This is a genomic window from Vibrio sp. YT-19(2023) (assembly GCF_033337395.1).
Genome location: NZ_JAWOQN010000034.1, coordinates 1 through 48,899, shown reverse-complemented (window position 1 = coordinate 48,899; position 48,899 = coordinate 1). Strand labels below are relative to the sequence as shown.

The following is a 48,899-nucleotide window of genomic DNA, read 5'->3' as shown; positions in this document are numbered from 1 at the left end:
TGTTTTACCGTGGTCAACGTGGCCGATAGTACCAACGTTAACGTGCGGTTTCGTACGTTCAAATTTTTCTTTAGACACGATCGTGTTCCTTCCTAGTTATGATTCGTCGTGATCATTATTGATCGACGACGCGCCAGAAATTGTTATTTTATGCGCCAACGCCCGTTAGCGCAATATTTGGACGCCCTGATCTCGCAAAAAGTCGTAAACTTTTTGCAGTTCAATCGTCAATTAGTAACCACGCTCTGCAATAATTTTATCTGCGAAGTTTTTCGGCACTTCAGCGTACTCGTGAAACTCCATAGAGTAAGACGCACGGCCTTGAGTTGCAGAACGTAGATCAGTTGCGTAACCGAACATTTCGGATAGTGGTACTTGAGCACGGATGATCTTAAGACCAGCCACACCTTCGTCCATGCCTTCAATGATACCGCGACGACGGTTTAGGTCACCAACAACGTCACCCATCCAGTCTTCCGGAGTGGTTACTTCGACATTCATCATAGGTTCTAGAATCACAGGTTGTGCTTCTAGTGCACCTTTCTTGAATGCCATCGAGCCAGCGATCTTAAACGCCATCTCGCTTGAGTCTACATCGTGGTAAGAACCATCAAATAGTGTAGCTTTAATATCTAGTACAGGGTAACCCGCTAGAACACCACTATTCATTTGCTCTTCGATACCTTTCGATACCGAGCTGATGTATTCCTTAGGAATCACACCGCCCACGATTTCGTCTACGAATACGAAACCTTCACCAGGCTCAGAAGGCTCAAGTTTGACCCAAACATGACCGTATTGACCACGACCACCTGATTGACGAACAAACTTACCTTCAACTTCCGCTTTACCACGAATGGTTTCACGGTAAGCAACCTGAGGTTTACCAACGTTACAATCAACGCTGAATTCACGCTTCATACGATCAACGATAATGTCTAGGTGAAGTTCACCCATACCTGAGATCAGAGTCTGACCTGATTCGTCGTCCGTTTCCACGCGGAATGATGGATCTTCCGCTGCTAGTTTACCTAGCGCGATAGCCATTTTCTCTTGGTCTGCCTTAGAACGAGGCTCTACAGCAATCTGAATAACTGGTTCAGGGAACTCCATGCGTTCTAGAATCACTTTGTGGTTCTGATCACACAGTGTGTCACCTGTTGTTACGTCTTTCAGACCGATAGCAGCTGCAATATCACCAGCGCGAACTTCTTTCACTTCTTCACGCTTATTCGCATGCATCTGAACGATACGACCGAAACGCTCTTTCTTCTCTTTTACTGAGTTGTAAACAGCGTCACCCGAGTTTACAACACCGGAGTAAACACGCATGAAAGTTAACGTGCCCACGAATGGGTCAGTCGCAATCTTAAACGCTAGCGCAGAGAAAGGTTCGTTGTCGTCAGCATGACGCTCAACTTCATTTTCTCTTTCGTCGACACCTTTAATTGCAGGTACGTCAACTGGCGATGGCAAGAACTCAACTACTGCATCCAGTACCGCTTGAACACCTTTGTTCTTAAACGCACTACCACAAGTAGCCAGTACGATTTCGTTATTTAGTGTGCGAGTACGTAAAGCTTGTTTGAGCTCAGCTTCAGTCAATTCACCTTCTTCAAGGTACTTGTCCATCAGCTCTTCGCTAGCTTCAGCAGCGGATTCAACCATGTGGTTGCGCCACTCTTCAGCAAGTTCAATCATGTAAGCTGGGATGTCTTCGTAAGTAAACGAAGTGCCTTGATCGGCATCATTCCAGTTGATCATTTTCATCTTGATAAGGTCGATGACACCTCTGAACTCATCTTCCGCACCAACGTTCAGCTGGATTGGAACAGGAGTCGCACCAAGACGATTCTTAATTTGGTTCACAACGCGTAGGAAGTCTGCGCCCGCACGGTCCATCTTGTTTACAAATACCAAACGTGGAACGTGGTATTTGTCTGCTTGACGCCATACAGTTTCAGACTGAGGTTCAACACCAGATGAGCCACAGAACACAACCACAGCACCATCAAGTACACGAAGAGAACGCTCTACTTCGATAGTAAAGTCAACGTGTCCAGGGGTATCAATGATGTTTACGCGATGCTCAGGGAACTGTGCTTCCATACCACGCCAGAATGTAGTAGTCGCAGCGGATGTGATAGTGATACCACGCTCCTGCTCCTGCTCCATCCAGTCCATGGTTGCTGCACCATCGTGAACTTCGCCGATTTTGTGAGAAAGGCCAGTGTAGAACAGAATACGCTCAGTTGTGGTTGTTTTTCCTGCATCTACGTGAGCACAGATACCGATATTACGGTATAGCTCAATAGGAGTTTTACGAGCCACGATTGTATCCTCTTACTAAGGTGTACCTTAGAGTATAGAAAAGTGCTGCGAGAGAACCTCGCAGCACAGAAGGTATTACCAACGGTAATGAGCGAACGCTTTGTTTGCGTCAGCCATGCGGTGAACGTCTTCACGTTTCTTAACCGCAGTACCTTTGTTCTCAGACGCGTCTAGCATTTCAGCAGCTAGGCGTTGAGCCATAGATTTTTCACCACGCTTGCGCGCAGCTTCAACCAACCAACGCATAGCAAGTGCGTTACGGCGAACCGGACGTACTTCTACAGGTACTTGGTAAGTTGAACCACCAACACGGCGAGATTTAACCTCTACCGCTGGGCGAACGTTTTCAAGAGCTTCTTCAAAAATAGCTAAGTGGTCTTTACCAGACTTTTCAGCCATAGCATCTAGTGCAGTGTAAACGATTTTCTCTGCAGTAGATTTTTTACCGTCAACCATTAGGATGTTAACGAATTTTGCCAGCAATTCAGATTTGAATTTTGGATCTGGAAGGATCTTACGCTGACCAATGACGCGACGACGTGGCATGGATTTATCTCCGTTGTCTTCTTCAGGTTTTATCCAAAACTTTTCAGTTTTTTCAAAAAATTAAAAATAATTTAGTGTTTGGCCTTACTTAACGGAATCCATTAAGACTTAGGACGCTTCACACCGTACTTAGAACGACCTTGTTTACGGTCATTTACGCCAGCACAGTCTAGTGCGCCGCGAACAGTGTGGTAACGCACACCTGGAAGGTCTTTAACACGACCACCACGGATTAGAACAACTGAGTGCTCTTGAAGGTTGTGACCTTCACCGCCGATGTACGATGTAACTTCGAAGCCGTTTGTCAGACGTACACGACAAACTTTACGAAGTGCTGAGTTAGGTTTTTTAGGTGTAGTAGTGTAAACACGAGTACATACACCACGTTTTTGTGGGCACGCTTCTAGTGCAGGCACGTTGCTTTTAACAACTTGCTTTGCACGTGGCTTACGTACCAACTGGTTAATAGTTGCCATTAACTAGCTCCTGATTTACTTGAAAGTAAGCTTTGTGAAAAATCTATCCCCAACTGCCAATGCAGTTAGGGACGCAAAATTCTATGCAGCAGTGAGAGGTGTGTCAAGAAATATACGGATCTTTTTTGTTCAATTAGAACAATTCATCCGTAAAGCTTTGTCGACAGCAAATCTTGTTCAATCCCAAGTTAGGGATTTATCCTGTTTTGCTGTTAGTTCAACGAAGCCTGAGTAATTCACAATCGTCAGCGATGGACTGATACGATTTGCAATACCGCGAGCTTGCGCATCGCTCTCTAATACAAATACGCTGCGGTTTTTTAGATGGGAAAATGCTTTATGTTGCGAGTTAGCAGCGTACACTGCATCTTCTATAAGTAAGATGTCATCCTGTTCACTGCATAAAGGCATGGCGTCTTCTAGAGCAGAGACTGTTTTTATGATGTGTAACATAACTTCCTCAAAAAGACAGTAGCTTGCCAGCGTGTTGTACCTTATCTTTGAGCTGTTCTGAGCTTAACGCTTGGGCTTCAATGACTAAATCCGCTTGCGCCAAACCTCGCTGGGTTAACGACTCTGAACACACAAAGACTTGTTCGATGTCGTATAAATCGAAAAGCTTTAACATCGGCGCGTAATCTTTACTCAAAATATTGTTGGGGTCTTGTCCGAGTAGAAGCTGGTATACCCCGTCACCCATGAAAATGACGCTGATATCTTCACAGTAAGCCGACGCGGCTAACAGTGCATCCACACCTTCACGACCAGCTGCACTGCCATGTGGCGCACTACGAAATAGATAAGTTAACTGACTCAAAACTGTACCACTCTGTCTTGGGTTAACATCGCTTCAGCTAGGCTACCTAAGCCTGCTTGTTCAAAACCATCGGCTAGATTGTTCTGAACCAAACCATGTTGATTCGCTTCTTCTTCACTTACAATCCCGCGACGCAAAGCGGCCGCGACACAAGTTTCTAGGCGAACACCATGCTCTTTAGCCAAAGACTGCCACGCCTTATTGAGATCAAATTCATCGTTAGCTGGCACACTCAAAGCAGTACCATTAGTCACACCATCTTGATAAAAGAAGACGCTCACTAGCTGATGGCCTTGCTCTATCACCGCTTTGGCGAACTGATAAGCACTGCGCGCTGACTGGCTGCCATAAACGGGACCATTCACCACTAACGTGTAAGTCAGTTTGCTCACCTTTCATCATCCTCGGTTTTACGTTGACGAATGTACAAGTAAACGGTGTGTTTTGAAATATTAAGGCGATCCGCAACACGGTTGATGGCATCTTTTATATCGAAGATACCTTTGTCGTACAACTCCATCACGATCTGGCGATTTTTGGTGTTGTTAGACACGGATTTATCCGCATTGATCTCTTCGATGGTGCGTTCAACAGTTTGGTCCACCAGCTCTTCTACGTCACTAGCAAAGTTGACCGAGGAAGCCGCTTCTTTCGCTTCTTGCGTCGGCATGAAAGACTGAAGAACTTGCGAGAAAGGCGCATCCAAGTTGACGTTGATACACAACAAACCAATCACGCGATTTTCGCCATTACGAATGGCGACAGTAATCGACTTCATCAACACGCCACCTTTTGCACGGGTAAAGTACGAACGTGAGAAGTTGCGCTCCGAGCCTTCGATGTCTTTTAGCATCTTAAGCGCTAAATCAGTGATTGGTGAGCCGACTTGGCGCCCCGTATTTTCACCGTTAGCGATTTTAATTGCAGAGGTATTTAAGTCTTCTAGAGAGTGAAGAACGATTTCACAAAATGGACCTATCAGGCTGGCGATACCATCAACCACCGCCTCATAAGATCTTAAAATGATTTTGTCGTGCTCGGTAAACGGCATCACGTTAACGGATTCCATTTCGAGCAACATCTCCGCGTTTATTGTTTCTGTAGTTGTCATAAGCCTTCGAGCGAAAAATCAACAAATTGGTGTAAGTTTATCAGAAAATTTGAAAAGCAACCTAGCAAACTCACCAACTAGTGACCTAGAACAAAAAAGGCCCGTTAAACGGACCTTTTTCAATAACTTATCGCAGCTTATTGTTATTGCTCTGCGTTGTCGTTCTCAACTTTTAGCAGCTCAACTTCAAATACTAGCGTTGAGTTAGCAGGAATGCTTGGTGTGTCTTGGTCACCGTATGCTAGCTCTGGCGGGATAACGAATTTGAATTTAGAACCCACAGGCATTAGCTGAACACCCTCTGTCCAACCTGGGATTACACGGTTAAGTGGGAACGTTGCAGGTTCACCACGATCGTATGAGCTGTCGAACTGAGTACCGTCGATCAGAGTACCTTTGTAGTGTACTTGAACCGTATCAGTGTCTTTTGGCTTCTCACCTTCAGCTGGTGTCATTACTTGGTATAGAAGACCTGTATCTGTCTTCACTACGCCTTCTTGCTTCTCAAACTCAGCACGGAAATCATCGCCAGCTTTTTTCGCTTCAGCTGCTTTCTCAGCCGCTTGTGCTTGCATCTTTTCTGCAACACGCTTGTCTAGAGATTCTAGTGCTGCACGTGTTTCTTCTTCATTCAATTCAGCATTGCCTTTGAAGACGTCTTCGATACCTTTTAGTACCAAATCTTTGTTAAGATTAATGCCGATTTCGCTTGGCTTGTCGATGCTTGTGCTTAGGTAGTTAGCAAATGAAACACCGATTGCGTATGCCGCTTTGTCGTCGTCGGTTTTAAAGTGAACCGCTTTACCGGTTTCTGCTTGAACTTGTTCTGCTTGAGGTGCGGTTTCTGTTTTAGTTTCTTCTTTCTGACAACCTACCGCTAGCATAACTGTTGCAGCAAGTAGCGACACTTTTAAAACTGATTTCATTAAATTCTCCCAATAATGGCTCTGCCATTGGTTGTTGTGCACAAATCTTCTATGAGACTAGTGAAGACAATCGTTATACCAATATACTAGCTATATGTCTTAAGACACAAACCGGATTATTAGATGTGATGCAAAGAATTTTTCATTTATTCCTATATTTAATTGTCATCACCACGTTAAATGGTTGCTTTTTCGCCGAGCGTGAAGTGCAGCGTTGGCCGATAGAACCTCAAGGTGCGACGAGCTTCGCACTTAGCAGAGATGGACGGTTTGCTCTGCTCTATTCTCAACAACGTCATTTGATGTTGTGGGACCTAGAGCAAAATGAACAACTAGCCAACCTGGGTGAACTCGATGCCGATGCCAATGTGGTTTCCCATATCCGCATATCTGACAATGGTCGCTACGCAATTACAGCAAGCCAAATGAACTTCGCAGTTTGGGACCTAGGCTGGACGCAATCCGAAGGCCTTTGGTCTATCTCTGATGCGCTCATTCGCGACGTTGATATCACCAGTAATGGTGAACAAGTTCTGCTTGGGTTATCCAACGGTAAAGCAATTTATGTCAACTTAGTCACCGGGCGTCGCATGGAGTTCCTTGCACATCGTGAAAAAGTCAATTCCGTGGCCATTTCTCCTAATGGGCGCTTCGCCCTAACCGGAGGTAATGACTATAAAGCGTATCTGTGGGACACCGAAACCGGACAAGTACTACGAATCTTCGAACATGAACAACGAATTGTTCGCGTGGCCCTGCAAAGAGATGGAAAATTAGCAATGACATCTGATGGCGGAAACCAAGCGATTGTTTGGGATTTAAAAACTGGACAAGAAGTCACACAGTTGAGCAGTTGGTCACGCCAATTAATTTTCTCTACCGCACGATTTTCTGACGACGGGACTCAACTAGTCACAGGAAGCCCTTCTGGCCGTGTGTCGATATGGGATACTCAAACCGGAAAACGAATGAGTGGATTTGAAGTGGAGCCCAAAAAAGACACTCGCCCTCCCCGTGCGGTCGTGTATGATGCAGCCTTTGATTCAAAACAACGCGTAATTACTGCTACTTCAGCAGGTATTGCCCAAGCTTGGCAGTTAGAGAACGGATCATGACAGAAAAAATCATTCAGCAATTGGAAGCACGCATTAATGACTTAGAATGTCAGCTTGCGTTCCAAGAACAGACTATTGAAGATCTGAACGGCGCTTTATCGCAGCAACAACTGCAAATTACCAAGATGCTCGATCAGATGAAATATGTGGTAGGTAAAGTAAAAAATATGGACTCGTCGAATTTAGCCGATCCGTCAGAAGAAACCCCACCACCGCATTATTAAAATGCAGGCTCAAATAGCATAAAGCCCAGAACATGTTCTGGGCTTTGTTGTATTAATTACTTAAGAAGGTACTCAAGAGGAAGCTATTCGTCGGCGTAGATTTTAACGCTCAGCTCGCCTTGCGTATTAATGCCTGCTCGGTACATGCCAGAACTGTTCATCGCAAAGTGCATCTCACCTTTAGCATCAATGGCAATCAAACCGCCCTCTCCGCCCATCTGTTTGAGATCACCTTGGATAATGTGTTCACAAGCCGTATGAATATCTTCTTGTAAGTAACGCATACGTGCTGCAACGTCTTCCGCAACACGTTTACGAATAAAGAACTCACCGACACCCGTAGTGGAAACTGCCACAACGCCATTTTCGGCCACCGTACCACAACCAATCAGAGCCGAATCTCCGACTCGGTTGTATTTCTTATTCGTCACGCCACCCGTACTGGTGGCAGCGGCTAAGTTGCCTTGTTGGTCCAATGCCACCGCACCAACCGTACCGTGCTTACGGTCATCTGGGTAACGAGATTCCGACAAAGCAAATAGTCCTTTCTCACGCATAGACAGCAACTGCTCATATCGGCGATCAGTAAAGAAGTAATCTTGCTCGGTATACTCATGGCCTTGCTCAAAAGCAAACGTCTCTGCGCCCTCACCCACCAACAACACATGATTGCTGTTTCGCATCACGTCACGAGCGAGTTCAATTGGGTTTCTGATATGACGAACCCCAGCGACCGCACCTGCTGCAAGGTTTCGCCCATCCATCACAGAAGCGTCCATTTCAACCATTTCGTTGTTGGTCAGCACTGAGCCTTTACCCGCATTAAAGTTAGGAGAGTCTTCCAATACTTTCACTGCCGCTACGACTGCATCTAAGGCTTCACCGCCCGTTTCTAGAATTTGATGTCCCGCTTTTACCGCAGCTTCTAAATCCGCCAAGATGGACTGTTGCAGCTCATCGCTCATCTGTTCACGCAAGATGGTGCCCGCACCACCATGAATGGCAATCGAGAAAGATTTCGTCATCACTTTGTCCAACTGTTATTCCTTGTATGGTTGGCACTACACCTTAGATAAACAAAAAGCGCAAGTTGAAAACTCAACTTGCGCTTTTCAAAGCTTTGCTAGATAAGATTATCTAGTGAAGGATCTTATGATTAGTGAGAACCACAGCTACCGCCGCCACAGCAACCGCCTTCTTCTTCGTGATCGTGGTCATGATCGTGACCACCACAACAGCCACCACCTTGGTGGATGTGACCGTGTTCGATCTCTTCTGCTGTTGCTTCACGTGTAGACATAACTTCTACTTCGAAAGTTAGTGTTTGACCAGCTAACATATGGTTACCGTCAACAACCACTTCGTTGCCGTCAACTTCTGTTACTTCAACAGGGATTGGACCTTGGTCAGTGTCAGCTAGGAAGCGCATGCCAACTTCGATTTGCTCAACGCCTTGGAATACGTCCGCAGGAACGCGTTGTACTAGCGCATCGTTGTGCTCACCGTAAGCTTCTTCAGGAGCTACCGTTACTGAGAACTTGTCGCCAGCCACTTTACCTTCAAGTTCTTTTTCAAGACCTGTGATTAGGTTGTTGTGACCGTGAAGGTAATCTAGAGGTGCTTCTGCTGTTGATTGATCAACAACGACACCGTCTTCCATCATTACTTTGTATGCAAGGCTTGCAACAACGTTCTTTTCAATTTTCATACTAACTCCAGGGAGATTAATTGACTTAACCTGAATGGGGTTAAGTACTGAGATATCTGGGTGTATTATGGGGATCAATTATCGAAGTTCAATTACTCCGGCTTAAAAATTCCGATCATTTCCTGATCTGAGTGTTTATTTTTCTCTACAGATTGTGGTTTGCGCTGCTCTGTAAACTCACACTCGACACACTCAACTAACTCGATGTTATTTTCAATCCACCAGCGCAGGGTATCTTGCTGGCTGCAATTTGGGCAGCTAGCGCCGGCAATAAAACGTTTCTTGATTTTCACGCTATTTCCTTAGCTTGAGTCTTGGCTCAAGTACTACTTCCAATGATTAGGTGACTGATGGTCGCTCTCCATTTCACGACCAAATATTTCTTCTAGCTCTTTGCGTGCCTCTTTCGCCCTTTGAGCTAATTTCTTATCTTCATTGTGTTGAGGCAATAAGTCCTTAAGCATAGCATTATCCAACTTGCGAAAATGTGCTTCTGCCCGCTTTGCTTGATAAGGATGCATACCCAGTTCTACGAGCGCTTGGCGACCGAGATCTAGCGCCCCTAAAAATGTTTCACGAGAGTAATTCTCTACACCATGACTCATTAACTGGTAAGCCTCGACACGGCTTCTTGCTCGAGCTAACAACTTAAGTTTCGGGAAGTGCACGCGACAAATGTCCACGATGGCCATCACCTCATCAGGTGAATCAGTACAAATAACCAATGCTTCCGCTTTATCAGCGCCAGCTGCCCTCAATAGGTCAATTTGTGTAGCATCGCCATAAAACACTTTGTAACCATACTTACGTAATAGGTGGATTTGGCTGGCATCACTTTCTAATACTGTCACTTTGATTTTATTGGCATACATTAAACGTCCGACGATCTGACCGAAACGTCCAAAGCCTGCAATGATAACGCGTGGTCGGCGATCCACGACTTTCGTGGTCATGCCCTCTTCTTCTTGATTCAGGGTATGAGCAAACCACTTCTTTTGTCCCATCAGCAAAAGAGGAGTCGTCACCATGGATAGACTGACCACCACCAACAGAAACGCCACTTGCTCTTTGGACAAAATGCCCTCTTGGCTCGCCGCGGTAAATATGACAAAGGCAAACTCACCGCCTTGGCTCAAAATTGCAGCCATACGGCTTCTCGCTTTGGCTCCGACACGGGCAGCTCTCGCCAATGCATACAAAACCAAACCCTTAACCACGACCAAAGCCACCACCGCACCGAGAGTCTCTAAAGGGTGTAATGCCAATAACCCCAAGTTTACCGCCATGCCCACCGCAATAAAGAATAACCCCAACAACAGACCTTTAAATGGCTCGATAGCGATTTCCAGCTCATGGCGATACTCACTCTCTGCAAGCAAAACGCCTGCTAAAAAAGTCCCCAATGCCATCGAAAGGCCGAGCTTTTGCATCACGACCGAAATGCCAAGCACGACTAAAAGTGCAGCAACGGTAAAGAGCTCACGAACGCCGCTCATCACGACAAAACGAAATAGCGGACGTAGTAAAAAGTGACCACCAATCAACAGTGCTACCACACTGCCTAAAATAGTGAAGACATCCAACCAACTTCCACCACTATGCCCGCCTGCTAGCAAGGGCAACATCGCCAGCATCGGGATCACTGCAATATCTTGAAAGAGCAGCACCGCAAAACCAGATTGCCCCGTTTCGGTACCATTAAGCCCTTGCTCTTCAATGACTTTAAGCGCAATCGCCGTCGAGGACAGCGCCAACCCCATCCCGATCACCAAACTCACTTGCATGCTTACGCCAAACATACTGACGACACTACCAATCACGGCGGTCGTGACCACAACCTGCGCACCGCCTAAACCTAAAATCGGCCCTCGCATCTGCCACAATTTTTTAGGGTTTAATTCCAGCCCTATCAAAAACAGTAACAACACAACCCCAAGCTCGGCAAAATGCAAAATGGCATCAACGTCGCTAATTAAGCCAAGCCCCCATGGGCCAATCAACACACCAGCGAGTAAATAACCTAAAACCGAGCCAAGCCCAAGGCGCTGAGCAATCGGCACCGCAATAACCGCAGCCGAAAGAAAGACCACACTGCTTTGAAGAAACTCACTGGTGATCGCCATACTGACCTCCTCGCTCTGCCGCTTGCCAGTTTTCAAGTGGGTTACTCAGCCATCCACGGTATAACTCGGCATGTTCGTAGCGTTCAATATCTGAAACATTTCTTGACCAATACAACACCAGTGGTTCAATCCAGTGCATTTGACATAGGGCTGCCGTCAGTTCAAACGGTTGCAAGATTTGCTCAAGTGGGTATTTGTTGTACCCCTTCGCGCTGAAGGCTTCTTCTTTACCACCTGTTGTAATGACACTGCGCCAGTATTTTCCTTCTAGCGCCGCACCTCCGCCAAACGCAAAGCCTTTACCTAACACTCGGTCTAGCCACTCTTTTAATAGGGCTGGACATGAATACATATAAAGTGGGTGGTGAAATACAATCACATCGTGAGCGAGCAACAACTCATGTTCGTAATTCACATCAATAAAGAAATCGGGGTAAACACCGTAAAGATCGTGCACAGTGACGTGATCAAGCGACTGAGCTTTTTTTATCATCACTTGATTGGCAATCGAGTTATGTGGCTCTGGATGAGCATAAATGACCAGAACTTTTGGGAGAATAGACGGTGCAACAGCCAAATGGTCGTCCTTGTGGTTATTTTTATCCGTTATCAAATTGTTATACTTTTTTGTACAGCATAATGCAATTAAAGCGAATCAATCGACTTTTCCGGCCAATACCCCTACTATTCACCGCTAGATATATACCCAAGTGGCTTTAAAAACGATTGAAACCACTTCGCTATGTAACCAAGCAACGCGCACTGCGCAAAGTGAATGAAAACTTTATGATTACCTTCTCTGATATTCAGTTACTGCGTGGCGGTAAACCTCTTTTAGACCAAGCTTCTGCGACTATTCACCCTGGCGATAAAGTCGGTCTTGTGGGCAAAAACGGCTGCGGTAAATCAACGCTGTTTGCCCTACTGAAAGATGAACTGTCAATTGATGCTGGCTCATTTAGCCAACCTCAACACTGGGAGTTGGCCTGGGTCGCACAGGAAACGCCTGCGCTAGAGCGCACTGCACTGGAATACGTCATTGATGGTGATCGCGAGTACCGCGCTCTCGAAAAGCAGTTAGCTGAAGCAGAAACACAAGACAACGGAACCCTAGTTGCCGAGATACACGGTAAAATTGAAACCATTGGTGGTTACAGCATTCGCGCTCGCGCTGCCGAACTGCTTGATGGTCTAGGCTTTAGTCAAGAGCAAATGAGTTGGAACCTGACTCAGTTCTCGGGTGGTTGGCGTATGCGCCTTAACTTGGCTCAAGCGCTATTATGTCGTTCTGATCTACTGCTACTCGACGAACCAACCAACCACTTGGATTTGGACGCGGTAATGTGGTTAGAGCGTTGGCTACAAAACTACCCTGGCACGCTGATTCTGATCTCGCACGACCGTGACTTCTTGGATCCGATCGTTGGTCGCATCATTCACATCGAGAATCAGCAGCTGAACGAATACACGGGTAACTACTCGTCATTCGAAAACCAACGCGCACAAAAGATGGTGTTACAACAAGCGATGTTTGAAAAGCAACAGAAGCAGATGTCTCACATGCAAAGCTACATCGACCGCTTCCGTTACAAAGCATCAAAAGCACGCCAGGCTCAAAGCCGTATTAAAGCTTTGGAGCGCATGGAGAAAGTGTTACCAGCTCAATTCGATAACCCATTTAGCTTCCAATTCCGTGAGCCAGCTGCGCTGCCAAACCCAATCATGATGATGGATGAAGTATCTGCAGGTTACGGTGACAACCTCATCTTAGAGAAGATCCGCTTGAACTTGGTTCCTGGCAGTCGTATTGGTCTACTCGGCCGTAATGGTGCGGGTAAATCGACATTAATCAAGCTGCTCTCTGGTGAACTTAACGCGCAAGGTGGTGACCTAACTTACTCACAAGGCGTGAAAATTGGTTACTTCGCTCAGCACCAGTTAGAAACGCTTCATCCTGAAGAAACGCCGCTGCAACACATGATGCAAATCGCACCCGATCAAACCGAACAGCAGCTACGTGATTACCTAGGTAGCTTTGGCTTCCAAGGTGACAAAGCACTAGAAAAAGTTGCGCCGTTTTCTGGTGGCGAAAAAGCCCGTTTGGTATTGGCTTTAATTGTGTGGCAAAAGCCAAACCTGTTGCTACTTGATGAACCGACCAACCACTTAGACTTGGACATGCGTCAGGCATTGACGATGGCACTGCAAACATTCGAAGGTGCGATGGTGATTGTTTCGCACGACCGTTACCTATTGCGTGCTACGACCGATGACTTGTACTTAGTGCATGATCGACAAGTTGCTCCGTTCGACGGTGATTTAAATGACTATTATAAATGGTTAACCGAACAACAAAGAGCGGAACGCAAAGAAGCGCAGGCTGCGCAGCCAAGCAAAGATACGGCCAACAGCGCAGCTGCGAAGAAAGAGCAAAAACGTCGCGATGCAGAGTTTCGAAAACAGACAGCGCCAATTCGCAAAACGCTGACACAACTAGAAAATAAAATGGATAAGTTAGGTGCTGCACTGGCCGAAGCTGAAGAACAATTGGCGGACAACTCACTGTATGCGGCCGAAAATAAAGCTAAACTTAACCAAGTGCTGGCACTTCAAGCTTCCAGTAAAGCTGAGCTCGAAGAAATTGAAATGGAATGGATGTCTGCTCAAGAAACGTTGGAGCAGATGGAGCTAGAGTTTAATCAATGAGTAATCAACACGCTGAATACACACTCACCCTAGAACACCTTTGGCAGTTTAGTCTGCAATTTTATGGTGTGCGAGAAGTGAAAGAGGCGTGTTTATCATTACAGAACAATTATCACGGTAACGTGAACCTACTCCTGCTGCTCAGATGGCTCGATGAGCAGCAACTCATTTTCCAAGAAAAAGACTGGCCCTTGGTGCAAGACTGTCTAGGTAGGAGCGAAACTTTACTTCACTCCTTTCGCGACCTTCGTCGCCACCTTAAGTCTCAAGTCAATGACGCTTTGTATCGTGAGACCTTGCAGTTTGAGCTGCAACTAGAAAAGCAGCAACAAGCGGATTTGGTGGACTGCATTAACTCACTTGCACTACTCAAAAATGATGGTGACCCACTGACGTTGAGATACTGTCGTCAACTCGGTGGGGAGCATTTGCAGCAAGCCTTTGCTATGCCGGTGCCAAACATTCAACCACCAAAACGCCCATAAATCTGTAGAATACCTATAATCTTTATAAAGGATTATATTAATAAGTTCTTCAACGGACACCGAAGGACCGCATAAGAGCAGTTAGGTATGACACAATTTTTCGCAGCCGCCGGGATCAAAAACCCGCATCTCCAAACGCTTTTGCCGCGTTTTATTCGCAAAAAAGCGTTGTTTACGCCGATTTGGCAAACCCTCGATACATCCGATGGCGACTTTCTCGATCTCGCGTGGAGCGAGGACCCAACCCAAGAGCCTGCACAAAAAAAACCGATTTTTGTTTTATTTCATGGATTAGAGGGGTGCTTCTATAGCCCTTATGCCAATGGGCTAATGAATGCATTTGCTCAATCTGGATGGCTGTCGGTGATGATGCATTTCCGCGGTTGTAGCGGTAAGCCAAACAAGAAAGCTCGCGCCTATCATTCTGGTGAAGTGACTGACGCCCGCCACTTCTTAGAGCACCTTGAGCAACGCTTTCCTGATAATCCCAAAGTTGCGGTTGGTATTTCTCTTGGCGGTAACATGTTGGCGAATTATTTAGCCCAATATAAAGACCACCCTATTTTGAATGCAGCGACTATTATCTCAGCGCCTTTAGACCTAGCGGCGTGTGCAAACCGTATTGAACAAGGCTTTTCGAAAGTGTATCGCCGTTACCTGCTTTCTTCACTGAAACGTAACGCGTTACAAAAGCATCATCTACTGCACGGCGAGCTTGCGCTGTCCTACAACTCAATAAAACGTGTCACACGGCTGTATGAATTCGATGATTTGATCACCGCACCATTGCATGGCTTTAAAGACGCACAAGATTATTACGATCAATGTTCAGGCTTAAGTAAATTACAACAGATCACGCTACCGACACTGATCATCCATGCCAAAGACGATCCGTTCATGACCGATGATGTGATACCGAAGTTTGTTCTGCCAGATAACATTGATTACCGTCTCTTTGAACACGGTGGCCATGTTGGCTTCCTGACAGGAACGGCGTTAAAACCTAAGTTTTGGTTGGAGGAAGCGCTGCCCGCGTATTACGAAAGTATCGCCGCAGATTACCTTTCTGCTGTATCCAAGCAACGAACGCAGTAAACTAGCCGCTCATCATAAAAGTTAGAGGTATTTATGATCATTCCATGGCAAGACATTGCGCCGGAAACATTGGAAAACTTAATTCGTGAATTCGTCTTACGCGAAGGAACGGATTACGGAACCGTCGAGGTTTCTTTGCAAGACAAAATTGATCAAGTTAAAGCTCAATTGGAAAAAGGTGAAGCGGTTATCGTGTTCTCTGAGCTACACGAAACCGTCGATATTCAGCATAAAACAAAATTTTAGACCCTTCACATTTTACCGTATCCCACTCGATGATAAGGTATTGTTACGTGCTATAGTGGGATATCGACCGTGCAGTAGTAACTCTACTGCGCATTACAGGTAAGTAATTTTCGACAAGGTTTGTCATGTCAGCTAAACACCCAATTATTGCGGTTACTGGTTCGTCCGGTGCCGGCACGACCACTACATCTGAAGCCTTCCGTAAAATGTTCAATATGATGAACGTTAAACCCGCATGGGTTGAAGGCGATAGCTTCCATCGCTTTACTCGCCCAGAAATGGACATCGAAATCCGCAAAGCCCGCGAGCAAGGTCGACACATTAGCTACTTTGGCCCACAAGCTAATGACTTCCCGGGATTAGAAGAGTTTTTCCGTAAGTTCGGGCATGACGGCACTGGCAGCGTGCGCCGTTATCTGCACACGTTTGACGAAGCGGTTCCCTACAATCAAATGCCAGGCACGTTTACACCGTGGCAAGACTTACCCGAAAACAGCGACGTGCTGTTTTATGAAGGGTTACATGGTGGCGTGGTCGATGGCGAGGTTAATGTTGCTCAACATGTGGATTTCTTAATTGGCATGGTGCCGATTGTGAACTTAGAGTGGATCCAAAAATTCGTACGTGACACTCGCGATCGCGGCCATTCGCGTGAAGCGGTAATGGACTCAATCGTGCGATCCATGGACGATTACCTCAACTATATCACTCCGCAGTTTTCTCGTACTCACATCAACTTCCAGCGCGTACCGACCGTTGATACTTCCAACCCACTTAATGCAAAAGGCATCCCTAGTTTGGATGAGAGTTTTGTGGTGATTCGCCTACGCGGTATCAAGAATGTCGACTTCCCATATCTGCTGGCCATGATTGATGGCTCATTCATGTCACGCCACAACACGATTGTCGTACCCGGCGGTAAGATGAGCTTTGCAATGGAGCTCATAGTTCGGCCTATCCTACAACAGCTCATCGAAACAGGGAAAATTGGCTAAAAACCTGCCTGCGAAGATGTTTACTTTTCATACCGTGATCATGTGCACAGTTTTGCTTACAAAATCTCAATCATGGCACGATTAAAATCAAGAAATCGTTTTCGAAAAAGGATACTATTTCTTACCGAAACACAAGAGAGCTTGCAGCATATAAAAAGTGCTCTTATTCTAGTAGGCCTAATTCAGGCTTAGCTAAAATATGGATAGCGCAAGCGTACCCTGCAGAGGAAGTGAGATATTATGGTTCTAGGTAAACCTCAAACCGACCCAACATTAGAGTGGTTTCTTTCACACTGTCATATTCATAAGTACCCTTCAAAGAGCACGCTAATTCACGCGGGCGAAAAGGCAGAAACTTTGTACTACATCGTTAAAGGTTCTGTTGCGGTTCTTATCAAAGACGAAGAAGGTAAGGAGATGATCCTTTCTTACCTAAACCAAGGAGACTTTATTGGTGAACTTGGTCTATTCGAGGAAGACCAAGAGCGCACAGCTTGGGTCCGTGCTAAATCTCCTTGTGAAGTTGCTGAAATTTCTTTCAAGAAGTTCCGTCAGCTTATCCAAGTAAACCCAGACATCCTAATGCGTCTTTCTGCGCAGATGGCTCGTCGTCTTCAAGTAACTAGCCAAAAAGTGGGTGACCTGGCGTTCCTAGACGTAACTGGTCGTATCGCTCAGACGCTTCTGAACCTTGCAAAACAACCAGACGCAATGACTCACCCAGACGGCATGCAAATCAAGATCACTCGTCAAGAAATCGGTCAAATTGTTGGCTGTTCTCGTGAGACAGTAGGTCGTATCTTGAAGATGCTAGAAGAGCAGAACCTAATCTCTGCTCACGGTAAAACCATCGTGGTTTACGGTACTCGTTAATCTCGAACTAGAGTGACACGAACAAAATTATAAAAGCCACCAATGGCAACATTGGTGGCTTTTTATTTGCTCATGACCAAATGAGATAGGGTGCAGCGAACACTAATGAGTAAGCTTAACAGGTTAACCCTAAAACTTAGCCATTCGTACTTTCAAAGATTTTGTCAGCTGAAGCAGCCACGAAACCTGGGTACAAATCACCATTTTCCATCGGATAGCGCTTAGCAAATTCATAAAACCCGCCAGGGATAATTTCAGTGCCTTCGCTAAAACGAACCGCTACTTTATCTGCCATGGTCGATGACTGCTCTAGCAACACCTCAGGAGTGCCCTTCACTTCACCACCATTTTCATTAATGGTAAACCCAGCGGTACGCAGATGATTGTTTACCTGCTTCACTTCTTCATATTCATTGAGCTGGTTAACGCTCACCGTGAAGTGGTTTGCTCCGTAACCATGCGCCGCAAGCCAAGATGCGTACTCACTTTCTTTAGCCAACGTTTGGTAATCAGCAAAGCTTAAATCCCACAAGCGTCCACCATGTAAGAATGCGCTATCGTTCAGCTTGTCAGCATCGACTTGTGCCACCAAATTTTTCACAATCTCTTGTAGCTCAGGCGAGCACTCTTCAACTTTTAGCTCACTAATAAATACTTTAGGTTGCTTCGGATCTGGGTGCTCATAGTGCTTAGCAACTAGCTTTTTGCTTTCGAAAACGTAATCACCACACGCCTTGTAACCAATAGCTACAAATGGCTTAGCTAGAGTTTCAATACCAAGAGGCGCGATATTGAAGGTACGTAAAGCTATATGATCATTAATCAGAGGCTCATCTTCTTGAAGCAGCTGATGCACTTTAGCAGCCGAAGGGCAAAGACGTTGAATGTAATCTTGCCATAGCGATTCAAATAACACATCGGGCGTCATAACGACTCCTTGTTACGAGATGTAGAGTTTAAAGGTAAGCGGAAGTTGGCTGCTCGTTCACAACAAAAGTTGTCCAGAATAATGAACGAGCAACCATCAACCTGTGACGGTAAATGCCAGTCAGTCAACACGCTTTTCCGAGTCTTTGCTCACTTTTCGTGTTCTGCCAACGATCACTACAACCCATACCTAAATGATGCGCCGGCAAGGTGAGCCGCAATGCATAGTTGCGACTCTATTATTAAATCTTATAGCGCTACACCTGGACTCAATGTTGCAGGCAAGACAGTTTCTTGACCTTCCATTGATGCCATTGGGTACGCACAGTAATCTGCTGCGTAGTAAGCGCTTGGGCGCAAGTTACCCGACGCCCCCGGACCACCAAATGGCGCATCACCGCTTGCACCAGTGAGCTGGCGGTTACGGTTCACGATTCCTGCACGAATGTGGTCAACGAAGTATTCCCATTCTTGGTCGTCGGTTGAAACCAAACCAGCAGATAAGCCAAAGCGCGTATCGTTTGCTAGCGCCACGGCTTTGTCTAATCCTTCGTAGCGCACCACTTGCAGAAGTGGGCCGAAGTACTCTTCATCTGGTAACTCAGCAATGTTCGTTACATCAATGATGCCTGGAGAAACAAACGCCGCCTCTCCTGCTTTCGCTTCAATCAAGCTTTCACCGCCAAGAGACTGTAGATTGGCTTGGGCATCAAGAATAAACTTGGCTGCCGCGACCGAAATTTGCGGTCCCATAAATGGCGCAGGTTCTGCAAATGGTTGGTCTACGCGAATATTGCGTGTCGCTTCAACGAGCTTGGTGATAAGCGCATCGCCTTTTTCACCCAATGGCACATACAAACGACGAGCACACGTACAACGCTGCCCAGCACTGATAAACGCTGACTGGATGATGGTGTAAACCGTGGCATCCAAATCACCATATTTATCAGAGATCACCATTGGGTTATTACCCCCCATTTCTAGTGCGAGCATCTTGCCTGGTTGACCCGCAAATTGACGGTGTAATACATGCCCCGTATTCGCGCTACCCGTAAACAGTACGCCATCAATGCCTTTTGCGTCAGCTAGGGCGATACCAGTTTCTTTCGCGCCTTGAACAAGGTTAATCACGCCTTTCGGCAGACCGGCTTCTTCCCATAGCTTCATTGCCAATTCACCCGTCCATGGCGTTTGCTCAGACGGTTTGAAGACTACCGTGTTACCAGCCAGTAGCGCAGGCACAATGTGACCATTTGGTAGGTGGCCTGGGAAGTTGTAAGGACCAAACACCGCCATCACGCCCAATGGGCGGTGGCGCAATACGATTTGGTTGCCTGCTGCTTCACGGCTCGCCTCACCAGTGCGGTCATGATAAGCGCGAATCGAAATGGCAATTTTACCTGCCATGGCTGCTGCTTCAGTGCGCGTTTCCCAAATCGGCTTACCGGTTTCTTTGGCAATCACTTCGGCGATTTTTTCGCTGTTCTCTTTTACTTTCTCCGCAAAAGCCAACACGATTGCCTCACGCTCTGAAAATGGACGCTTTTTCCAGTCAATAAACGCTTCACGCGCTGCAGATACCGCCTGGTTCACCTGCTCTGCCGTTGCACCTTTGCCTTGCCAGATCACTTCTTGGTTGTACGGCGACAGAGACGTAAATGCTTCACCCTGACCTTGTACCCATTCACCTGCAATCCAATGTGTCATTGTTTCTATCCTTAAATTCTGTCGTCTGTTACTGCGGAAGAAGGCGGACGAAATCCCCTTCTTCAACCGAAAGTGCATCCGCAACGTCTGGTGCAATCATCACGCTTTGTGTTTCTGCGTCATACGCCGCTTTAGTGACTGTCGCACGGAAGTTCTCGAAAGATGAATTACACATCAAGAAGTCTTGTGTGCTGGAATGTTCAGAGATTTTGACTTGCGCGCGGAATGAATGACGTACCGACTCAATATTACGCAGATCACACTCAACCGTTGGGCCACCGTCGAAGATGTCGACGTAGCCTCGGTTGGTAAAACCTTCACGCTCAAGCAGCTTCAGCGCTGGACGCGTGTTGTCATGTACTTGACCAATCACGGCTTGCGCTTCTGGGCTGAGAAGATTGATGTAAATAGGCAGTTTCGGCATCAAGTCGGCGATAAAGCCTTTCTTGCCGATACCTGTCAGGTAATCTGCAAGAGTGAAATCGATAGAGAAGAAATGCTCTTGAAGCCATTGCCAGAATGGTGAATTACCCTCGTCGTCTGAAACGCCACGCATCTCCGCAAAGATCGTTTCAGAGAAGCGCTCTGGGTGCTCTGCCATCATTAGGAAACGACACTTCGACATTAGACGACCATTCAGACCTTGGCGGAATTTCTCACGCAAGAACAAGGTACAAATTTCGCTGTTACCCGTGTAGTTATTACCAAAAGTAAGCAGTTTAACGACGTTGTTAACGCCAAGCTTTGGCGACGAGTGCACAACTTTACTAATGTGATATGAGTAAAATGGGACATCCCAGCCGATAGATGCTTCGATTCCGGTGGTACCCGCAACCTCACCCGTTTCAGAGTCAAAGCCAACCATCAGGTAGCCTTCATCGCCTGGTTCTGCCACATCTGGCTTACCAAAGCTGTACTCTGAATGTTTGATTCGATTGGTTAACAGTTCTTCGTTAACCGGTAGAGATGTAAATCCGTGACCAGACTCCACCGCACAAGTGTGCAGTGCGTCGTAATCCGACATCGCGATAGGGCGAACTACTAGCATCAATACTCCCTCCAGATGCAAGAAGATCCTAACTATATTGTAGGAACAATTCCCCCATCAGAGATCCTTGACGGGGGTGTCTGCGTTGACGTTTAAACTGATATCGCGCTTAAACTAAAGTCGCGATCGCTTTATCCAGTTTCGCCAAGCCTTCTTCAATTTCTTGTTGTGTGATAACGAGTGATGGTGTGAAACGTACGACATTGGCACCCGCAACCAATACCATGAGACCTTGTTTACCTGCAGCAACCAGCACGTCACGCGCACGGCCTTGCCATTCTTCATTTAGTGCAGCGCCAAGTAATAGGCCTTGACCGCGCACTTCTGAGAAGATGTTGTACTTCGCGTTGATCTTCTCTAGACCTTCACGGAACATTGCTTCGCGTTCTAGCACACCAGCCAACACCTCTGGCTTGGTAACTTCATTTACAACCGCTTCTGCAACCGCACACGCTAGTGGGTTACCGCCATATGTAGAACCGTGAGTGCCCACTTTCATGTGCTCTGCCAATTTTGCTGTCGTTAGCATTGCACCGATCGGGAAACCGCCACCAAGTGATTTCGCAGTACTTAGAATATCTGGCGTGATACCTAAACCTTGGTAAGCGTAGAAGTTACCTGTACGGCCATTACCAGTTTGCACTTCATCGAAGATCAGTAAGGCGTTGTGTTTGTCACACAGCTCGCGAACCGCTTGAGCGAACTCAGGCGTTGGTGGCACGATGCCGCCTTCACCTTGTAGTGGCTCCATCATGACCGCACAAGTACGATCAGACATGTGTGCTTGTAAAGCTTCGATATCGTTGTAAGGAAGGTGTGTCACGTCGCCTGGCTTAGGACCGAAGCCGTCAGAGTATGCCGCTTGGCCACCAACCGTTACGGTAAAGAATGTACGACCGTGGAAACCTTGTTTGAATGCAATGATTTCAGATTTCTCAGTGCCATGAACGTCTGCTGCATAACGACGTGCCAGCTTCAAAGCGGCTTCGTTTGCTTCTGCGCCAGAGTTAGCAAAGAACACTCGCTCAGCAAAACTCACTTCTGTTAGCTTTTTCGCCAGACGAAGGGCTGGTTCGTTCGTCATAACGTTACTTAAGTGCCAAAGCTTGTTAGCTTGCTCTGTTAGTGCGTTTACCATTACTGGATGACAATGGCCAAGACAGCTCACTGCAATACCACCAGCAAAGTCGATGTATTCATTACCTTCCTGATCCCAAACACGTGAACCTTCACCTTTAACAGGGATCATTTCCATCGGGTTATAGCAAGGTACCATTACCTCATCGAATAAACCGCGCTCTACTTTAATTTCCGTTGTCATTGCACATTCCTTCTTGATACCGCATGCGTAGCAGATAAGCGAATTTAACCGGCTCTCTTTGCCAGCAAATAATGTTTTGCATTTAAGCTATTGCGGCATTGTATTTACATTTAATTAACCATTTCAATAGTGATTTATTCTTTTCGTTCTCGAAAGTAACTTCCATTAATCACTGCTTATGACTATTTATGCATCAAGAAAGTAAAATAGAGAAGTGATTTTTTATAAATGTTATGTAATACAGGGGATAGAAGGTTTAAAAAGACATGAATAGACAAAGAGACTCGAGAGAACCGCATAGTTTTGCAATCCGCTCACCTCAGCAAAAAGATGAATGATTTGTTAAGAAAAGTGATCGCGATCAGATCGCTTTGCGTGCTAAAAAGTTCGCAAGCAACTCGTGACCTTGCTCAGTTTTGATTGATTCTGGGTGGAACTGCACCGCATCAATTGGCAAGGTTTTATGTTGGTAACCCATTATTTCATCCATGCTTCCGTCAGGCAGTTCTGTCCATGCAGTCAGTTCAAACACGTCGGGTAAAGTACCGTTTTTCACCACAAGAGAGTGATAACGAGTTACCGTGAGTGGGTTATTCAGATTTTTAAACACACTACGACCGTTATGACGAATCGGTGAGGTCTTACCGTGCATCACTTGTTGTGCACGTACCACTTCGCCCCCAAACACTTGCGCTATCGCTTGATGGCCAAGGCAAACACCCAATATTGGAAGCTTACCAGCGAAGTGTTCTATCGCTTTCAGTGAAATACCTGCTTCGTTCGGCGTACATGGCCCTGGCGAGATCACCAAATGAGTTGGGTTGATCGCCTCAATGCCTTGGATATCGATTTCATCGTTACGCACCACCTTTACGTCTGCACCAAGCTCGCAGAAGTATTGGTAAAGGTTGTAGGTAAAAGAGTCGTAGTTATCGATGATCAACAACATAAAGGGTCGGTTGCTCCAATCCGTTTTGGCAATGCTTACGTAGTGAATCGCCACGTTCGTGACAATCAAGGGCGGTATTTTGCTATACCAAGCAAGAAAGGCAAGTTTTTGCTGAATAAAAAGGCCAGCATAGGCTGGCCTTTGGTCTTTACAGCTATTTAGGAACTGTTTGTCAGAAAGTAAATTCGCTTAGCGGCGACGACGGAATAAGCCGAGACCTAGCAGCGCAAATAGCGCGCCAAAACCAAACGAACCACCATCTGAATCCTTCGACCCTTCTGTTCCAGTTTCAGTTTGCGTCATTGAAACATCACGAACAGAGCTAAACTTCACGATATTACCTGTCGAGTCAGTCACTTTCTCTTCTAACTGATAATTACCTTGCTCTGGCGTTTGTTCAAACTCAATATTCACGCTACGCGCATCAATATCAGCTTGAACTAAAGTTTGGCTAGCCGAGTAAGCTTTCGTATCGCTGCTTGCCGCAGCCGCTTGTGTGGATGGCGTTAAGTTCACCGTAACAATATCGCCCACAACCGCCGTTGGTGGTAAACGGACATCGACGGCTAAGTTGTCACCTGCTTTCGGTAAATCGATGTCATCATCTGGTAAATCAATCGCGATGATCACTGGATCGTGGTCAGAGGCAGAGAACGCATCTTTGTACTTCGGCATATCACCTGTGTACTTGCTGCTGTATTCGAACAAGTTACTCTCTAGTGAGTTGATGTGCCAATCTTCAATTGCTACCACTTTTTGCGCTAGGCTGCTGCTTGCCAATGCGTGGTCCAAATTACCCAGCTCGCCCGAATAGGTGTAAGAAAACGTATCAGTGCCGTGCAGCAACGTGTTTAAGTTGTGCAGACCGTAACCTTTTTCAATTTTGGTCTTCTCTACTTGAAGTTCACCATCACCAATGGTTGTGTAAGCAGCAGTATAAATGTCACGGCCGTATTTCTCTTTCGAGTAATCAGTCAGTGTCAGAAGTGGGTCTTCCATGCCATAAGCATTGAGGTCGCCCATGAGCAATACATCGCCTTTCACCTCTTTCAACGCTTCACCCACTGCGTGCGCAGCAGAAACGCGGAAGTTGTTACAGTTGCCTTGCAGATCCGCTGGCTCAGAATCTTCTACACCAGCAATCCACTCTTCAATACACTCAGAGCCTTTCGACTTAAAGTGGTTTACGACAATAGACAAATCTTCACCCGTCTCTTTCACCGTAAAGGTCTGAAGTAGACTGTGGCGTTGGTACTTATCGTAAGCAGGGTTACTTTCTGTGCCCTCTTTACGAGTAATTGTGTTTTCTGCAATGTGCTGCTCTGGCGTGATGATCACTTTTGCAGCGTCTTTTGGCGTTACTGCGTTAGCACGATATAAAATCGCCACCATGATCGCATCACTGCCAAAGTATTCGTCTTGGTATTTGTCTTGCTCTTCGATTTCGACATACGTGTAATGATCTTCAGCGTCATCAATCTCAGCATTTAGGGCATCAACTAAGTTTTGGATAGCACTGCCATCACCAAAGCCGTTGTTTTCCACTTCCATCAAACCAATGATGTCAGCGTCCATCTTGTTCATCGCCGCAACGATTTTCGCTTGTTGGATCAGGAACTCATCTAGGTTAGTCGCACCACGGTTTTGTCCGGTTGGGTTTTCATGGCCACTGTCAGCCACGGAGTTGAAGTAGTTCAGTACGTTGAAGCTTGCAATACGCAAATCTGAGTCCGCAATCGCTGGGGCATCTTTACGAGCCACATCGAAGCCTTCACCTGAAGTCACAAAGTTGGTGTTATCGACTTCATTGGTCGCAATCAGGCGGTATTCGTTGTAGCTGTAAGCCACGACACCCTGAAGACCTTCTACTCGAGAACCAAGGCGAATGTGCTGCTCTGAAGAGCCATCTTGGTCTGCATCTTTAGCAAAATCTGGGTAGTATGGGATTTGGCCGTTTGGTGCTTTGCCATCTGATTCTAGGTATACGCGGTTTGCTGCGTTGTCTTTTGCTAGCTCAACGGCTGCATCGCTCTCTGCCGCGTGTAATTGAGTCGGCTTTAACAATGGCGCTTCATGAGAGAGCATCATATTGTTACGACGTGAATCGTAGTCGTAAGAGAAGTTGCGAGTTACAAACAAGTCACTTGCCGAGGTCAACTCAACTTGCATCCCTTCATGACGCTCTAGCGCATCACGTAGTGTCTCACCTTCTTTGATAACAAGATCGGTAACTCGAGAGGTTTCAGAGGTGCCTGTTTTCACATAGCTGTTAGCATCAGAAGCAAGCTGAGTATTGCTGTAATACTCTTGAACTTTACCTTTCACACAAACAACGTCACCAGCTTTCAGCGCCGTGTCTGCCGCGTCAGTATGAATGAACAAGCCTTCTGAGGTCTTGTCGTTGTTGTCGCTTTCTAATGCTTGTAGGTAGAAACCTTTGGTTAGGCCAGTGGTAACAGCAGTCACGACACCCGTTACGAAGTGATCTTCGCCGGTAATGTATGGGTAACCATCAATGAATGGAGACGTATCGCCTTCACCTTGAATATCTTGGATGGTAGTGAAGTTAGGTTGCTGACCGTCGACTTCACAAGCGAATGGTGCTGGTGGCTCAGTCGCATTTAGCTCACCAAGACCGTCAATGTTGTCTTTCTCAAATGCCGTCCACTGAGATGCATCATAAGTAGCAGAAGGGGTTAGTGCATCACTGTTACGAACTAATGTGGTGTCTTTACCAAAATCTACGTCACCCATCATACCGATGATGTCGTGCACTTCACCATCTTTAAGCAGTGCGATCGGGTCGTCACCGTTAAAGTTCGCAACGCTTTTATCTGTGATATCGGCGACAGCTTTGATGGCATCGCTCGCGTCACCATGCGCCAGTACATACACTTGGTTAGCTTGTATCGTCACTTGGCTAAGGTCGAATGTGCTGCCCCAAGTACCACCACCGTTTGATGATTTCGCCAACTCGTAGCCAGTGAGTGTCACCGCAGTATCACCCGTATTAGCGATCTCTACCGCTTTATTATAAGCGCCGCCTTCTACGTATTGGGAAATAATAATCTCTGCGTTCGCGTTTGCACTAAGTGCACTGGCGATGGTTAATGCGAGTATTGAGGGTTTGATTAACGTGTCCATTGTCATACCTGATATTTATGTAAATGCAAACTTAGCTCTGGTTAGAGCCTGCCATTTGCGTCTACTATCAGGTTTATTTATGAAATAAATAAGAATGAGTAATTAAAGCCGTGAAATGAATCACATGTGAATATAAGAAAATATGCCAGAGCATCCCATTCAAACATTTTTTGTAATAAATACAGAGCGCTATTGATAAACAAGTCAGAATTTAGATTGATTACTCAGTTTACTTTTTCACTTCATGTTAAGGAGTAGAAAATACATCACTTGTTGAGTTGCTTATTAACCCAACCGTTCCGTTACAAATAAAAAATATAATTAGTCACTAATTTAGAATGCTTTAATTTTCACTTGTATCACTGTTCAAGCCCAAGAATCTATTACTCGCTTCGTTCTCTCTTATACAGGCCCCTCATACTTCAAAGTTTTCATGATTCATTCAATAACTTTTCATTACTCACTAGCCAAAAACATACACAAAAGATATAACACCTGCGCGAGACAATAAGATCTCATTAGCTGTAAACCCAGGAACGACAAATGAAAAAAATTCAACGCAGTGTGCTAGCTCTCTCCCTACTTGGCTTGATAGCGGGGTGTCAGTTGACCGCCAGTGAGCCACTTCAACCTACGGCGAATCAAGACATCATCGAATCAGCCAAAAATGAACTGGATGGTATTGAAGAGCTAGAAGTCAGTGACGAGGGTGTTATTACCTTTACTCAGCGTCTAAGAACGCCAGGAACCTACTGGATTCCAGCGAGAATTAAAGAACTCAGCTACGATATATCATGCGTACAGCTTAGTTACTTCATTGATAAAGGCATGGTTGTGAAGTCTGCCTTTCTAGGGGCTCGAGGACGTGTTGAATATTACGACATGGAACGCTGTATGAAAGACACGCCATTTCAGTAATACAGGCATAAAAAAAGCTCCACCAAAGTGGAGCTTTTTCGTATTCGTTCTTAGCGACTATGGGCGAGCTACAAAACCTACTGCTTCGTATGCTTTCTTAAGCGTTTCAGCCGCTCGTGCCGAGGCTTTCTCAGCGCCTTGCTGCATTACCTCGTCCATGTAAGCACGATCAGCGCGAATACGGTGATATTCTGCTTGAATTGGCTCAAGCATTGCTACAACTGCCTCACCAACATCTTTCTTAAATGGGCCATACATTTCTACGCCTTGGTACTTCGCTTCAATCTCTTCGAAGCTCATGCCTGTCGCCGCAGAGTACAGACCCATTAGGTTAGCAATGCCCGCCTTGTTCTCGATATCATGACGGATACTTGGTGGCGTTTCGGTATCGGTTTGCGCTTTGTTGATCTTCTTAAGGATCGACTTAGGCTCTTCCAGCAGCGTGATAACGTTCTTACGGTTGTCATCAGATTTAGACATCTTCTTCGTTGCGTCTTGAAGGCTCATTACACGCGCATTTACTGTCGGAATGTAAGGCTCTGGAACTTGGAAGATTGGCTGCTCTGGCGAGTAAATATTGTTGAAACGCGTTGCGATATCGCGCGCTAATTCTAGATGTTGCTTCTGGTCACTGCCTACAGGTACTTGGTGCGCACCGTAAAGCAAAATGTCAGCAGCCATCAACACCGGGTAGTCAAATAGACCGACGTTTACGTCATTCGCGTAACGTGCCGATTTGTCTTTAAACTGAGTCATACGGCTCAGCTCACCCATTTGAGTGTAGCAGTTAAGAAGCCAACCTAATTGAGCATGCTCTGGTACATGTGACTGAACAAATAGCGTGCTCTTCTTCGGGTCAACACCAACTGCCAGACAAATTGCCAGTGCGTCTAGAGTTGCTTCATGCAGCGCTTTAGGGTCCTGACGAACCGTAATCGCGTGAAGGTCTACCACACAATATTGGCAATCATAATCGTCTTGCATCTGCTGCCATTGACGTAGAGCACCCAAGTAGTTACCGATACTTAGTTCACCTGAAGGTTGAACACCACTCAATACAATGGGTTTGCTCATTAGAATGATTCCTTTGACTTCTTAATCTAATTAAATGAAAAAAACCGTGCAGTAATAGGTGCACGGTTTACTCAGTGTACTCATTAACGAGTATTTTGGAAGCTCTTTTGTAGCCGTTATGCAGAAACCGCTACAACGTCCAATAATTCTGCCAAACTGTCAGCGACGAAATCTGGATTTGATGCTGAAATAGGTTCACCGTGGTTGTAACCATATGTCAGACCAAATGAGGCACAGCCTGCATTCTTTGCTGCGAGAATGTCGTTTTTCGAGTCGCCAACCATCAGCATTTCACTTGGTTGGATTTGGTGCTTTTCCATCAACCAGTTCAATGCTACTGGGTTTGGTTTTTTCTCTGGGAATGCATCACCGCCAAGGACATCAACGAAGTATTTTGCGATGTCGTGCTTTTCCAAAACGTCAGGCACAAACTTTGAAGGTTTGTTAGTCACCAACGCCATAACAAAGCCCGCTTTGTGCAGCTCTGCTAGTGTCTCTTTTACCGTTGGGTAAAGATGACTTAGCTTGTGACCGCTTTGCTCGTAGTAGTCATCAAACAATACACGCGCTTTAGCACGAAGCTCTTCACTCAGCTCTGGGTTGATGGTCAGGCTTTGGCTTAATGAGCGACCAATAAGCACGTCTGCGCCGTTACCCACATAATCACGAACTTGTTCTTCTGAAACCGATGGAAAGCCAAGCGCCTGTACTGCTTGGTCTGCCGCGACAGCTAGATCTGGCACGCTATCAAGCAAAGTACCATCTAGATCGAAGGCGATGAATTTAATGTCTTGTTGAGTCATAACTTCCCTGAGGATTTTTATTTATAAATCGGTGAAAACGACAAAGGATGGCACCCCATCCTTTGTTTTTATCATTATGTCTAATTCTACAGTAACTGTTTGTTTCGTCGTTACTTTGCAGCAATACGCTGACGAACTGCCTCAAACAAACAGATGCCGGATGCCACAGATACGTTCAAGCTTGAAACGCTACCAGCCATTGGGATCTTAATCAAATCGTCGCAGGTTTCACGAGTCAGACGACGCATACCGTCACCTTCAGCCCCCATTACGATAGCAAGAGGTCCAGTCAGTTTGGCTTGGTAGATGTCGTGCGTTGCTTCACCCGCAGTACCAACAAACCAGATGCCTTTCTCTTGCAATGTACGCATAGTACGAGCCAAGTTAGTCACTCGGATCAATGGTACGACTTCAGCTGCACCACAAGCGACTTTACTTACCGTCGCATTCATTGGCGCAGAACGATCTTTCGGTACGATGATCGCCGCAGCACCTGCCGCATCTGCGTTACGTAAACACGCGCCAAGATTGTGTGGATCGGTCACGCCGTCTAACACTAAGAGCAGTGGTGATTCGTGCTTTGCAAGGATGTCATCAATATCGTTCTCATTCAGCTGCTTCGCTGGTTTCACACGAGCGATGATGCCTTGGTGATTTGCACCGCGTGCTTTGTCATCCAAGGTTTTACGTGTCATCTGCTGAATAGAAACACCACAAACCTGAAGATCATTTAGGATTGGCATTAGGCGATCATCTTGACGACCTTTTAAAACGTACGCCTCGATAAAACGCTCTGGTTCGCGCTCCAATACCGCCTTCACTGCGTGAATGCCGTAGATAAATTCGTTACTCATTGTTTAACCTGTTGTTCTGGTCGTATTGCCTGCGCCAACCGAGTTTGAACTAAGTTGGCGCTTCAACCTACTGCGCTTCTTTTTTAGTGCGCTTGGTTTTCTTCGGCTTACTGTGCGGCTTCTTTTTACGTGCTTTTTTCACTTTAGGCTTCTCGTTGCCTTCGGCGTCACCACGTTTTGGGCCATTACGCTTACTCGTTGCGCCCGTTTCTTCTGGGCGTTTAGTTGGCTCTATCGCAGGAATTGCACGAGCCGCGCCACCTTCTTTCGATGAAGAGCGAGTCGCAGCGCGTTTTTTATCTTTCGCTTTGCGTTTTGCTTCCGCTGCGCGTTTCTTCGCAGTCTTACCTTCGCCGCGTAGCTTACGACTTGTTTCGACCAATTCAAAGTCAATTTGCTTGTCATCGAGGTTAACAGCCAGTACTTTTACTTTTACTGCATCACCTAAGCGGTAGATGTTACCGAAACTTTCACCAATAAGTCGTTGACCAATCGGGTCAAATTGATAGTAGTCGTTCGCAAGGGTAGAAATATGTACCAAACCATCGATGTGCAAATCCGTTAAACGTACAAAGAAGCCAAAGCTAGTGACATTAGCGATAACACCGTCTAGTTCGTCACCGACGTGGTCTTGCATATATTCACACTTCAGCCAATCCGCAACATCACGTGTTGCATCATCAGCACGGCGCTCTGTCATCGAACATTGTTCGCCGTAAAAATCCATGTCGTCAAACGAGTAATGATAGCCACCTGTTGGTGTCCAGCGATCTTGATTACGACCTTCTTCTTTAGCAATCAGATACTTGATTGCACGGTGAAGTAACAAGTCAGGGTAACGACGAATTGGCGACGTAAAGTGCGCATAGCGTTTCAATGCCAACCCAAAGTGCCCCGCGTTATCTGCGTTGTATACCGCTTGCTTCATTGAGCGTAGCAGCATGGTCTGAATCAACTCTTGATCTTGACGCCCGGAGATTTGACGTGCGAGATCAGCATAGTCCGTTGGTGAAGGCTCTAAACCACCTTTTAGCTCAAGACCAAGTTCACTTAAGAAGTCACGGAAACCTTGCAGGCGTAATTCACCTGGAGATTCGTGGATACGATAAAGCGCGGGCTCTTTCGCTTTTTCTACCAGCGATGCCGAAGCAATGTTGGCTAAAATCATACATTCTTCGATGATCTTATGCGCGTCATTACGAATTACTGGCTCAATGCTTTCGATTTTACGTTCCGCATTGAAAATAAATTTGGTTTCAACGGTTTCAAATTCGATTGCACCGCGTTGATCTCGTGCTTCTTTCAGCACTTTGTACATCTTGTGCAACTCTTCTAGATGAGAAACAAGCGGCTGGTAGCGCTCACGTAGTTCTTCATCCCCTTCTAGAATCGCGCTCACTTTGCTATATGTGAGACGAGCGTGCGAGTTCATCACCGCCTCGTAATGCTTGTAACCAGACAGCTTACCTGTATCGGAAATGGTCATTTCGCACACCATACACAAGCGATCTACTTGCGGGTTAAGCGAACATAGACCGTTCGACAGTACTTCTGGCAACATTGGCACAACTTGCGAAGGGAAATATACTGAGTTACCACGATTGATCGCTTCTTTGTCCAACGCAGAGTCAGGACGAACGTAGTAACTGACGTCAGCAATCGCTACCCATAAACGCCAACCACCTTCTTTGTTCTTTTCACAGTAAACGGCATCATCAAAGTCTCGTGCGTCTTCGCCGTCAATGGTCACTAGTGGCAAATCACGTAGATCCACACGACCAACTTTCGCTTCTTCTGGTACTTCTTCGCCTAAGTTTTCGATTTGTTTATCGACGGCTTCTGGCCATTCGTGAGGGATTTGGTGTGTACGAATCGCAATTTGTGTTTCCATACCTGGTGCCATGTTTTCACCAAGGACTTCAACCACTTTACCCATCATGCCGCGTGAGCGTGAGCCACGATCAGTAATTTCAATTACGACTACGTTACCCATGCGTGCACCCGCTTTGTGCTCATTTGGGATCAGGATATCTTGGCTGATACGCGAGTCATCTGGGACAACATAGGAGTATCCATATTCAAGGAAGAAACGACCAACGATTTGATCATTGCGCTCCTCTAGCACACGCACCAAACGTCCTTCACGGCGGCCGCGCTTGCTGTTGTCTGTCGGTTGCACTAAGACAAAATCACCGTGGATGATGTTCTTCATCTGATGGTGCGGTAACAGAATATCATCATCCTTGCCGACGCTGCCTTCTGGACGTACCCAACCATGGCCATCACGATGACCAATCACGTAACCTTTCACCATTTCAAGTTTTTCAGGCAATGCATAGCACTGACGGCGGGTAAACACCAGTTGGCCATCTCGCTCCATCGCACGTAGCCGACGACGCAACCCTTCGTATTGCTCTTCGCCCTCAAGCTTTAGTGCCTCAAACAAGTCGTTACGATTCATTGGAACGCCCGCTTGCTCTAGAAACTCGATGATAAACTCTCGGCTTGGAATTGGATTTTCGTAATTTTTGGATTCACGATCTGCAAAAGGATCGTTTGGAATATTGTCTGACATAGGCACGCCTATCTAGCAAGGAAGGTATATGGCTAGTATATCTGAGTCTCTCGATAAGCTACAGAATTGCTTTGAAAAAAGAATGATCGAGATCGACTCTAGGCATGCAAATGAGTTAAGGACGAGCCAGCAAGATCAAAAGTTCAGAATTGTCACTGAGCAAGGATTCAATCGTGCAGTCATCCAACTCCGCCAGAAAGGCACTTTTTGCTTTCGCCAATTTATCTTTGAGGCGGCAAGCAGGGGTAATATGGCAAAAATCCACACCACAGTTGACTAAATCTAACGGCTCTAAATCGCGCACAACACCACCGACTGTGATTTCAGACGCTGGCTTCATCAGCCGGATACCACCGTTTTTTCCGCGCACGGTATGGACATAACCCAACTGCCCTAACCGATTGATAACTTTAACCATATGGTTGCGCGACACACCAAATAAATCCGTCACTTCGGTAATGCTGGTTAACTCATCTTCCGGCAACGAAGCCAAGAAAATTAAGGTTCTCAACGCATAATCAGTGAAACTAGTTAACTGCATATTCTCTCCCAAAGTGCGACTCAATAACCCGCTGGTGATGCTAAAACCCCAAACTTGAGCTATCGATAAAAGTGTAAATCTTTTCTTGATCGAAAGATACATTTGAGATACAACTTTAAACATGCATTATAAATACAACTTAAAGTAGGAAGCCCTTATGCTCAGCAATCAAACTATCGAGATCGTCAAAGCGACCGCACCACTCATCGCCGAAACAGGACCAAAACTGACCGCGCACTTTTACGAGCGTATGTTTACTCATAACCCTGAGTTGAAAGATATTTTTAACATGAGTAACCAGCGTAACGGCGATCAGCGTGAAGCATTATTCAACGCTATCTGTGCCTATGCTGCCAATATTGAAAATTTGCCAGCTCTGCTTGGCGCAGTAGAGAAAATTGCGCATAAGCACACGAGCTTTTTGATCACAGAAGATCAGTACCAAATCGTTGGTAAGCATTTACTTGCGACAATCGATGAGCTTTTTAATCCAGGTCAAGAAGTGTTGGATGCTTGGGCTGAGGCTTACGGCGTACTTGCGAATGTATTTATTCAGCGCGAAGAACAAATTTACCAACAAAATGAAGCTTTGGAAGGCGGCTGGCGCGGTCTACGCGAATTTGAATTAGTCGATAAAAAGATTGAGAGCGAACACATTTGCAGCTTTGTGTTCAAGCCAACCGATGGCCAAAAAGTGGCGCCGTATAAACCGGGACAATACCTTGGCATCTACATCAACAGTGACCAGTTAGAAAACCAAGAAATTCGCCAATATAGCCTGTCTTCTGCGGTCCAAGAGAACACCTACCGTATCTCAGTAAAACGTGAAGAAGGCGGAAAAGTGTCGAACTACCTGCACGATAGCCTGAACATTGGCGAAAAAGTGCAGCTTGCGGCCCCTGCCGGTGATTTCTTTATGGATGCCGAACCACAAACACCCGTTGTTCTAATTTCTGCTGGTGTGGGACTTACTCCAACGCTGTCAATGCTAGAAAGTCTCTCAGAACATCAAGCACCTGTAACTTGGGTTCATGCAACAGAAAATGGCCAACAGCATGCTTTCAAGCAACACGTAAACCAACTCGTTGCAGAAAAAGAAAATATGAACGCGCTCGTTTGGTATAACCAACCAACGGCAGAAGACAAGCTAGGTGAAGACTTCCACTTCACGGGCTTTGTCAATCTGTATGAAATTGAAGCTGCATTAAAGCAAGATAACGTGCAGGTGTACTTCTGTGGTCCTGTAGGATTTATGCAGCACGTAGCGAAACAGCTATTAGAACTTGGCGTACCAGAAGAGCAATTCCATTACGAATGCTTCGGTCCACACAAAGTGGTTTAAGCGCTACCAACTATCGGGAAAACAACAAAGCCCACGTCACGTGGGCTTTGTTGTATGAAGTTGTTTGCAATATTGAAGCGTTACCAAAAGGTGTCTCGCCGTTTAGCTCGAGCAATAACGTTTTGTGGCATGCGCTGTTCAAGGCCGTTTCTCAATACAGTTATGCGCTTATGCTGCCGCTTATCTGCTGTGACAGAGTTATATAACCAACGATACGCATCTTCGTAATCGAGTGGACTGCCATAATCACGTAAAAGCAACTCGGCCAGATGAATACGCGCGTTTAGGTTTCCCATTGACGCAGCTTCTCGCAAATATGGAATTGCACGTTCTTTATCTTGCTGTACTAAAGTGCCACGCGAATAGTATCGGCCAATCTGCTCTAGTGCAGCTGGTAACCCCTGATGCGCTGCATTTTCGATGTAGTAAAGACCCAGTTCGACATCTTGCTCGACACACACCCCCCAAGCCAACATATCTCCGTACAGAAATTCATAAGCGGGTAAGTTAATTCGAGTCGCACGAGCTACGATATCCTCCACCAGCTGGCAGTTATCAGCGCGCACACGTTGTAAGTGCTTATTTTGCTCAATAAGCTTTATCAGCTCTGCTTCGGTATAGATCGGAACTGGTGCCCCCACATCAGCAACATTGGCTTTCACTGTGGTAGCAACCAAGGTCAACAACAGTGAAGCAGCCACTGTTCGTAACTTCATAAACGTACCCTTAAGGTATCTAAGAAACCAAAGATCGGTGAAGGATCTCCTCTGCTTGATAACCTTATCGGCAAAAAACAGCTAAGCTTTAGACAATTTTTGCCTCTGATTTAGGCTCAGCGGCAAAAGCTTGCCATATGAGAGTCACGCTGTTTTTGTTCAGATACAAAAAAGCCGACCATAAGGTCGGCTTTTGCAATCTTTAACGGCTATCAATTAAGCTTCGAATGGGTGAACTTTGATGATAGTTTCGTTACGGTCAGGACCTGTAGAGATGATGTCTACTGGAACGCCAGTTAGCTCTTCAATACGCTTGATGTAGTCAAGAGCTGCTTGTGGTAGAGCATCTAGTGACTTAGCACCAAATGTGTTCTCAGACCAACCAGGCATTGTTTCGTAGATTGGCGTTGCTTTTTCGAATGCTTCAGCAGCCATCGGAGAAACTTCTAGCACGGAGCCATCTTCCATCTTGTAACCAGTACAGATTTTTAGCTCTTCTAGACCATCTAGTACGTCTAGTTTAGTTAGACAGAAACCAGATACAGAGTTGATTTGGATTGCACGACGCATAGCAACAGCATCGAACCAACCTGTACGACGTAGACGACCAGTTGTCGCACCGAACTCGTGGCCAACTTCACCTAAGTGCTTACCAATTGGATCTTGCTTATCTAAACCGTCGTATAGTTCAGTCGGGAATGGACCAGCACCAACGCGAGTACAGTACGCTTTTGCGATACCCAAGATGTAACCGATGTGACGAGGACCAAAACCAGAACCTGCAGCAACACCACCAGCAGTCGTGTTAGAAGACGTTACGTACGGGTAAGTACCGTGGTCGATATCAAGTAGTGTACCTTGTGCACCTTCGAACATGATCTTGTCGCCGCGCTTACGTGCTGCGTCTAGTTCGTCAGTTACGTCGATAACCATTGACGTTAGTAGTTCAGCGTAGCCTTTAGCTTGCTCAAGTACTTCTTCGTAGCTTACTGGTTCCGCTTTGTAGAAGTTAACTAGTTGGAAGTTATGGAACTCCATGACTTCTTTTAGCTTCTCTGCGAAAGTCGCCATATCGAATAGGTCGCCAACGCGTAGACCGCGACGAGCAACTTTATCTTCGTATGCTGGACCGATACCACGACCAGTAGTACCGATAGCTTTTTTACCGCGAGCGATTTCGCGAGCTTGGTCCATTGCAACGTGGTAAGGAAGAATTAGCGGACATGCTTCAGAAATGAAAAGACGCTCGCGTACTGGAATACCGCGCTCTTCAAGAGGCTTCATTTCTTTAAGTAGAGCTTCAGGTGATAGTACAACACCGTTACCGATAACACATTTTACGTTATCGCGAAGGATACCTGATGGAATTAAGTGAAGAACGGTTTTTTCACCGTCAATTACGAGAGTGTGACCTGCGTTGTGACCGCCTTGGTAGCGTACCACGTATTTTGCATCTTCAGTTAAAAGGTCTACGATTTTACCTTTACCTTCGTCACCCCATTGGGTGCCTAGAACGACTACGTTATTTCCCATCTTTCCAAGTCTGATTGCTAGTTAAAAATGGATTCTAGCACCGAATCACGCTTCTTGCAGTCATTTTTTGTTCACAGAGTTGCTACCAGAATGTCATCTTGCCGCTTTGTTCATTTTGAAATCAGCATATCACTGATAGTATTTAGCTTTCTCTATTCGACTGGAAAGCGCTATGTCTGAATCCATATGGTTGGCGATTGGGCTCGTCTTGATCGTGGAAGGCATTGGGCCACTGATTGCTCCTAACGGTTGGCGGAATATGGTGGCTCAATTAAGTGAACAACCCAACAATCAGCTACGACGCATCGGTGGCTGCCTAGTAGTTGCTGGAGCCGTCATCGCCATCATGATGAGCTAGCACTTAGCATCAGATACAAAAAAGGCTCCCTAAGGAGCCTTTTATTTCAATGAGACGCGGAGATTATTTCTCCATGCTGCCCTTCGACTGGTTCATGTATTGGAAGAACTCACTCTTCGGATCAAGCACCAGAATATCGCTCTTAGAGCTGAAGGACTTCTCATACGCACGTAGCGAACGTAGGAAGCTAAAGAACTCAGGGTCTTTGTTGTATGCTTCAGCATAAATCTTCGCAGCTTCAGCATCCGCCTCACCTCGTGTCACACGCGCAGTTTTATCAGCTTCAGCTAGAATAGTTGCTACTTCTAGTTCTGCTTGAGCACGAATAACTTCCGCTTTTTCACGACCTTGAGAACGGTGCTTACGAGCAACGGACTCACGCTCCGCACGCATGCGACGGTAGATAGACTCACTGATTTCATCAGGCAGGTTGATTTTCTTCATTCGGAAATCAACGACACGAACACCCAAGTCTTTCATTGCGCTTTCACGCGTGTCTTTCAATACTTCAGACATGATTAGGTCGCGTTCACCATCAATCTCAAGCGCTTCACGAGCCGCTTCAGTTGCGACAACATCAGCACTTGCGTCTTCTGGTAGCACATCATCGTTACGTGGACCAGATACGATCTGTTTGATTTCACGAGCACCGATTTCAGAACGAAGCACGTCCGTCACTTTACGCTCAAGTAGTGCCTCTGCCGTTAGCGAGTTACCACCGCCTGTCGCGAGGTAGTAGCGACCAAAATCTTCAATACGCCACTTCACGTAGGTATCAATGATAACGTCTTTTTTCTCAGACGTTACGAAACGGTCTGCACGACCATCCATTGTTTGGATACGTGCATCAAGTTGTTTCACACGGTCAAACAAAGGCATCTTGAAATGCAGACCAGGCTCGTAAATTCGAGTGATGTCGTTATTGTCTTTCAAGACACGACCAAATCGAACCACGATACCGCGCTCACCTTCAGGAATCACAAACAAAGACATCAACATTAATGCCAGTGCGATTACCAGTACAGGGATCATTAACTTACGCATTCTTAGTATCTCCCTTGACGTGAACCTGTTGAACGAGACTGCGAGTTCGAAGTGTCTTCTTGTGTACGATCAGACTCAAGTTGAATTTGATCATAGGTTGAAGATGACTTCGATTTACGTTTGGTATCTGCTTTGCCCTCTTGTCCCGCCAACTTATCGATTGGAAGGTAAAGAAGATTGCCGCTTGATTCCGAGTCAATCAACACTTTCGAAGTGCTTGAGTACACCTCTTCCATTGCGTCAATGTACAGACGATCACGCGTTACACCAGGCGCTGCCTGGTATTCTGGTAGTAGTTTTTCGAACTGTGCTACCTGACCAAGAGCCTCGTTAGTGACACGCTCATTGTAACCTTGTGCTTCTTTCTTCAAACGCTCTGCACGACCCGTTGCCTTAGGCAAGATTTCGTTCTTGTATGCTTCAGCTTCACGAATGAAACGCTCTTCATCCTCACGTGCTGCGATTGCATCATCAAACGCATCTTTCACTTGCTCTGGTGGACGAGCAGACTGGAAGTTCACATCAACAAGTACCAGACCCATATCATAGCTATCAATGATTTGGTTCAGTGTTTCTTGCGTAGTTTGACGAATTTGCTGACGACCACTGGTTAGAATGCTATCCATCAATGAGTCACCAATTACTGCACGTAGTGCAGAATCCGTTGCTTGACGCAAGCTGTCGTCTGCATTGGTTACACGGTACAAGTATTTGTATGGGTCAGTCACTCGGTACTGAACATCCATCGCAACTGTTACAACGTTTTCATCTTTAGTCAGCATTAGACCAGATGCACGTAGTGAACGAATCGCTTGTACGTTTACCGCTTCGTACTCATCAATAAAGCGAGGACGCCAGTTAAGACCTGGGTCTACGATACGATCGTATTTACCTAAACGCAGTACAACACCACGCTCTGCTTCACCGATGGTGTAAAAACCAGCGAAAAACCAAACCGCAACAGCAATCAGAGCAATCACGCCAAAGCCAATTGCACTACCACCACCGCCGCCGATTGGAGAACCACCGCCGCCTTTTTTACCAAACTTGCCGCCCAGCTTTTGACTCAGTTTGTTGAACACTTCATCTAAATCTGGCGGACCTTGATCTCGGCCACCAGGACGCTGGCCACCACGATTATTATTACCCCAAGGGTCATTATCGCGGCCATTGTTGCCGTTGTTATTTCCAGGCTCATTCCACGCCATTAGAAAGCTCCATCATTTGATATGACGTTATACTGTAGCAGTCCTTTAAGTGACTATAAAGCCAGTCAAAACTGCCCCTTCTCTTTTTTCAAGTCTAGACCAATCTACTTGCTGCATTCGAATATCGATCAACAAGTTACCATCCTGGTCATATTCCTCACGTTGAATACACTTCATTTGGAAGAAGGTACTACGGAATCGTCCTTGATACTGTGGAGGAATTCGCAACTGATGCTCGACCATTTGTGACGCCAGACGTTCCGTCAGAGCCTCAAACAGGACATCAATGCCCAACCCATCCATTGCTGAAACCCAAACTGCGCGAGGTACGCCTTCCTCGTCTCGTTCTATACGTGGTTTCTGCGAATCTAGATTGTCGATTTTGTTCATGACAACCAGAGTCGGCACTTCATGCGCGTCGATCTCTTCTAGTACTTCATGAACAGCTTGAATATTCTCACGAAAACGCTCATCACTGGCATCAACAACATGTAACAAAATGTCAGCTTCTTGCGTTTCCTGCAAGGTTGCCTTGAAGGCCGCAACCAAGTCGTGTGGCAAATGTCGAATAAAACCAACCGTGTCTGCCAAGATGGCAGGACCAACATCTGCTAACTCTATCTTACGTAAAGTCGGGTCCAAAGTAGCAAATAATTGATCAGCCGCGTACACGCCAGCTTCTGTAATACGGTTGAAGAGTGTCGACTTACCCGCGTTGGTGTAACCCACAAGTGAAACCGTTGGGATTTCAGCTCGATTTCGGGCGCGGCGCCCTTGTTCACGCTGCTTCGCTACTTTGTCTAAGCGTCGCAGGATGGCTTTGATTCTGTCACGCAATAAGCGACGGTCGGTTTCCAGCTGGGTTTCACCCGGGCCACGTAAACCGATACCACCTTTCTGCCTTTCAAGGTGCGTCCAACCACGAATCAAACGAGTAGAGATATGACGAAGTTGAGCCAGCTCTACCTGTAGCTTACCTTCGTGTGTTCGAGCTCGTTGAGCAAAGATATCGAGAATAAGACCAGTGCGGTCGAGAACTCGACATTGGCACAGTGCTTCGAGGTTACGTTCTTGGGCAGGAGAGAGGGCGTGATTAAAAATCACAATTTCGGCACCCGTTGATTGTACCGCTGTAGCAATCTCTTGGGCCTTACCCTCTCCGACATAGTATTTCGGGTGTGGGGATTGACGACTACCAGTTACCACTTGTAGCGCCTCTACCCCAGCAGAAGAAACCAGCATTTCGAACTCAGCCAGATCTTCCCATTCACCTTCTTGCGTGAAGTTGATATGAACAAGTACGGCTCGCTCACCGGATTCATAACGGTCAAACAAGCAATCAACTCCTTATTTTAAAAATACTCGATGAAGAATTAATCTTCTGATTTCTCTTGTGGACGCTCACCTTGTGGACGTTCACCGCTGTGATGGCTCACTGGACGAGCCGGCACAACTGTTGAGATCGCGTGCTTGTACACCATTTGGTTAACAGTATTCTTCAGCAGGATCACAAATTGATCGAATGATTCGATCTGACCTTGTAGTTTAATACCATTCACAAGGTAGATAGATACCGGGATACGCTCACGACGTAGCGCGTTTAGAAATGGGTCTTGTAGAGATTGCCCCTTAGCCATTTTTATTTTCCTTATTTAATTTGTAGTTGTAATTATTTAGCTAGTGGTGCAATGCAAAAGATACGGCTTTTGCATCTGAGCTAAACGAATCAAAAATGCACTCTAAGTAATTAGCAGCATAGTATAAAAACCGCCAACAACAGATCCTTTGAGAGTGCGTTCACGCAAAAACGATCACATTATACACAGCTATGTCAATCAGATGCTATTGCTTCCGACATCGTTTCTAATGCCTGTTCAATGTTCTCGCTATCCAACCAAGTTAAATCATCCCAGCTGCGTAACCAGGTGATTTGACGCTTGGCCAATTGACGAGTCGCGCATACGCCACGAAATACCGCTTCGTCACGTGTACACTCCCCATCTAAATACTCCCACATCTGTCGGTAACCGACGCATCGTATGGAAGGAAGATCGGGGTGAAGATCTTTTCGCGAATGTAACGCTTTCATTTCTTCTTCAAAGCCCGCTTCCATCATCTTCTCGAAACGGAGTTCAATCCGACGGTGAAGTTCTGCCCTATCCTTGGGAGCTATTGCAAACTGCTTGACTCGGTATGGTAGGCTTTCACCTTTCGTTTGAGTCAATTCAGTCAAAGTTTTACCTGAAATGCGAAAAACTTCCAATGCCCGAGATAAACGTTGGGGATCATTGGGATGGATTCTCGCGGCTGACACAGGATCAACCTCTTTGAGTTCATCGTGCAACACTGACCAACCTTTAGTCAATGCCTCTTGTTCAATTTGCTGACGAATTTCAGGATTTGCAGCAGGAAGTGGTGATAAACCTTCAAGTAACGCCTTGTAATACAGCATTGTTCCACCCACAAGAAGTGGAATTTTTCCTTCTGCAACAATATCATCCATCGCTTTCAATGCATCTCGACGAAAGTCGGCGACAGAGTAAGATTCACTTGGATCCAAAATATCTATCAAGCGATGAGGCGCCAAACTTAACTCTTTTTCATCCGGTTTCGCCGTACCGATATCCATCCCTTTGTAGATCAAAGCAGAATCAACACTGATGATCTCAACCGGAAATTTTTGACGAAGACGAATCGCCAGCTCAGTTTTGCCTGATGCAGTTGGCCCCATTAAAAATAGCGCCAAAGGTAGTTTATCTGTCATGGTTTTAATTTGGCTATCGTGGCAGAGAAATCAACAGCGGATACGAATTTTGTATCTTCTAATGGCAATTGACCATGTCTTAGCTGTTCAAGTTCCGCAATAATTTGAATGGCTTCAGAAAAAGTATAGTGACTCTTCACTGTCGTGACCTGTAATGCGAGCCAATCTATCAACTCAGACAGCATCTGAGCCGCTGCTATACCTTCGTTCACACAAGATTGCGCGTAAGATAACAGATCTGGTACTAAATTTTGTAAGTTTTGTTGACGCAGCGGAGCTGGGACGCCCATCACCATTAAGGCGTGCTCGTTTCTCGCTTTCAATTGAATACCAAGCAATGCCAAATCTTGTTGATAATCTTGGGCCAGTCTCACTAATTCGGCCTCTAACTTAATAGATAGAGGAACAAGCAGAGGTTGTGCCTTGAGTGCACCATCGCTTGGAGAAAGCTGGCCTTTTACACGATAAAATTCTGCTCTAGGTAACGAGACTAACGCCGCCCCACTGTCACTGCTCATCAAAACAAATTGTTCATCGACCACCATCAGCGCTTTGCCTAATGCAGTAATCGATGGCATTGATGTGTGCGAAGTTATCGTTTGGGGCGCTATTGGAGTGACTGCCTGAGCCTCAAACTCTGGCGTTTTCAGCAGCTCGTGATAAGCGCGTACTTCTTGTTTAGTTGGCGCTGGTTCTACGTGGCGCTCTTTACTGTGACTTGGCTTTGGTGCAGGTTTGGATTCCACCCAATCATTACGTTTGAATGACTCCACTACGCGCGCCTCTCGCACGGAGGTCTCACTAGGACCGCTATTACGAGGCTTCACTTCATAATCACTGCGTCCAGGATAAGCCGGTGTACTCTCTATCGCTTGATAAACCCGCTCTGGCACCGGTGAAGATGCTGGCTCTTGTACTTTTTCAGGCTCTGGCGAATGCTCAATCTCTTCGGATTCAGTCGGTTCCACGCGATGAAATGCCGATTCATTCACCTGTGGTTTATCAATCACAGCGCTTTGTGAAAGTGCATCCGTCAAAGCTTGATAGATGAAATCATGCACCAAACGAGCTTGGTGGAAACGCACTTCATGCTTAGCAGGGTGAACATTCACATCTACTTGGTGCGGATCTAGCTCAATAAAGAGCACATACGCAGCAAACTGATCTGGCTTTAAGCTCATTTCATAGCTTTGACGAATCGCGTGATTGATTAATTTGTCACGCATCATTCGGCCATTCACATAGCAATATTGTAAATCGCTTTGCTGCCTTGCTCCCTCTGGTGTGGTAATCCACCCATGTAACTTTAACCCTTGATGCTCAAGCTCGATTCTGAGCATATGCCGCACAAACGCATTACCGCAGACAGCCGCAATACGCTTTTCGGTTTGAAGCTGATTTTTCGCCGCGCGATATTGACGGATGATCTTGCCGTTATGACGCACATTGATGGTGACATCAAAGCGGCTTAACGCAATGCGTTTCAATAACTCATCAATATGAGCAAATTCGGTTTTCTCCGTACGAAGAAACTTGCGACGCGCTGGAGTATTAAAAAATAAGTCCAACACCTCAACGGTAGTGCCAATCGGGTGCGCTGCTGGCTTAAGCTTCACCTGCATATCACGCCCTTCGGAGTAGGCACTCCAGGCTTCTTCTTGTGCCGCAGGACGCGACGTGAGCGTCAAACGCGAGACTGAGCTAATACTGGCTAACGCTTCACCGCGAAAACCTAGACTCATAATGGCTTCGAGATCATCTAAGGTATGTATCTTAGATGTCGCATGACGACTGAGCGCTAAGCCGAGTTCATCTTTCGCGATACCTTTTCCGTTATCACGAACACGAATCAGCTTTGCGCCTCCTTTCTCGATATCGATATCGATTCGAGTTGCGCCAGAATCAAGACTATTTTCAACCAGCTCTTTAATCACAGAAGCAGGTCTTTCGACCACTTCCCCTGCGGCGATTTGGTTTGCAAGTCTGGCTGGCAAAATTTTAATCGTCATAATGAGTTAGGAGCTCACCTACTTGTTTGGAATGATCAGGACTTGCCCAACCGCTAGCTGATCAGAGCGTAAGTTATTCGCTTTACGAATGCTCGATACGCTAACGCCGTATTTGGACGCTATTTTGCCAAGGAACTCACCCCGAGAAACCTTGTGCTTACGAATCGGTTTATCTTTTACCGCGACCGTTATCTTCAACTTTTGCCCTACCCACAAGGTATCTGACTTCAAGTTATTCTCTCGGCGGATATCTGAAACCTTCACTTTATAGTGATTCGCAATCTTACCTAAGAACTCACCAGACTTAACCTTGTGCGTAATGGTTTCTGTCTCAACAGTAATCGGTTTACTTGGCACTTTAATCGTACCAGCAGAAGGAATGTTGAGCTTCTGACCAATTGCCAAGCCTGTCGACTTCAAGTTGTTTGCCGACATCAGCGCTTTAGAGCTAAGCCCATATTTGTTCGCGATCACCGATAATGACTCGCCACGCTTTACAATATGTACCATTGGCTTCGCTGAAGGCGAGAACACCGTACCCTCTGGTGGGTTATCTTTTAAGTACTTGACGACCGCCTTAGTGATAGCCTGAGCTAACTTATCTTGGTGCGCTCGTTGAAACAGTAATCGCTCTTCTGTTGGGTTAGAAATAAAACCCGTTTCCACTAGCACAGACGGAATCTGTGGAGAGCGTAAAACCGCAAGGCTGGTGTTGATCGGTTTGGTGTTATGCAGGTGCGCAACACGTCCCATCTCACCTAGGATTTCTGTTGCCAGCTTATAGCCTTCTTTTTGTGAATGACTAAACTGCAAGTCCAACAAAGTTTGGTTCACGTTACGATCTTTTGTCTTCGTGAAGAACGCATTACCCGAGCCGCCCAATAACTCAGACTGTTTCTCATGGTTCTCGACCCAACGAGCAATTTCGGTATTTGCACGACGAGTATTTAGTACGAAGACCGATCCACCGCGAGGCTTCGGTGAAGTAAACGCATCTGCGTGAATGGAAATCAGCAAGTGCGCATCATTTTCACGAGCAATCGCGACACGACGGTTTAAGTTTACAAAATAATCTCCCGTACGAGTCATGCGCGTTTTAATACCAGGAGTCGCATCGAGCTGAGCAGCAATTTTTCTTGAGATACTCAATACCGCATCTTTCTCGTACTTACGACGTGAAGGGCCAATAGAGCCAGGGTCTTCCCCACCGTGACCAGGGTCGATAACAATTAACACTTCTTGAGCTCGTTGAACTGAACTCATGTCTTTGCTGGCCGCCGCTGGCTTACTCGGTTTAGAGGTCGATGCCTTCTTACCGTGCGGTAAATCAATCACCAAGCGGTGACCATACTGCCCACCTGGTGTTGGGCTTAATTTAAATAATTCCGCTTGAACGCTCTTTTTTAGTTCAAACACCAAACGATAAGTGCCCTTCTCTGGAGGCGAGCTTTTTCGTACCAGTTTTAAAACAGGGCTATCCGTAACAGTAACAGGCAGTTTGGCCTGCATCGTCGTGCTTTTTAAATCCACGACAAGGCGATCCGGCCCTGATAAAGAGAAATAGGAATAGTCAGCTTCCGAGCCTAAATCGATGACAACACGTGTTTCATCAGGTGAAGGCCAAACTCGAAAACTCTTAACGACGTTAGCAAATGCTAAATTGGGGATGAGAAGGAGAAAAGTGGCGACAAACGTCGCCACTACTCTAAAATTTGAAAAACTCAACATAGCTCCAATCGACTGAGTAACTGCACACCATAATCATTATTAGCTGTTAGTTCGGCTACACGTTGCTCACCTTGGTAGCGAATGTTTACATCAAGATCCGGTTGTGGCAGTAAGCCATGCCCTTTTTCAGGCCATTCAACCAAGCAAATCGCATCGTCTGTGAAATAGTCTCGAATCCCCATAAACTCAAGCTCTTCAGGATCCGCAAGACGATAAAGGTCGAAGTGATATACTTGCCACTGATCCAACTGGTACGGTTCGACTAGAGTATAAGTTGGACTTTTCACGTTACCTTGATGACCAAGAGCACGGACAAAACCACGACTAAAGGTTGTTTTACCTGCACCCAAATCACCATGCAGATAAATTGTGGTTTGCTGGGAACAAAGCTGAGCCAGAGCGGTGCCTAGTGCAACCGTTTCATGCTCATCTTTTAAATTGAATTGTTTCGTGCTCATTGATGCTTCTCTAACTAATGATCGTTGACTATATAAAAATCAAAAGAACAGGAATAGTAAACCGTGTTGGTTTTGAGAGACAAGCTTTCAAATGTCATATGTGCGAAAAAAGTATCCAATAAACGGTATCTTAATCATCTTAGTATCGACCTAGATTTAGAATATATGCAAATGACTTCAATAAGCAGTATTCACAACATCAAAAACGTACCTAACTGGGTAGCACCAAAGCCAGAGATCCGTTAAGATCCGCCCCCCCTTTATTCCGGTGGTTAACATGAACTACGAACAACTCGCACAACAAATCAAAGTTTGGGGAAAAGAACTCGGCTTCCAAAAAGTTGGGATCTGCGACGTTGATCTGAGTGAACATGAAGCAGCACTACAAAAATGGCTTGATGCAGGCTATCACGGCTCAATGGATTGGATGGCTCGTCACGGTATGATGCGTGCTAGACCCCATGAGCTACTCCCGGGAACCGTTCGTGTTATCAGCGTCCGGATGGACTATCTGCCACCAGAGGCTCAATTCGCTTCGAACCTCGCGAATAAAAGTCATGCCTATATTAGCCGCTACGCACTAGGGCGCGATTATCACAAGCTCGTCAGAAAGCAGCTAAATAAGCTCGGCAAACTTATTGAACAAGAGGTTGGTCAATATGGTTACCGACCTTTCGTTGATTCCGCACCAATATTAGAGCGACCTCTCGCCCAAAAAGCGGGCTTAGGTTGGACCGGGAAACATTCCCTGATTTTAGATCAAGACTGTGGATCGTGGTTCTTTTTAGGTGAACTACTTATCGACTTACCACTACCCGTAGATGAGCCAAGCGTTGATCAGTGCGGTAAATGCAAAGCATGCATTACATCATGCCCAACACAAGCTATCGTTGAAGACAAAGTTGTCGATGCCAGGCGTTGTATCTCTTATCTCACCATCGAGTTCGATGGCGTGATTCCTGAAGAGTTTCGAAAGCCAATGGGTAACCGCATTTATGGTTGTGACGACTGTCAATTGGTTTGCCCATGGAACCGCTACGCCGACATAACGGAGCAAGATGATTTCCACCGTCGTGACAGTTTCAAAAACCCTGACCTCGTCGACATGTTTAACTGGGATGAAGCGACTTTTCTAAAAAATATGGAAGGCTCCGCTATCCGTCGTATTGGTCATATACAGTGGCTACGTAACATCGCTGTCGCACTTGGTAATGCAGAATATAGTCAGCGAATCATAGATGCGCTGGAAAGTCGGCAAGGTGAAAATAAATTACTTGATGAGCACATTAAATGGGCTTTGACAGAGCAACTGAATCAACTCCCCACTGAGAGTAATTCATCTATAGAGACGAAAAAGCAACGCTTAATAAGGATAGTCGAGAAGGGACTGCCGAGAGACGCATAGAGCGTAGTCTATATGCAAGAGATTGAAAGTACTTTTGCATGTTCAATTCATGACCTTGTTCTCAATTTTGTAATGTGGAAAAAAATTTGAGATTCAAGAAAAACAAGCTAGCAGAAAAAAGTTAAACACAGCTCGGAGAAATGACTAGGATCAAAAAAATACCAGTTAATGATCGTATTTTAACGTACTCGATCCGACAAAAAACTTATTTTTTCTTTATATAACAAAGATTTAATTGATATTTCTTTGTTGTTTCAACTTCACTTTAGAGAAAAGATCTTTCTTCCCCATCATAAAAAGTCAAGCTAAAAACACTTTATCAACCAACTTATCCACAGAACGACGTATGTGGATAACTCTGTTAATTAAAGTAGATAAAACACGCGAAGCCTCATCATACTTGTACGTCAGCCGATTCATATCGTGTTTTAAACACAAACGAAATCGTCCGACATCATATGATGCGGATAAAAGTTTAGCTTTTGGGGATTCATGCTTCGCAGCATTATGAAAAGAGCGATGTGATTGGTTGCGAGAAGCAGGCGTTGAATCAAGCGGCGCATCCGTAGACGACTTAACAATTGTATACTAAATAAGTACTCAATCTATCGTCTTGTATTTGGTTGCGGGGGCCGGATTTGAACCGACGACCTTCGGGTTATGAGCCCGACGAGCTACCAAGCTGCTCCACCCCGC

At 45.9% G+C, this 48,899-nt stretch carries 46 protein-coding genes; 12 read left to right on the top strand and 34 right to left on the bottom strand.

The genetic code is table 11. The features are described 5' to 3' along the window. Positions 1-231 precede the first annotated feature (231 nt). The 8 genes from fusA to fkpA form a co-directional block, all read right to left on the bottom strand. Complete coding sequence (gene fusA, locus R7E78_RS20045; protein WP_262640715.1) at positions 232-2,331, bottom strand: elongation factor G; 2,100 nt, start codon at positions 2,329-2,331, stop codon at positions 232-234. 75 nt (positions 2,332-2,406) lie between these two features. Further along, a complete protein-coding gene (gene rpsG, locus R7E78_RS20040) occupies positions 2,407-2,877 on the bottom strand; it encodes a 30S ribosomal protein S7 (RefSeq protein ID WP_005382796.1) in 471 nt (156 codons plus the stop codon). A 101-nt stretch (positions 2,878-2,978) separates the two neighbouring features. Continuing rightward, positions 2,979-3,353 carry a 30S ribosomal protein S12 gene (rpsL, locus tag R7E78_RS20035; protein ID WP_004399892.1) on the bottom strand — a complete coding sequence of 125 codons (375 nt, stop codon included), beginning with the start codon at positions 3,351-3,353 and terminating at the stop codon, positions 2,979-2,981. 177 nt (positions 3,354-3,530) lie between these two features. Next, on the bottom strand, positions 3,531-3,806 hold the full coding sequence (gene tusB / locus R7E78_RS20030; protein ID WP_005382799.1) for a sulfurtransferase complex subunit TusB: 276 nt from the start codon (positions 3,804-3,806) through the stop codon (positions 3,531-3,533). 7 nt (positions 3,807-3,813) lie between these two features. Next, positions 3,814-4,170 (bottom strand): sulfurtransferase complex subunit TusC, encoded by a 357-nt coding sequence (gene tusC / locus R7E78_RS20025; protein WP_206958490.1) that lies wholly within the window; start codon positions 4,168-4,170, stop codon positions 3,814-3,816. Then, positions 4,167-4,562 carry a sulfurtransferase complex subunit TusD gene (gene tusD / locus R7E78_RS20020; RefSeq protein WP_017821752.1) on the bottom strand — a complete coding sequence of 132 codons (396 nt, stop codon included), beginning with the start codon at positions 4,560-4,562 and terminating at the stop codon, positions 4,167-4,169. Before tusD ends, tusC begins: the two co-directional genes overlap by 4 nt. Further along, complete coding sequence (locus R7E78_RS20015) at positions 4,559-5,281, bottom strand: transcriptional regulator (RefSeq protein ID WP_005382804.1); 723 nt, start codon at positions 5,279-5,281, stop codon at positions 4,559-4,561. The genes tusD and R7E78_RS20015 overlap by 4 nt, the downstream gene beginning before the upstream one ends. A gap of 143 nt (positions 5,282-5,424) precedes the next feature. Next, entirely contained in the window at positions 5,425-6,207 is a 783-nt protein-coding gene (gene fkpA / locus R7E78_RS20010) for an FKBP-type peptidyl-prolyl cis-trans isomerase (protein WP_017821751.1), read from the bottom strand. A 128-nt stretch (positions 6,208-6,335) separates the two neighbouring features. Between fkpA and R7E78_RS20005 the strand changes: the two genes are divergently transcribed. Both R7E78_RS20005 and R7E78_RS20000 read left to right on the top strand, forming a co-directional pair. Next, on the top strand, positions 6,336-7,322 hold the full coding sequence (locus tag R7E78_RS20005; protein WP_054575287.1) for a WD40 repeat domain-containing protein: 987 nt from the start codon (positions 6,336-6,338) through the stop codon (positions 7,320-7,322). Beyond that, positions 7,319-7,546, top strand: a complete 228-nt coding sequence (locus R7E78_RS20000; RefSeq protein ID WP_005381455.1) for a SlyX family protein — start codon at positions 7,319-7,321, stop codon at positions 7,544-7,546. The genes R7E78_RS20005 and R7E78_RS20000 overlap by 4 nt, the downstream gene beginning before the upstream one ends. A gap of 83 nt (positions 7,547-7,629) precedes the next feature. On the opposite strand, the gene R7E78_RS19995 is transcribed toward R7E78_RS20000, so the two are convergent. The 5 genes from R7E78_RS19995 to kefG all read right to left on the bottom strand — a co-directional run bounded on the left by R7E78_RS19995 (position 7,630) and on the right by kefG (position 11,954). After that, positions 7,630-8,571: an isoaspartyl peptidase/L-asparaginase family protein gene (locus R7E78_RS19995; protein ID WP_154204989.1), complete on the bottom strand. Its 942-nt coding sequence runs from the start codon at positions 8,569-8,571 to the stop codon at positions 7,630-7,632. A gap of 131 nt (positions 8,572-8,702) precedes the next feature. Next, positions 8,703-9,254, bottom strand: coding sequence for a peptidylprolyl isomerase (gene slyD, locus R7E78_RS19990; protein WP_005381451.1), 552 nt, complete (start codon positions 9,252-9,254; stop codon positions 8,703-8,705). Positions 9,255-9,346: 92 nt separating this feature from the next. Further along, positions 9,347-9,547 (bottom strand): YheV family putative zinc ribbon protein, encoded by a 201-nt coding sequence (locus tag R7E78_RS19985; protein ID WP_005381449.1) that lies wholly within the window; start codon positions 9,545-9,547, stop codon positions 9,347-9,349. Positions 9,548-9,580: 33 nt separating this feature from the next. Continuing rightward, positions 9,581-11,377 carry a glutathione-regulated potassium-efflux system protein KefB gene (kefB, locus tag R7E78_RS19980; RefSeq protein ID WP_318058177.1) on the bottom strand — a complete coding sequence of 599 codons (1,797 nt, stop codon included), beginning with the start codon at positions 11,375-11,377 and terminating at the stop codon, positions 9,581-9,583. Then, positions 11,361-11,954 (bottom strand): glutathione-regulated potassium-efflux system ancillary protein KefG, encoded by a 594-nt coding sequence (gene kefG, locus R7E78_RS19975; RefSeq protein WP_017821749.1) that lies wholly within the window; start codon positions 11,952-11,954, stop codon positions 11,361-11,363. Before kefG ends, kefB begins: the two co-directional genes overlap by 17 nt. A gap of 209 nt (positions 11,955-12,163) precedes the next feature. On the opposite strand from kefG, the gene R7E78_RS19970 reads away from it, so the two are divergent. The 6 genes from R7E78_RS19970 to crp all read left to right on the top strand — a co-directional run bounded on the left by R7E78_RS19970 (position 12,164) and on the right by crp (position 17,777). Further along, complete coding sequence (locus tag R7E78_RS19970; protein ID WP_136977022.1) at positions 12,164-14,083, top strand: ABC transporter ATP-binding protein; 1,920 nt, start codon at positions 12,164-12,166, stop codon at positions 14,081-14,083. Continuing rightward, entirely contained in the window at positions 14,080-14,568 is a 489-nt protein-coding gene (locus R7E78_RS19965) for a TIGR02444 family protein (RefSeq protein WP_005382813.1), read from the top strand. The genes R7E78_RS19970 and R7E78_RS19965 overlap by 4 nt, the downstream gene beginning before the upstream one ends. Positions 14,569-14,655: 87 nt before the next feature. Further along, a complete protein-coding gene (locus R7E78_RS19960; RefSeq protein WP_017633737.1) occupies positions 14,656-15,663 on the top strand; it encodes a hydrolase in 1,008 nt (335 codons plus the stop codon). Between the two features lie 33 nt (positions 15,664-15,696). Further along, entirely contained in the window at positions 15,697-15,909 is a 213-nt protein-coding gene (locus R7E78_RS19955; RefSeq protein WP_005382815.1) for a YheU family protein, read from the top strand. Positions 15,910-16,034: 125 nt separating this feature from the next. After that, positions 16,035-16,904 (top strand): phosphoribulokinase, encoded by an 870-nt coding sequence (locus R7E78_RS19950; protein WP_086047074.1) that lies wholly within the window; start codon positions 16,035-16,037, stop codon positions 16,902-16,904. Between the two features lie 240 nt (positions 16,905-17,144). Next, positions 17,145-17,777 (top strand): cAMP-activated global transcriptional regulator CRP, encoded by a 633-nt coding sequence (crp, locus tag R7E78_RS19945; RefSeq protein ID WP_005381432.1) that lies wholly within the window; start codon positions 17,145-17,147, stop codon positions 17,775-17,777. A 136-nt stretch (positions 17,778-17,913) separates the two neighbouring features. On the opposite strand, the gene R7E78_RS19940 is transcribed toward crp, so the two are convergent. The 6 genes from R7E78_RS19940 to R7E78_RS19915 form a co-directional block, all read right to left on the bottom strand. Further along, on the bottom strand, positions 17,914-18,705 hold the full coding sequence (locus R7E78_RS19940; RefSeq protein WP_213898828.1) for a DUF1338 domain-containing protein: 792 nt from the start codon (positions 18,703-18,705) through the stop codon (positions 17,914-17,916). A 248-nt stretch (positions 18,706-18,953) separates the two neighbouring features. Then, a complete protein-coding gene (gene astD / locus R7E78_RS19935; protein WP_005381424.1) occupies positions 18,954-20,411 on the bottom strand; it encodes a succinylglutamate-semialdehyde dehydrogenase in 1,458 nt (485 codons plus the stop codon). A 28-nt stretch (positions 20,412-20,439) separates the two neighbouring features. Next, entirely contained in the window at positions 20,440-21,459 is a 1,020-nt protein-coding gene (gene astA / locus R7E78_RS19930; RefSeq protein ID WP_005381422.1) for an arginine N-succinyltransferase, read from the bottom strand. 109 nt (positions 21,460-21,568) lie between these two features. Next, entirely contained in the window at positions 21,569-22,780 is a 1,212-nt protein-coding gene (locus tag R7E78_RS19925) for an aspartate aminotransferase family protein (RefSeq protein ID WP_005381420.1), read from the bottom strand. Between the two features lie 361 nt (positions 22,781-23,141). Beyond that, positions 23,142-23,729: an aminodeoxychorismate/anthranilate synthase component II gene (locus R7E78_RS19920; protein WP_053307384.1), complete on the bottom strand. Its 588-nt coding sequence runs from the start codon at positions 23,727-23,729 to the stop codon at positions 23,142-23,144. Between the two features lie 189 nt (positions 23,730-23,918). After that, positions 23,919-26,873, bottom strand: a complete 2,955-nt coding sequence (locus tag R7E78_RS19915) for an ExeM/NucH family extracellular endonuclease (protein ID WP_262640714.1) — start codon at positions 26,871-26,873, stop codon at positions 23,919-23,921. 543 nt (positions 26,874-27,416) lie between these two features. Between R7E78_RS19915 and R7E78_RS19910 the strand changes: the two genes are divergently transcribed. Then, positions 27,417-27,791 carry a hypothetical protein gene (locus R7E78_RS19910; RefSeq protein WP_149192265.1) on the top strand — a complete coding sequence of 125 codons (375 nt, stop codon included), beginning with the start codon at positions 27,417-27,419 and terminating at the stop codon, positions 27,789-27,791. Positions 27,792-27,848: 57 nt separating this feature from the next. Here R7E78_RS19910 and trpS read toward each other — a convergent pair whose 3' ends face one another. The 5 genes from trpS to nsrR all read right to left on the bottom strand — a co-directional run bounded on the left by trpS (position 27,849) and on the right by nsrR (position 33,638). Then, on the bottom strand, positions 27,849-28,865 hold the full coding sequence (trpS, locus tag R7E78_RS19905) for a tryptophan--tRNA ligase (RefSeq protein ID WP_005381398.1): 1,017 nt from the start codon (positions 28,863-28,865) through the stop codon (positions 27,849-27,851). Between the two features lie 116 nt (positions 28,866-28,981). After that, positions 28,982-29,668, bottom strand: coding sequence for a phosphoglycolate phosphatase (locus R7E78_RS19900; RefSeq protein WP_005382834.1), 687 nt, complete (start codon positions 29,666-29,668; stop codon positions 28,982-28,984). A gap of 110 nt (positions 29,669-29,778) precedes the next feature. Beyond that, positions 29,779-30,522 (bottom strand): 23S rRNA (guanosine(2251)-2'-O)-methyltransferase RlmB, encoded by a 744-nt coding sequence (gene rlmB / locus R7E78_RS19895; RefSeq protein WP_047103967.1) that lies wholly within the window; start codon positions 30,520-30,522, stop codon positions 29,779-29,781. A gap of 67 nt (positions 30,523-30,589) precedes the next feature. Continuing rightward, positions 30,590-33,097 (bottom strand): ribonuclease R, encoded by a 2,508-nt coding sequence (rnr, locus tag R7E78_RS19890; protein ID WP_064368822.1) that lies wholly within the window; start codon positions 33,095-33,097, stop codon positions 30,590-30,592. Between the two features lie 115 nt (positions 33,098-33,212). Then, positions 33,213-33,638, bottom strand: coding sequence for a nitric oxide-sensing transcriptional repressor NsrR (gene nsrR, locus R7E78_RS19885; RefSeq protein ID WP_005381392.1), 426 nt, complete (start codon positions 33,636-33,638; stop codon positions 33,213-33,215). A gap of 157 nt (positions 33,639-33,795) precedes the next feature. On the opposite strand from nsrR, the gene hmpA reads away from it, so the two are divergent. Further along, positions 33,796-34,980 carry an NO-inducible flavohemoprotein gene (gene hmpA, locus R7E78_RS19880; RefSeq protein WP_262636186.1) on the top strand — a complete coding sequence of 395 codons (1,185 nt, stop codon included), beginning with the start codon at positions 33,796-33,798 and terminating at the stop codon, positions 34,978-34,980. An 80-nt stretch (positions 34,981-35,060) separates the two neighbouring features. On the opposite strand, the gene motX is transcribed toward hmpA, so the two are convergent. Both motX and R7E78_RS19870 read right to left on the bottom strand, forming a co-directional pair. Continuing rightward, complete coding sequence (motX, locus tag R7E78_RS19875; RefSeq protein ID WP_005381388.1) at positions 35,061-35,696, bottom strand: flagellar protein MotX; 636 nt, start codon at positions 35,694-35,696, stop codon at positions 35,061-35,063. 216 nt (positions 35,697-35,912) lie between these two features. Continuing rightward, positions 35,913-37,229: an adenylosuccinate synthase gene (locus tag R7E78_RS19870; protein ID WP_005381385.1), complete on the bottom strand. Its 1,317-nt coding sequence runs from the start codon at positions 37,227-37,229 to the stop codon at positions 35,913-35,915. 172 nt (positions 37,230-37,401) lie between these two features. Between R7E78_RS19870 and R7E78_RS19865 the strand changes: the two genes are divergently transcribed. Next, positions 37,402-37,587 (top strand): DUF2065 domain-containing protein, encoded by a 186-nt coding sequence (locus R7E78_RS19865; protein ID WP_005381383.1) that lies wholly within the window; start codon positions 37,402-37,404, stop codon positions 37,585-37,587. 63 nt (positions 37,588-37,650) lie between these two features. On the opposite strand, the gene hflC is transcribed toward R7E78_RS19865, so the two are convergent. From hflC to tsaE, 8 genes are all read right to left on the bottom strand, one after another. Continuing rightward, positions 37,651-38,631 (bottom strand): protease modulator HflC, encoded by a 981-nt coding sequence (hflC, locus tag R7E78_RS19860; protein ID WP_005381382.1) that lies wholly within the window; start codon positions 38,629-38,631, stop codon positions 37,651-37,653. Positions 38,632-38,633: 2 nt separating this feature from the next. Beyond that, positions 38,634-39,839 (bottom strand): FtsH protease activity modulator HflK, encoded by a 1,206-nt coding sequence (gene hflK / locus R7E78_RS19855; RefSeq protein ID WP_005381381.1) that lies wholly within the window; start codon positions 39,837-39,839, stop codon positions 38,634-38,636. A gap of 45 nt (positions 39,840-39,884) precedes the next feature. Beyond that, positions 39,885-41,174, bottom strand: a complete 1,290-nt coding sequence (gene hflX / locus R7E78_RS19850; protein WP_005381380.1) for a ribosome rescue GTPase HflX — start codon at positions 41,172-41,174, stop codon at positions 39,885-39,887. A 38-nt stretch (positions 41,175-41,212) separates the two neighbouring features. Continuing rightward, positions 41,213-41,476, bottom strand: a complete 264-nt coding sequence (hfq, locus tag R7E78_RS19845) for an RNA chaperone Hfq (RefSeq protein ID WP_005381379.1) — start codon at positions 41,474-41,476, stop codon at positions 41,213-41,215. Between the two features lie 194 nt (positions 41,477-41,670). Further along, the gene (gene miaA, locus R7E78_RS19840) at positions 41,671-42,603 is read right to left on the bottom strand and encodes a tRNA (adenosine(37)-N6)-dimethylallyltransferase MiaA (RefSeq protein WP_005395375.1); all 933 of its coding nucleotides are present in this window, start codon (positions 42,601-42,603) and stop codon (positions 41,671-41,673) included. Continuing rightward, a complete protein-coding gene (mutL, locus tag R7E78_RS19835) occupies positions 42,600-44,612 on the bottom strand; it encodes a DNA mismatch repair endonuclease MutL (protein WP_213874975.1) in 2,013 nt (670 codons plus the stop codon). Before mutL ends, miaA begins: the two co-directional genes overlap by 4 nt. A gap of 18 nt (positions 44,613-44,630) precedes the next feature. Beyond that, positions 44,631-46,340, bottom strand: a complete 1,710-nt coding sequence (locus tag R7E78_RS19830; protein WP_005381374.1) for an N-acetylmuramoyl-L-alanine amidase — start codon at positions 46,338-46,340, stop codon at positions 44,631-44,633. After that, positions 46,334-46,798 (bottom strand): tRNA (adenosine(37)-N6)-threonylcarbamoyltransferase complex ATPase subunit type 1 TsaE, encoded by a 465-nt coding sequence (gene tsaE / locus R7E78_RS19825; RefSeq protein WP_005381372.1) that lies wholly within the window; start codon positions 46,796-46,798, stop codon positions 46,334-46,336. Before tsaE ends, R7E78_RS19830 begins: the two co-directional genes overlap by 7 nt. 277 nt (positions 46,799-47,075) lie before the next feature. Here tsaE and queG point away from each other — a divergent pair, with 277 nt between their 5' ends. Next, positions 47,076-48,203: a tRNA epoxyqueuosine(34) reductase QueG gene (gene queG / locus R7E78_RS19820; protein WP_005381370.1), complete on the top strand. Its 1,128-nt coding sequence runs from the start codon at positions 47,076-47,078 to the stop codon at positions 48,201-48,203. Positions 48,204-48,899 lie beyond the last annotated feature (696 nt).

What these genes read in the sequence shown, in the direction of transcription:
- rpsG (WP_005382796.1), bottom strand. Translation starts at nt 2,877, where the DNA reads ATGCCACGTCGTCGCGTCATTGGTCAGCGTAAGATCCTTCCAGATCCA.
- rpsL (WP_004399892.1), bottom strand. Translation starts at nt 3,353, where the DNA reads ATGGCAACTATTAACCAGTTGGTACGTAAGCCACGTGCAAAGCAAGTT.
- tusB (WP_005382799.1), bottom strand. Translation starts at nt 3,806, where the DNA reads ATGTTACACATCATAAAAACAGTCTCTGCTCTAGAAGACGCCATGCCT.
- R7E78_RS20015 (WP_005382804.1), bottom strand. Translation starts at nt 5,281, where the DNA reads ATGACAACTACAGAAACAATAAACGCGGAGATGTTGCTCGAAATGGAA.
- fkpA (WP_017821751.1), bottom strand. Translation starts at nt 6,207, where the DNA reads ATGAAATCAGTTTTAAAAGTGTCGCTACTTGCTGCAACAGTTATGCTA.
- R7E78_RS20005 (WP_054575287.1), top strand. Translation starts at nt 6,336, where the DNA reads ATGCAAAGAATTTTTCATTTATTCCTATATTTAATTGTCATCACCACG.
- R7E78_RS20000 (WP_005381455.1), top strand. Translation starts at nt 7,319, where the DNA reads ATGACAGAAAAAATCATTCAGCAATTGGAAGCACGCATTAATGACTTA.
- R7E78_RS19995 (WP_154204989.1), bottom strand. Translation starts at nt 8,571, where the DNA reads ATGACGAAATCTTTCTCGATTGCCATTCATGGTGGTGCGGGCACCATC.
- slyD (WP_005381451.1), bottom strand. Translation starts at nt 9,254, where the DNA reads ATGAAAATTGAAAAGAACGTTGTTGCAAGCCTTGCATACAAAGTAATG.
- kefB (WP_318058177.1), bottom strand. Translation starts at nt 11,377, where the DNA reads ATGGCGATCACCAGTGAGTTTCTTCAAAGCAGTGTGGTCTTTCTTTCG.
- R7E78_RS19970 (WP_136977022.1), top strand. Translation starts at nt 12,164, where the DNA reads ATGATTACCTTCTCTGATATTCAGTTACTGCGTGGCGGTAAACCTCTT.
- R7E78_RS19965 (WP_005382813.1), top strand. Translation starts at nt 14,080, where the DNA reads ATGAGTAATCAACACGCTGAATACACACTCACCCTAGAACACCTTTGG.
- R7E78_RS19960 (WP_017633737.1), top strand. Translation starts at nt 14,656, where the DNA reads ATGACACAATTTTTCGCAGCCGCCGGGATCAAAAACCCGCATCTCCAA.
- R7E78_RS19955 (WP_005382815.1), top strand. Translation starts at nt 15,697, where the DNA reads ATGATCATTCCATGGCAAGACATTGCGCCGGAAACATTGGAAAACTTA.
- R7E78_RS19950 (WP_086047074.1), top strand. Translation starts at nt 16,035, where the DNA reads ATGTCAGCTAAACACCCAATTATTGCGGTTACTGGTTCGTCCGGTGCC.
- crp (WP_005381432.1), top strand. Translation starts at nt 17,145, where the DNA reads ATGGTTCTAGGTAAACCTCAAACCGACCCAACATTAGAGTGGTTTCTT.
- R7E78_RS19940 (WP_213898828.1), bottom strand. Translation starts at nt 18,705, where the DNA reads ATGACGCCCGATGTGTTATTTGAATCGCTATGGCAAGATTACATTCAA.
- astD (WP_005381424.1), bottom strand. Translation starts at nt 20,411, where the DNA reads ATGACACATTGGATTGCAGGTGAATGGGTACAAGGTCAGGGTGAAGCA.
- astA (WP_005381422.1), bottom strand. Translation starts at nt 21,459, where the DNA reads ATGCTAGTAGTTCGCCCTATCGCGATGTCGGATTACGACGCACTGCAC.
- R7E78_RS19925 (WP_005381420.1), bottom strand. Translation starts at nt 22,780, where the DNA reads ATGACAACGGAAATTAAAGTAGAGCGCGGTTTATTCGATGAGGTAATG.
- R7E78_RS19920 (WP_053307384.1), bottom strand. Translation starts at nt 23,729, where the DNA reads ATGTTGTTGATCATCGATAACTACGACTCTTTTACCTACAACCTTTAC.
- R7E78_RS19915 (WP_262640714.1), bottom strand. Translation starts at nt 26,873, where the DNA reads ATGGACACGTTAATCAAACCCTCAATACTCGCATTAACCATCGCCAGT.
- R7E78_RS19910 (WP_149192265.1), top strand. Translation starts at nt 27,417, where the DNA reads ATGAAAAAAATTCAACGCAGTGTGCTAGCTCTCTCCCTACTTGGCTTG.
- trpS (WP_005381398.1), bottom strand. Translation starts at nt 28,865, where the DNA reads ATGAGCAAACCCATTGTATTGAGTGGTGTTCAACCTTCAGGTGAACTA.
- R7E78_RS19900 (WP_005382834.1), bottom strand. Translation starts at nt 29,668, where the DNA reads ATGACTCAACAAGACATTAAATTCATCGCCTTCGATCTAGATGGTACT.
- rlmB (WP_047103967.1), bottom strand. Translation starts at nt 30,522, where the DNA reads ATGAGTAACGAATTTATCTACGGCATTCACGCAGTGAAGGCGGTATTG.
- rnr (WP_064368822.1), bottom strand. Translation starts at nt 33,097, where the DNA reads ATGTCAGACAATATTCCAAACGATCCTTTTGCAGATCGTGAATCCAAA.
- nsrR (WP_005381392.1), bottom strand. Translation starts at nt 33,638, where the DNA reads ATGCAGTTAACTAGTTTCACTGATTATGCGTTGAGAACCTTAATTTTC.
- hmpA (WP_262636186.1), top strand. Translation starts at nt 33,796, where the DNA reads ATGCTCAGCAATCAAACTATCGAGATCGTCAAAGCGACCGCACCACTC.
- motX (WP_005381388.1), bottom strand. Translation starts at nt 35,696, where the DNA reads ATGAAGTTACGAACAGTGGCTGCTTCACTGTTGTTGACCTTGGTTGCT.
- R7E78_RS19870 (WP_005381385.1), bottom strand. Translation starts at nt 37,229, where the DNA reads ATGGGAAATAACGTAGTCGTTCTAGGCACCCAATGGGGTGACGAAGGT.
- R7E78_RS19865 (WP_005381383.1), top strand. Translation starts at nt 37,402, where the DNA reads ATGTCTGAATCCATATGGTTGGCGATTGGGCTCGTCTTGATCGTGGAA.
- hflC (WP_005381382.1), bottom strand. Translation starts at nt 38,631, where the DNA reads ATGCGTAAGTTAATGATCCCTGTACTGGTAATCGCACTGGCATTAATG.
- hflK (WP_005381381.1), bottom strand. Translation starts at nt 39,839, where the DNA reads ATGGCGTGGAATGAGCCTGGAAATAACAACGGCAACAATGGCCGCGAT.
- hfq (WP_005381379.1), bottom strand. Translation starts at nt 41,476, where the DNA reads ATGGCTAAGGGGCAATCTCTACAAGACCCATTTCTAAACGCGCTACGT.
- miaA (WP_005395375.1), bottom strand. Translation starts at nt 42,603, where the DNA reads ATGACAGATAAACTACCTTTGGCGCTATTTTTAATGGGGCCAACTGCA.
- mutL (WP_213874975.1), bottom strand. Translation starts at nt 44,612, where the DNA reads ATGACGATTAAAATTTTGCCAGCCAGACTTGCAAACCAAATCGCCGCA.
- R7E78_RS19830 (WP_005381374.1), bottom strand. Translation starts at nt 46,340, where the DNA reads ATGTTGAGTTTTTCAAATTTTAGAGTAGTGGCGACGTTTGTCGCCACT.
- tsaE (WP_005381372.1), bottom strand. Translation starts at nt 46,798, where the DNA reads ATGAGCACGAAACAATTCAATTTAAAAGATGAGCATGAAACGGTTGCA.
- queG (WP_005381370.1), top strand. Translation starts at nt 47,076, where the DNA reads ATGAACTACGAACAACTCGCACAACAAATCAAAGTTTGGGGAAAAGAA.